Here is a 57,671-nt window from a genome sequence, read left to right on the forward strand (position 1 = left end):
TTGCTGATGAAGGTTTGTTATATGTTGCACTTCACAAGGCATTGTTTGGGCTCACTGATGGAATAGCGCTGAGCTCAATTCAACAATTTCTAAATGCAAATTCCTCTGCTACACTTGAGCAAACTTTGAAAGCATTTCAAGGTTTTATTAGAGAAAACAAAAAGAAGGTAGCTCAGAATATAGCTACTATTCAAAAATTAGAAAGCATTCTCATAGCCTATCCATTCCCAAAAATCGAAGACTACCTACCTGTACCTGTGGTGTTAAGTTTGTTGATTGGAAAGCAAGTCGGAATGACAAGGCTGAAGGAGCTTTCTAGTCATGAACATACCATACATGGCATCATCCTAAGAGCAGACATTAGCTTGTCAACCGAACAAGAAGAAAAAATCAAAAAACTCAAATCCAATACATTTCAAGAAGGCGTAATTTCCAATATGGTAGAAGGTATCAATGCCTCCAAACAGCAAACTTTTGACAAAGTACTGTTTGCACTTGGTATAAGAAACATTGGAGAAAACACTGCTCAAATACTCGCCAAAGCATTTCCAAGTATAGATTTATTAAAAGAGGCAAGTGCCGAAGACCTTCTTGCTATAAACGGCGTTGGTGAGACCTTGGTCAATAGTCTACGAGAGTATTTTTCGGAAACTGAAAATATAGATGTTATTGAAAGGTTAAGAAGTCATGGATTGAGTTTTGAACTAGAGAAAAAAGAAAAGCCATCATTAGGCAATTCACTTAATGGAAAAAAAATCTTGGCCTCTGGAAAACTACTCCACTTCAAACGTGATGAAATCATTGATTTCGTAGAAAGCCATGGTGGTCAATATGTTAAGTCTGTTTCCAAATCTTTGGATTTTATTATAGAAGGTGAAGAAATGGGTCCAAGTAAAAAAGAAAAAGCTCAGAAACTAGGTATAAAATTGATTTCTGAAGAAGATTTCTTAAGCATGGTTAAGGTATAAGTCGGAACACTCCTCATTATTCAGTCATCTTGATTAGTTCTTATGAAAGGTAAATTGACACATACCTTTTCTGACCAAATCCTAATGGAATCTACACCATTGATTTTATTGCCCAGGTAGGATTCATAGCTTATTCAACAAGCTTTGGAGTAATCAAATATTCCCTTGATTATTTCATCAATGATCAATATCATCATGAAAATTATCAAAGACGAATTCATTAAATCAGAAATTCGAAAAACAAGACATCTCAATACTCGAAAGATTGCATTCCCAAATACTATCCATAGCGTAGGAATATTGGCCAATGACTTGCAATCTTTTGAACAAGCCAGCGATCATTTGAAAGTTTACTTTGGCGAAAACCTAAAAATAGATGGATACCATGGAAGTATCCTAGGATATGAAAATGAAATTTCTAGTCACGATTTTAGTATTTCAGGTAAGCCAAATGAAAAAATTTTGGGATTTTTATCACAAAATTTCGATTTTATTATCGTTCCAACTTTAAAGCTAAGTCCATATTTGCTTTATTTGCTAGTTAATTCATCCTGTGGTTTCAAAATAGGTTTTTATTCGAATGAAAATAAAGAGTACTTAGACCTCATGATCGAATCACAAAGCAAGGAAACCGAAACAACCATCCAACAATTGTTGGAAAATTTCTTAAAAGTAAAATCAGCATGTTGAACCTTAAAGGTACTGGTGTAGCTCTAGTTACACCTATGAATAGTGATTATTCTATAGATTATCCAGGGCTAAAGAATCTGGTAAACCATGTAATTGAAGGAGGGGCAGATTATTTGGTGGTACTAGGTACTACTGGAGAATCGGCTACACTGAGCAAAGACGAAAAAAAGGAAGTACTCAAGGCATGCATTGAATATAATTCAGGAAAACTTCCTATAGTGTATGGTCTGGGCGGTAATCATACATCGGCGGTACTAGAAGATATCAAAACCACTGATTTTAAGGGAATAGATGCTATATTATCAGTATGCCCTTATTACAACAAACCATCTCAAAAAGGGATCATTGCTCATTATTCAATGATCGCTGACGCTAGTCCCGTGCCAGTTATACTTTATAATGTACCTGGAAGAACAGTCACCAATATGACTGCCGATACTACTCTTCAATTGGCGAAGCATCCAAATATCATAGCCATGAAAGAGGCAAGTGGCAACATAGAACAATGTATGAATATAGCAGAGGGTATGCCTGAGGGGTTTTTATTAATTTCGGGTGATGATATGCTTACTACCGCTATGAATGCCATCGGTGGTTCTGGTGTGATATCCGTTTTGGCAAATGCATACCCGCAACTGTTTAAGGATATTTGTGATGAAGATTTTACAGTTTCAAAAAATGCAGTTTTCAAATTATTGAAAATCAACCCTTTGATGTATGAAGAAAGCAACCCTGTAGGCCTTAAGTATCTATTAAAATGTCTTGGAGTATGCGAAGAATATGTAAGATTACCTCTGGCAGAAGCATCTGATAGCCTCAAAGAAAGAATTTCTTCATTGAAGTTATAAAGTTTCTTCTGTTTTAATCGCAAGTATAGCAATAGGAATTACTATGCTTGCGTTTTTTCATTGTTATTAATTTTAGTTTATGCAACAGCCGCTTACACTTTTAGAATTAAATAACCTCATCAAGTCTACTCTTGAAAATCATCTTGAGGCTCAATATTGGGTGGTAGCAGAGATTGGTGAAATGAAAGTGGCTGCACAAGGCCATGCTTATTTGGAATTAGTTGAAAAAAGTAATAATCAGGTAAAAGCAAAAATTCGAGCAAACATTTGGCAATATACTTTTAGAACTGTAGCTGGGAATTTTGAGCGTATCACGGGTACGCAAATTAAAGCTGGAATGAAGATCCTTGTATCCGTAACAGTCACATTTCATGAACTTTATGGTATAAGTCTTCAAGTAAAAGATGTAGATCCAAACTTCACCTTAGGAGAGCGAGCGAGGATAAGACAAGAAATTATAGTCCGGCTTACACAGGAAGGATTGATGCAAACCAACAAGCGCTTTGCTTTGCCAATAGTGCCACAAAAAATTGCAGTGATCAGTAGTGGAACAGCAGCTGGATATGGTGATTTCATCAATCAATTGGATGAGAATAGGTATGCTTATCAAATAGACTACCAATTGTTCCCTGCAAGTATGCAAGGTGAAGCCGCTGCAAAGTCTATAATAGATGCATTGAAGCAAATAAGTGAAAGCAAATCCGAGTACGACCTTGTAGTAATCATTCGTGGCGGTGGTGCTCAGATGGATTTAGATTGTTTTGATGATTATGAGCTTGCAGTCATGATTGCAAAGTATCCCCTTCCAGTTCTTACAGGAATTGGGCATGAGAGAGATGAAACAATAGCAGATCTCGTAGCTCACACAAAAGTTAAAACTCCAACAGCAGCAGCTGAATTTATCATTTCAGGTTTTATGAATTTTGAAGATAGGTTGTTGACGCTTTTGAAAAACATAGAAAAACAAACCATTCAAGCCCTTAAGTGGGAAGATAGAAATCTACTAGATTTTGAAAACAGTATCAAAAGATTGGCTGCAATTAGGCTACAGAGTCAATCTACATTTTTAATGAACAAAGAAACACAATTAAAGACTAATGTCCTCAACAAACTCAGATTAGAAAATCATGAACTTGATAAAAATCTCAAATTGTTGGAAAAAGTAAGCAAAAATAAGTTGCAATCAGAATTAAAGCTGCTTGAAGCATTGAGCAAGAATATAATAAATCTAGACCCTAATTCCATCTTTGCAAAAGGATATACCAAATCGGAAGTTAATGGACTCCCTTTACATCAAGTAAATGTAACTAAAGGTGAAGTCTTGACTACTTTCACTTCCAATAAAAAAATAGAAAGCATCATCAATAAAATAGAAGATTATGGAAAATGAAAACCTTAGCTACGATCAAGCCATCAAGCGAATCGAAGAAATTGTTAGCATTCTTGAAGAAGGAAATAAAGGAATAGATCAACTTTCTGAGTTGGTAAAAGAAGCTTCTACATTAGTGAAGAGATGTAGAGAAAAATTAAGAAATACTGAAATTGAAATAAACAAAGCCTTCGAAGATTAGGTCAATTTGCCATTTTGGCAATCTTTTTGTAACCGTCCAAGAAATAAGCTAAATCTAAATATGAAGAAGCTTAGTTATTGAATTAAAACTAGAAATTTATGAAATTTTCTATTTACGCTTTCTCTACCTTGATGTGCATAAGTATGCATCTAATCTTAAATTCAACTCAAGTACTTGGACAAAATTTTTTCAAATACAAAGAAGCAGCAAACCACTCCATCATATTGGGTGGAGGTCCTTCCATTATCTATGCTGATAATGGAGGCAGATTTACGCAGTTTAGATTCAAATTTTACCCTTCCTTCACCCTTGGTTACAGCAAGGCAGTCAGTGATCACCTTGACGTAAGACTGAATGTGGGTCACCAAAGAATTGGTGTTCGCGAAGCAGATGATCAAAATAGAATTGATGCATGGATAGAGAATGGCTCGGCTATAGGATTTAGTGGATTTGCAAATTTTGTGGATGTCATGCCAACTTTCAAATTGATCGGCACTAAATATCCTCTGATCCGTCCTGAATTCAACCTTCATCTTGGAGCCGGCGTAGGTATTCTTCAATCAAGGACTAATCTAAATTTCGGAGATAATACACCAAATAGGTATCAACAATCCACTTCCTTTTATATCCCCATTCGCTCAGGACTCTCCTATCAATTAAATCCTAATACAGATTTGATTTTTGAAGGATCTATGTTTATTACTTTCACCGATGAAATAGATGGAAATGTAGGATTCAATAGATTTAATGATCACTTGTTTCAATTTCAAATTATGGTCAAAAGATACTTAAATTTGAGAAGTGAATATTGAAAACTCCCATAAGTGAAGACTAATGAAGTACATCTACATTTTGTTTATTTTATTGGCACTAGGGGCTTGCCAAAATATGAGTAATCATGATAGTAGTGAAGAAATGATCTCACTAACCTTGGAGGAAGCCAATCGGCTATCCAAACTGCCACTTCAGTGCATCCAGGAAGAGTATCCCAATAAACTCAACCAGACTCTTGCTTCTAAGCAATATTTGAAATCTCCTTCTGAGCTTCATCCAGCTTTCTACGGATGCTTCGATTGGCATTCTAGTGTACACGGGCATTGGATGCTCATTTCACTTTTGAATGATTTCCCTGATTTGGATCAACGTTCAGAAATCATCACAAAATTGAAGATGAACATGAGCTATACCAACATCCTCGCAGAAGTAAATTACTTTTTTCAACCTCAAAATGAAAGTTTTGAAAGAACTTATGGATGGGCATGGGTATTGAAATTGGCAGAAGAGCTTCATCGCTGGGATGATCCCATCGCAAGGGAGTTAGAGAAAAACTTGCAGCCACTTACAGATTTGATAGTCAAGAAGTATCTTGAATTCCTTCCCAAACTAATCTACCCGATTCGCGTCGGGGAGCATACTAATATTGCATTTGGTCTATCGTTAGCCTACGATTATGCTGTTACTTTAAATGAAAAAGAATTAGCAGAAATGATCAGATCCAGATCAAGAGATTGGTTTTTGGAAGATAAAGGTTGTCCAATGAACTGGGAACCAAGTGGCTATGATTTCCTATCTCCATGTTTTCAAGAGATTGATATCATGAGAAAAGTTCTAGAGCCGGAAGAGTTTGGGTCTTGGATTGAGGAATTCATGCCAGAATTAAAAGAGAAAAGCTACACATTGACTCCGGGTCAAGTGAGTGATCGTACTGATGGAAAGCTGGTACATTTGGACGGACTGAATTTCAGTCGTGCATGGTGCATCTATGGTCTAGCCTCTGCTTATCCTGACAAGTATAGTCACTTGATCCGCATCGCAAATGAACACGTAAATTACTCCTTGCCATCTATAGTTGATGATAATTATGAAGGAACTCATTGGCTAGGAAGCTTCGCTGTGTATGCTCTTCAGCAAAAAAACCAATGAGCTGGAGAAAATATATCGGTCCAGGTCCGTTGATAGCAGCTGCATTTATTGGGCCAGGTACTGTCACCATCTGTACCATGGCTGGTGTAAATTTTGGAGTGGATCTCCTCTGGGCTTTGGCACTATCTATGGTGACCACCTTGGTATTGCAAGAGATGGTCGTTAGGGTTGGATTGATAGCACATGAAGGTTTGGCTGCTGTCATCATCCGATCTTTGCCATCCAGGATATTCAAGATATTTTCTATTTCTATCATTTTATTAGCCATTGTTATAGGAAATTCAGCCTATGAAGCTGGAAATATTGCTGGTGGAGCAATGGGATTAGAGATTTTTTTCAGTAGACACACTTTGAACATAGGTCAATATCATTTCAATTTCATCAATTTTGGCATTGGTTTGATTGCATTGAGCCTACTCCTATTTGGTAATTTCAAACGTATTACACAAGCTTTGACAGCTTTGGTTCTTATAATGAGTATGGCTTTTGTATATACTGCCCTAAGCTTAGCACCTAGCCTTAATGTCCTATTTCATGGCTTTTTACCATCTATCAATCAATCGAACCTCATTACAATAGTGGCATTGATAGGGACCACGGTGGTTCCATACAATCTTTTTCTACATTCTACATTAGTGAGTAAAACTTGGAATTCTATAACTGATTTAAAGTATGCTCGTATGGATACTTTTATTAGTGTCGTATTGGGTAGCTTGGTCTCCATGGCCATAGTCATCACTGCTTCTGAAAGCAATGCATCTACTGTACTCAATGTGATGGATTTGGCAAATGGTTTAGAGATTAGTCTTGGTTCATTTGGAAAATACTTGATCGGCATCGGATTATTCTCCGCTGGAATTACTTCAGCTATCACTGCTCCCCTTGCAGGATCACTTGTGATTTGTGATCTTTTTGGGTGGCCTACAGCACTGAAGAGCAAGCAGATGAGAATAAGCATTTTTTTTATACTAGGATTAGGTTTAAGTCTGGCATCATTGGGAATTAAACCTGTCCAGTTGATCAGTACAGCTCAAGTTGCTAATGGATTATTGCTACCATTACTAAGTGGATACATTCTTTGGATCGTAAATAAAAGGTCCATTATGAATGGTTTTCATAATGGACTGGTAATGAATATGATTGCTATACCAGTGTGGTTGGTTACATTATTTTTATGCTTTTGGATACTATATAATGTGTTTTGAGAAAAATAACGTTTTGCATATTGCAAATTCAAACAAACATCAACCGACAAGGTTAACAAACTTAGAATAATAAAAGTTACTTCATGGGTTTGGTGTAATTTTTATCTTCAAAAGAAAATCATTGATTTAAGATTGTAAATCCGAATTGATAATGTAAATCATATTGGTCCGCAAAGATAACAGTATCCAAGTCATATTTTGGGTTCTCAAGATCCAGATAAGAATTGATACAGGATTCGCCTAGGCGGACAAGTTATTAGTTGATACTAATCCCGAAGTAATCTATTCATTGAATGAAATGCTTCTTCATGTAAAAAATGTATGTACCTTTTGTATTTTCATTAAATTCATAACTAACAATCAAAAAACATAAGCTATTATGGAACCAATCAAAAAGGAGGATATTGACCAAAAGGTATTTGACATTTATGATGAATATGTACATAGCAAAATTGATCGCAGGCAATTTGTAGAACGGCTATCATTATATACAGCAGGCGGACTTACAGTTTCTGCTTTGATGAATTTTCTACTACCCAATTATGTACAAGCCAAAAGATTTGGAATGGAAGATGCAAGATTTGATGCATCCTATATCAAATATGATTCTCCCAAAGGAGCTGGACAAATGAAGGCCTTGCTCACCAAACCAAATGGAATAAATGAGAAACTGCCAGGGATAGTCGTAGTACACGAAAACAGAGGCCTAAATCCTTATATCGAGGACGTAGCGCATCAATGTGCGCTGGATGGATTTGTAGCCATCGCTCCAGATGCCCTTACTCCTTTTGGGGGATACCCAGGAACAGATGAAGAAGGGAGGACTTTGCAAGCCAAGAGGGACAGGGATGAAATGTTAGAAGATTTTATAGCTGCTTTTGAATTCTTGAAAAATCATCCTGATTGTAATGGAAAAATTGGAGTAGTAGGATTTTGTTTTGGAGGATGGATCTCCAACATGATGGCAGTAAAACTTCCAGACTTAAAAGCTGCTGTTCCTTATTATGGAGGACAAGCAAGCGCAGACGAAGTTCCTAGCATCCAATCACCGATACAGCTTCATTTTGCTTCTTTAGACACTAGGGTCAATGCTGGATGGGATGATTATAAAATTGCTTTAGAGAAAAATGAAAAGGAATATGAGGTTTACTTTTACGAAGGTATGAATCATGGCTTTCACAATCATTCTACTCCAAGATATGATGAAGACGGAGCAAAACTTGCATGGGAAAGGACCATAAGATTTTTTAGAGAAAAACTCGTCTAAATTCAAAATTGAAATGAAGCAAGCAGGATGGATGGGTACATATCCATCCTGTGTGCTTGTTATTGAATAGCTTAGTGAAGCTCTGAGTATATCCTTTGTTCTTCGTGATTGTGTGTATCCGAGTGCGTTACTAAGATACATCCATATCTAATAGTGCTCACTTGAAAAAAATCAACTATTCGAATAGCTACTTTTATATCAACATTTGACAGAATTTATGGAAATAGAAGATTAATTTCCAGATCATTAGCTCTTGTGACTTTTCCGACTAGTAGAAACCTATGATATTGCTATCATAATTTCAATATGTGTGATCTACTTATTTGAGATCCTGTGGATAGATACATTAAGCCAAATCAAAATCCTCTTTTTTCATCTTTCTCTGTCCCATCTTTTGCGCTATAGCCGTACCAAGTAGTAGCTGAAGGGCATGATACATCATCAAGGGAAGTAAAATCACACCAAAGATCACTGGGTCAGGAAACATTACCTTTCCCATCACGGCTCCTTGAACCAATGATTTTTTGCTCCCACAAAAAAGAACTGCTATGCGATCCTCATCATTGAATCCTAAACCTTTGGATATAAAATGCATCACTGTCATCATTACAAGAAAAAACAGAACCATCAATGCTCCAAGGGTAAATAAAGAAAGTGCTGATTTTCCATCAAACATTTTTTCAGCAAAAGACTCTGCAAATGCTGTAAAGACAATCAATAAGATAATGCCCTGATCTAGATTCTTTAATGACTTCGAATTTCTTCCTACCCAAGGAGCTAAATAATGATGTAAAGACAGCCCGATCAGCAAAGGAAGAAGGACTTGCAAACTCAGCTTAAAAAAAGTGTCTGTCAGGTCAAAATCCATCGATGAAGCAGGCAACATGAACTCCATCCAAACCGGAGTAATAAATATTCCAATAATACTCGATATACTTGCATTGAAAATTGCTGCTGGCAAATTCCCTTTGGCTATAGAAACCATCACCACAGAGGAAGATACAGTAGAAGGCAGGGCAGCTAAGTAAAAGACCCCTAGCCAAGTATATGAATCAGGCTCACCAAATAGAGCATAAAGTATCAATACAATCAGTGGAAAAATTAAAAATGTACTCAATTGCACAACCAGATGCAGTTTCCAATTTGAAAGATCACTGATCAATTTCATTGGGTTCAACTTCACACCATAAAAAAAGAAGATAATTACTATACCAAACCCTGTAATTGATTTGAGTGGTAAAGGGGCTGATGAGGTTCCCCACTCTGGAAAGAATCGTGCCAACACGATCATTCCTATCATCAGAAAGAAAAAATTATTAATGCCAACTTTCCTTAACTTCTCAAATATATTCCCCATTTTTTTTAATGTATCCTTTTTAACCAGAAGCCTCAAGTAAAGAACAAGAGCTTAGTGCGTCGTTATATCAGTTTCGTTTAAAATTGTCACAAATAATCGCTGTTGCAATAGCGACATTAAGCGACTCAGCATTTCCGAACCGAGGAATAGTCAACCTATCTGTGACAAAGCTCCCGACTTCTTCGGAAATACCATTAGACTCATTTCCCATCAAAATTACGCCATCAGCTACTAGTTTCCTTTGGTGAATATTATCACCACCTAAGAAAGCTCCATAAATGGGGGACTCTATTGTCTGAAGATAGGAAGCTAAGTCAGTATAGAAAATATTGACCCTTGTAAAACTACCCATGCTAGAATTTATCACTTTCGGATTGTAGCAGTCAGCAGATTCAAGAGAACAAACTATCTCACCGATTCCATACCAATCAGCTATACGGATGATTGTACCCAGATTACCTGGGTCTCTCACATCGTCCAAAGCTAAAATAAGCTTATTCTTTTTGAGATCTGGAGCTCTATTTGGCTTGATTTCGGCAACTGCTAGTGCTCCGTCATTGGATTGAAAGGTACCCGCAGATTCAAGCGACTTTGAAGTGACTAGGTACTTGTTACCATCAAATCCCTTAACTTCCTGAGGATACTCTTGGGCGAATTTTTCAGTATAAAGCAGGTAGTTAACTTTGTAGTCTGCATGTAGTAATTCAATAACATTTTTTGTTCCTTCGACAAAAAATGCATTTTCTTGCCTACGGAATTTTTTCTGCTGCAAGGATTTTATAAACTTAAGCGTATTTTTGCTTAACATTCGGAGCGAATCAAATTGTGAATAAGTTCAAATATATAAACTTTATCTTTTTCCTCTTTTTGTTTTCTGCTTGTTCTTTGACAAAAGGACTGAAAGAAAACGAAATCTTGGTATATCAAGTCAGAATCGACGGTGTGCATCGAAGTGATAAAGATGCCATTGCTAACCTAATCAGGCAGCAACCCAATACCCGAATTCCTTTGCTAAATACCTCGCTTGGTGTTTCAATCTACAGGTTTGGTGAGTGGACCTTTGATAGTACCAAACATTTGGCTCGCAAAGAAAAGTTAGAAAGAGAAAGAAGTCAGTTGGTGGCTAAGCAAGATCAAGAAGGGCAATTGACCAGGCAAGAAGTCAGAAAATACAATAAAATCAATAATCGGCTAACTGCCACAGAGAAGAAGCTTGAGTTTGGGAATTTTTTCATGAGAACGGGAAATCCCCGAGTAATTTTGGATAGTTCAAAGACCGAAGATTCGAAACGTCAAATCAATTTTTTCTTGACCAATAATGGATTTTTTGATGCTAAAGTAGTTTCTCAATTAAGATTCGAAAACCAAAAAGCATTTTTGACCTACGTCATTGAAGAGAATGAGCCCTATTTCATTGATTCAGTTTATACCAGATCTGATGATACCAATATCTACAAAATCTTAGATTGGTATAAAAAGAACACAGAAATCAAAATCGGCTCAAGATATGAACAATCACAAATCTCCAAAGAAAGACAAAGGGTTGAGGACTTCTTGAAAGAGAATGGATATTATACTTTTTCAAAATCTTACATTGAATATAATGTATACAAAGATACCCTGGAGCATACAGTAGTGATAGAACAGCTCATCAGAAAACCATCCAACAGCGAATTCCATAAAGTCTATACACTAGATTCTGTATATTTTTCCATAGACGCCCCAAATAACGAATCCTTCTATGGAGATGCTGTCAGCTCACAGTTTAAGGATATTAATTTTTCCATCTATAGAGATCGGTATTCTGAAAAGATCATTTCTTCTAGGATATTCCTTTCAAAAGACAATCTCTATAGAAAAAATGATGTACTCGAAACTCAGCGGCAATTAGCCAATTTGGACCTTTTTAGATTTGTAAATATTAGTTTTGATACTTTAGGAACTGTATTGCGACCTAGGATATTTACTCAACCCAACCAAAAATACCTCATTACAAATCAGTTAGGAGCAAGTATTACAGAACAGGTTCCTGGACCATTTTTTAGCCATTCATTAAGAAATAGAAATTTGTTTAGAGGAGCAGAGGTATTTGAGTTTAATTTCCGAGCTGGTCTTGAGGGAGTAGTTTCAGCGACTGGTGAAGGGGGTGTGTTTCGGTCTCGTGAACTAAATACATCAGCTTCTATCATTTTCCCCCAATTCCTCATTCCTATGCGGAAATTTGCGCTAGAGTCATTGGGTAGGTACAATCCTCGAACACGTACCCTGATAGGTTACAACTTCGTGGATAGGCCTGAGTATAACAGGGAGGCACTGAATGGTGTGCTAGCGTACAATTGGAATACCAGAAATCTAAGACAACAATTTGCTGTCAATTTGCTGGATGCTAATTTCATTAGATCAAATTTAAGTAATGATTTCAGAGAGGTGCTTGAAGGTCTTCAAGATCAAGGAAATAACCTGATCAATTCTTTTCTGCCTTCATATGTAAGTAGCATTTCTGGTCAATTGATTGTAAACTTCAATCAGTATGGATTATTTCAAAAAAACAGAGCTTCTCTATTGAGAATTTTTGTAGAAAGTGGGGGTACTACCTTAAACTTCGTCAATAGATCTTTTATAGAAGATCGTAGCTTAGCTTATTTTCAATTTTTAAAGTTTCAAGCTGATTTGAGAAGGTATATTCCGATTTCAGCTAAGCAAACATTTGCTTATCGACTTAATCTTGGAATGGCAAGACCTTATGGTATTAGCAATGGGGTCTTGCCTTATGAGAAATATTTCTTTGCTGGAGGAAGTACTGGGATTCGAGCATGGCAGCCGAGACGATTAGGACCTGGCTCCTACACCCCACCAGTCAATGATGATGGCTCATTTGATTATAGATTTGAGCAACCTGGTGACATCCTTTTCGAGGGGATGTTTGAGCTTCGAAGGAAGCTGTATGGTTATTTTGATGGTGCATTTTTTATAGACATTGGAAATAGTTGGACATTTCAAGATGATCCAACGCGACCAGGAGCAAATTTTGCATTCAATAGGTTTTATAAAGAATTAGCCATAGGTACAGGTTTAGGTCTTAGGATGGACTTTGATTTCTTGGTGCTAAGATTAGACATGGGTGTCAAGGCATTGGATCCTGCAAGACCAGAAGGCCAAAGGTTAATTATTGGCAACTTTTTCAATAGATTCCTAGGTGAAAAAGGTCAAACCGTTTTTAACATTGGAATCGGATACCCATTCTAATCTTCTAATTGAGGTGTTAAATTAATCCTCCTTTTCCTATATGTATAAGGGCATCGCCAGCATTGACTACGGGGTTGTTATTGAGCCCGACTACGTATCCGTTGGTAGTACATTTGACTGGCACTTTGACTTGACCATAAGGATCTGAAATTCTGGCTAAAATTTGCCCCTTTTTTACCTGATCTCCAAGTTTTACAGAAGTCATGAAAATTCCAGAAATCTTTGCCCTTAACCAAGAGCTTTCAGTTAAAAGGTATCCTTGCTTTGGTTCTGGAGCGGCATCCAACATACCAAGATAATGTAATAACCTTTTGGTACCGGCGATAGCCTCTTCTACAGCAAAATCATCTAACCTCATAGACTCCCCTCCTTCATATACAAGAATACTCTTACGCATCTTATAAGCTTCTTTTCTGAATGATTTGTCGATATGAGGTGAGTTCAATATATAATGGGTACCAAATGCCTTTGCTAACTCTACTCCTTTCTTGTCTTTGTAATCAACTCTAATCTGTGGAAAATTTGATAGCATACGCCCCCCTGTATGTATATCTATACCATAATCTATAAGGGGAATGATTTCATTTGTCAATATAAATGCGATTTGAGATGCTAATGAACCCTTTTTACTCCCTGGAAAACTTCTATTCAAATCTCTTCCATCTGGAAAAGTCCTTGAGTTACTTAAAAATCCATAGATATTAACTAGAGGAATCAAAATTACAGTTCCCTTTGTGGGGGTGATATCATCTTCCTCAAGCATTCGCTTTACAGCTACTACGCCATTAATCTCATCTCCATGTACACCTCCAGAAATCAAAACTACAGGACCATCTTCTTTGGCCCTTTTGATAATAATTGGCAAATCGATCAAAGTATGTGTCGGTAATCTAGCAATTGCAATTTCAATATTTACGCTCTGTCCTGGCCTGATTCTCACGCCATTGATAACCATTTCTTTCATACTACTATAATTTAATCATACTATAAAATACTGCGAACCTTTCTATTTGAACAAAATCTTGTTTACTTCGCAGGAAGAATTTTAGCCATGAATATACAAGAAAACATTTCACTTCTACCCTATAATACCTTTGGAATTGATAAAAAGGCAAAGTTTTTTTCGATAGCTAGTTCAGAAGATGATGTCATAGCTGCTATCAAAGCCGCATCATCAAAAAACTTGCCTCTCATTGTCTTGGGAGGAGGAAGTAATGTTTTGTTAACGCAAGATATAGATGCATGGGTACTCAAAATTGACATCAAAGGTGTACAGGCTACACAAATAGATGAGGAGAAAATCGAGGTAGCTGTGGGAGCCGGCGAGGTGTGGCATGATTTTGTAATACATTGTATAGATCAAGGATGGGCTGGTGTAGAGAACTTATCTCTGATACCGGGTACGGTGGGAGCTTCACCTATGCAAAACATTGGAGCATATGGTATCGAAATCAAAGATGTCTTTGAAAAACTAGAGGCAATCAACAGAACAACTCTTGAATTAGAAACTTTTGATTGGAATGAATGCAAATTTGGTTATAGAGAAAGTGTTTTCAAAAATGAGCTTAAAGACAAATACATCATTACTAAGGTGTTTTTTGTTTTGAATAAAAATCCAAACTTCAATGTTTCATATGGTGCCATCCAAGAAACATTAGATCAAATGGGCGAGTCTCCCCTATCAATCAGAAAGATTTCTGACGCAGTAATTTACATTAGGCAACAAAAGCTTCCAGATCCAAAAAAGCTAGGAAATGCAGGTAGTTTTTTCAAAAACCCAACAATCTCTACAGATCAATTTGTAGAGTTAAAATCAAAATTTTCAAATCTTCCAGGATATCCAGTAGAAGATGGTGTCAAAGTGCCCGCTGCTTGGCTTATCGAACAAGATGGCTGGAAGGGTAAAACTTTTGGAAATATAGGTGTTCACAAAAATCAACCGTTGGTGTTAGTCAATTATGGCAATGGAGAAGGAAAAGAGATTGCGAAATTGAGTAAAAGTATTCAGGAATCTGTATTCCAAAAATTTGGGATCATGCTGCACCCAGAGGTGAATTTTCTATAGTATTGGGTTAAACTCAAAGCAAGGAATCACTATCTTCGCCTGAAGAATTATGTTCTGATCATTTATATAAAAGAAAAAGTCCAGTTAAACAGAAAAAATCTCAATCAATATCAACTATTCTCAAGTCCACTCGAACAATAGGCGATAAGTAATGTATGGCTATGCCTCCAAAGTACATGACCTGATATAGATCAAAGCATAAATTAGGATTTATGCAGAACTTTATATCAATGGATCATCAACGACTAGCTTTTTTTCATATTTTTCAACATTTACGCCAAACTTCTTGAGGAATTCTACACCTTCATCGAATGGAAGTCCCTTGTATTCCGCATAGGAATACAAATAGATCACACGATGTATGCCCATAGAGAAAATTATCCTAGCGCATGCCAAGCACGGAGCTAAAGTCACATAAAGAGTAGAACCCTCTACGGAAGTATTATTTTTGACTGCATAAAGAATGGCATTTTGCTCTGCATGAATAGCCAACGTGCAGCTTCCTTTACTGTCACGAGCGCATCCTTCGTGTGGAAATTCTTCGTCACAATTATGCGTTCCAGAAGGTGGCCCATTATAACCGATGGAAATAATTCTTGTGTCCTTGGTCAAAACCGCCCCTACGTGTTTTTTGATACAATGAGATCTCTTGGCAAGATTTACTGCCAATTCCATAAAAATATCGTCAAAATTCGGTTTGTTCATCTCTAAAGCGGTATGATAATTAAGGAAATTTCCAATGAGAAGGCAAAGAAAACAAATCTTCATGGGATTGTGAGTCTCAATTCACAAATTTCAGAGGATTAATTTTTACTTTTGTATCAAAGCTAGTATAACATGGAAAAAGAGAAATTACCTGAAGAACAAATGATCGTCCGAGATTATCTTGCTAGACAGCGAACCACCCTTGCCAATGATAGAACGCTACTCTCTTATATACGGACATCCCTCTATTTTTTGGTTAGTGGAACAGCACTTATGGAAGTCAATGTGCTTAGCCATATTAGCGATCTGGGATATCTTGCATTTGCATTAAGTATCGGCCTGATGGGACTTGGCTTTTTCAATTATTTTAAAGTAAAAAAGAAGTTAAAAAGAGGTGTCTACAATACCATGTAAAATCTCTTAAGTGACCATTTTTGCCTATTGATTTTCAAAAAATGTAAATATTATTTCTTTGGAATATATACAAGATAAAAGCTACGCGCTTATCGGATTCGCTGTAATCATCATAGGATTACTTGCAGTAGACTTATTTGTTTTCAATAAAGAAGCTCACAAAGTCTCGACCAAAGAAGCTCTATACTGGTCCATGGTTTGGATAGGAATAGGCTTACTATTTGGAGGCTATATTTACCTTGATTTTGGGCTTGAAAAGGCCTCGGATTACTACGCAGCGTTTATCATAGAAAAAGCTTTGAGTGTGGACAATCTTTTTGTCTTCATTCTAGTGTTTAAGTATTTCAAAGTTCCCGACAAGTATCAGCACAAAGTATTGTTCTATGGGATTTTGGGAGCGATTATTTTAAGAGCTATGTTTATTTTTTTTGGAGTGGCTCTTATTGAGTTGACTTTTCTTCCGACGTTTAGCATTTCTGGCTATGATATAAAGATCAATGTAATATTGACAATTTTTGGATTCTTCTTGATCTATGCTGGTATCAAGACATTCGGTCAAAGTGATGAGGATGATGCTTCACAGGATTTTTCACAATCATTGGGTACCAAATTGATACATAAAATATTCAGGGTAGACAATCATTATCATGGGGACAAATTCTTCGTGAACATCAATGGAAAAAGGTTTGCGACGCAATTGCTCGTCGTCGTTGCAGTTATTGAATTTACAGACCTGTTGTTTGCTGTAGATTCCATACCTGCAATTTTTGCCATTTCAAATGATCCAGTGATTTTATACACTTCCAATATTTTTGCAATCCTTGGACTTAGATCCTTATATTTTCTATTGGCCAATAGCTTTGATATGTTTCATTACCTACATTATGGACTTTCATTCATTCTAGGTTTTGTAGGTTTCAAAATGCTTGTGTCGGCATTTTATCACCCACCAGCTTATATTTCTCTTACAATCATTATTTCCATACTTGCTATTAGTATATTGGCTTCATTGAAAAGGTACAAATCCTTAAAGAAAAGCTAAAAGTTTGGTAAACTTCTTGCTGTAAATATTAAAAAAAACCAACAAACATTATGAAAGCATTTGGAGTAATTTTAATCGTAGTGGGCATAGCCATGTTTATCTTTTCGGGATTTTCATTCAATACAGAAGAAAATATCATAGATGCAGGACCTATTCAGGTGAATAAAACAAAGGAAAATGAGGTAAATTGGCCAAATTATGCAGGGGGTATTAGCATTGCAGCAGGCATTATTTTATTGATTTCTACAAGAAAAAAATAAACTTTATAGTCCCATTTCAGGCTTTTTGGTTATTTTCGGTATGATTTTCCCGTGGGGAAAATCATACCGAAAATCATTTTGCTATCATCAAACCTTAATCATATCTTGAAACTAGCCGCAGTAGATATAGGATCAAATGCCATTAGACTACAAATCACCAATGTAACTCAATATGAAGGTATAATTAACTTCAAAAAGCTTGAGTATTTGAGATTCCCACTGAGATTAGGTATGGATGTATTTCACGTCCAAAAAATCAGTGAAAAAAATAGAAGAAAGTTTGTCAAATTAATGAAAGCTTTCAAGCTTTTGATAGACTTGTATGAAGTCGATGACTATATGGTGTGTGCCACTTCTGCTATGCGTGAATCTACCAATGGTAAGGAAATCGTAGAAGAAGTAAAGCAAGATGTAGGCTTGAAAATTCAAATTATTGATGGCAATAGAGAGGCTGAATTGATCAATCTAGCTTTGTGGTCATATATAGATGAGAAGCCTTATCTGCACATTGATGTAGGTGGCGGAAGCACCGAGCTCAATATATACAATAAACAACAAAAAATCGCCTCCAAGTCATTCAAGATAGGTTCTGTAAGAGCTCTAGATGATAATATTCCTTTGGCTGTATGGAAAAGCATGAATAAATTTATCAGTGATCACATATCCAAAAAAGATAAAATCACATGTATCGGTACTGGCGGAAACATCAACAAGATTTTTGAACTTAGCAATCCATCCAAGAATAAAAGATATATCAGCATAGAGAAAATCACTGAAATAAAAACTTATTTGGAATCATTTTCATACGATGATAGGGTGAACAAGTTGAATCTAAATCCAGATCGAGCGGATGTCATTATACCTGCTAGTAAAATATATTTGGCAGCGATGTCAGCTGCAGCCTCCAAACGAATGATTGTGCCCGACGTTGGATTAAAAGATGGATTGATGAATGTGCTTTATGAACGGAATAAATTGAAGAAAATACCCAAATAGCAATTGCATTTAGTAATCTAAAGAAAATAGTCAGCATGTGTTTTTGAAACTGTTTTTCAATGAACTCATGCTGACTTTATAGATTTAAAATAGTATTTGTTTTGTTTTTTTTAGGATGCTGGAAGAACTTTTGAACTTACTTCACCAAAGCCTACCCTGACACCATTGTGCTCACTGTATCCCTTCATGATGACTGTATCTCCATCTTCTATAAATGTTCTTTCATCGCCATCATTCAATTGTATTGGCTTTGTACCTTTCCAGGCTAATTCTAGCATAGATCCGTAACTATCTGCTGTAGGACCAGATATTGTACCTGAGGCATACATATCTCCTACATTAATATTGCAACCGTTGATGGTATGGTGTGCTAGCTGTTGTGCTATATTCCAATACATGTATTTATAATTGGAAGAACATACTTTTGTTGCCTCCTTGTTTTCTGGCTTGATATATACCTCTAAGTTGATATCAAATGCATGATTTTTTTGGCATTGAAGATAGGGTAATACACTTGGCTCTTGCTTAGGACCTTCTATTCTTACAAATTCCAAAGCCTCCAATGTAACTATCCAAGGAGAGATACTTGAAGCAAAATTCTTTCCTAAGAATGGTCCCAATGGTACATACTCCCATGACTGAATATCTCTTGCTGACCAGTCATTGAACAATACAAATCCGAATATAAAATCCTCTGCCTCATCTGTACTTACACTTTCGCCCATTTTAGTCTGCTTTCCAGTGATAAATGCAAGCTCTAACTCAAAATCTAGCCTTCTGCTTGGACCGAAAGCAGGAGCTTCCATGTCTCCATCTTTGAATTGACCTTTAGGTCTGCTGATAGGAATCCCAGAAGGAATGATAGACGAAGCTCTTCCATGATACCCCACTGGTAGATGCTTCCAGTTTGGCAGCAATGCATTATCAGGATCCCTGAACATTGCCCCTACATTGGTGGCGTGTTCTTTACTGCTATAAAAATCAGTGTAATCCCCTATCTTAACAGGAAGTAGCATAATAGCTTCTTTTCTTCCCACCATTGCTTTACCCCTACATTGATGCTCTCGAAGGTTCTCATTGTCTTCCAAAAGCAAATCTTGAACCCTTTCCCTGACTTTTTTAGTAACAGATTTCCCTAACCCGATAAAGTCATTCAATGTGTTTCTTTGGAAAATATCGTTTGGCAATTGGGTGATGTCTGAAAAAAAACCTTCATCGTGCAGCACTGACAGATCTACAATTTTGTCTCCAATTGCGATACCTGCTCTAGCGGAAATTCTCTTCGTTTCAAAAACTCCAAAAGGAAGATTATAAATAGTAAAGTCTGAATTTTTGGGTACTTGTACCCAAGAGGTCATGGGTTTAATATTCTGATCACTCATCTTTGAAAGTTTAATGATGGGGCAAAGTTAATATTTAATACCATATGTAAAAAAATAGTCCAAATACTGTAAAAAATATTAAAAATCAAATAGAGAAATTTGCAACAATCAATTTAATTTTTTTGTTCATGCTTGTTTGCCTTGCATTTTTTAGAACAATAGATTACAGATTCCCAATTTTTCTCCCACTTTTTTCTCCAAGAAAATGGTCTATTACAGACTGGACATACTTTTTTTGGCAAAAACTGTTTTTTCATTTCTTTGAAACACGGTCATGTCAAAATAGTTTTTCATTGTTCCTATGCCTATCAAAATCTCTCAAATTTTTCTTTTCAAAATTTTTTTTCATTGCCTCAGTTAGGTCTATCCCGGTTTGATTGGCAAGGCAGATTAGTACCCAAAGTACATCTGCCATCTCATCACCGAGATCTTGATTTTTATCAGATTCTTTGAATGATTGTTCACCATATTTCCTTGCCATGATTCTTGCCAACTCACCGACTTCTTCCATGAGAATTGTCATATTGGTAAGTTCACTGAAATATCTAACGCCTACAGTTTTTATCCAATGATCTACAGCGCTTTGAGCTTCTTTTATGGTTATATCTTCTTTTATCATACTTTATTTTTTGAATCAATATGTATAGTAACAGGTCCATCATTTGTCAAGGATACTTTCATATCTGCTCCAAATCTTCCAGTCGCTATGGGCTTTCCAATTAGGGTGGACAGAATCTGTATTACTTTTTCATATAATGGAATTGCTACTTCTGGCTTAGCAGCCTTAATATAAGAAGGCCTATTTCCTTTTTTCGTACTAGCATGAAGGGTAAACTGTGATACTAAAAGAATCTCACCTTTGATTTCAAGCAGACTTTTGTTCATTATATGAGCCTCATCAGGAAAAATTCGCATGTTGACTATTTTATTACATAGCCACTCAATATCACTATGGTCATCGGCATGCTCTATTCCCAGTAGGATCATTAATCCTTCACCTATGTTACCAATTACTTGATTCTCTACCGTTACAGAAGCTGAGGAAACTCTTTGTAAAATGGCTATCATACTTTTTGAGTTAATTCTTGCATAGTCCCAGAAGGTATCACTTCTACCCGAAGGTGATTTTCATTCACTGCATAGTCGATCATGGATTTAGCCACTTGATGATCATAGATAGGACGTATCTTCTTGAGTAGCTTTAGCCAAATCAATGGTTTCATGACTATTTTAGCAACTTCCTCTCCAAATCGGAATTCCGATCTACTTCCCATAAGAAGGGATGGTTGAAAAATCCCTAGATAACCAAAAGATAGAACTTTAAGGTCTTCCTCTGTTTCTCCTTTGACCTGATTATAGAATATATTTGACGTAGGATCGGCACCGAGTGCACTGACATAGAGAAATTTTTTAGCCCCAAGCTTTTTTACAAACTCTGCATAGTTGATTACAAAATCGTGATCTACTTTATAAAATTGCTCTTTGGAACCAGCCTGCTTTATAGTAGTCCCTAGTGAACAGAAAGCATGAATTTCAAACAGTCTATTGTTAATAGCATCTACAAATGGAAATAATATTCCCCCAATATCTTCCTTTCTCAACATCATCTCCAAATCCCATTCTCTCATGTTATTCATATCACCTGCTATTTGAATTAGCTTTTCATGTTTTAAAGCTAATTTTCTTCTACCGATGGATAGAACATGTGCATACTCTGGGTGTTGAATCAATTGATGCATGAGCTGCATTCCTATCAATCCAGAAGTACCAGATATTATTGCGATTTTTTTCATGCTAGCTTAAATTGGTTTATTTCCATTGACTCTCTCCCACTCCAGAAACTCTTCAACTTCAATCTTTAGCGCATTGAAAATAGCTATGATCACAGAGATATCATCTGCATAACCGATGACAGGTAGAAAGTCAGGAATAAAATCTATGGGAGTCACAAAGTATAAAATTCCAAGTACAAGTAGACCTAGGGTTTTCATAGAGAGCTTATGTTCTCCAGATTTGTGAGCATAAATCATCCGTTTAAAGATCATAAGAGGTTCCATAGCAAGTTGAACTTTTGGATGATCTTTAAGCTGATGTAACCTTACAGAGGCACTTTTCATGAGTTGTTTTAATTTACCCTCTTCACCAATGATTGCATTGACTTGATTCATGTAGCGCTGTTTGGCTTTTTCAAAATATGCTTGTGACTTCTTTATATTGATTCCCATAATTTAAAAGTAAATGCTAATTTCAGATTTTACCTGATTCAGTGCATTTTGTATGCCATCATTTCTATTTTCCAATGATTTCTGAAAAATTCTCTTTCCCAAATCAATCCCCCTAGCTTCGCTATTCATGTCTTGATAGGCAGTATTGATCATGGTGACTACTGATTCTACAGCACCTCGCACGGATTGCCAAGTAGCATCTGAAAAATAAATCTGCTGTGAAAGATTATGATTAAACTCCTCTCTCACCTCGTACAACAATTGAGCATGTAAATCTTTTGCAGAAAAATCAGGCTGATTTACTCTTCTGACAAGATTATTCGGGGTAATTCTTTCTAATAAAAGACAAATTCTTTCCGCTGCTTGAAGACGTACTGGTATTAATAATTCTGAGTTTTTTGTTTTGATATGAATCAATTGATTCTCTCTTTCTCTCTTCAAAAAGGAAACAACTGTCAAATACATACCATAAATAACTAAACTAGCGGGTAAAACGATTTTTAATAACTCCGAAATAAGCTCCATGCATGATATTCATTTAATGAGAGTGTGAATATCTGAATTTTTGAGAGCTTTTTGGAATTAAGTCTCTTTTAAATCACAAAAATTGCTAACCTAGTTTGATTGATGCTTAAAAGTTCAAGCAAAAATCCTATCTGAAGACAAATCTAATTCTGACAGATACTTTTCAAAATTCAAATAATTGATTTCTTTTATCATCATGATCAAGGTATGTGCAAACTCTTGCTTACACATGCTGACAAAAAAACTAAAATTCTCTTCTTGACATTTTCTTACTCTATTCTCGTCAAAAATTCTAGTTAATTCAGCCTTACTTTTTGCTTTTACCAGCAATTTATCTTGATCCTTTTCATTTATCACGATAGAAAAAGTACCGTGTAGCGAATTAATTACCATATTAATAATTCTATTATTCTCTGACTAATAAATAAAACATGAAAGTAACTCTTATTTCACTGAAAATCAAACCTATAAAAAGTCTAAATTTTAGTGCACCCTAACGCTTTTACTGATTTACGCAAAATTATGAATAATCAGATTTACTTAAAATACCCTAATCGGGGTATTTTTTAATAAAATCCACATGATTTCAAAAACATGAATAGCAAACCATATAGCTGATCGCCATAACATCAAAGATATGTAAGGTTGATTACATTATCATCAAATAAAATATAATTTTACTATTAAATAATTTAAAATATCACACATACTTCAAATTTTACATAAAATTATATTTATTCACTTTAAAGTAAGTAGAAAATTGTGAATAGTCTGAAATTCGATTAAACACTTATCAGCCATTTTCAAGCAATCTTGCATTTAGAATGTAAATTATATTCGCATGATATGTGATTCTATGTTATCCCACAAAAAATGTGATATTTAAGAAAATTTTTCTTATTGATAGACAAGGGATTAAATTTTCATAAAAGAAATAGCCAAATTTTAATGCTTAATATACATTTCGTGTTTTGTTAATTTAAATAATAATCCTTTATATTTGCATCACTTTAAAGAAAGTCATAGAGAAATAGATATATAAAAATATTTCCTTTTGGATATCTAAATTAAAGTTGTGTTTGAGAACACAGATAAAGAGAGTTGGGTGAGTGGCTTAAACCAGCAGTTTGCTAAACTGTCGTACGGGTAATTCCGTACCGGGGGTTCGAATCCCCCACTCTCTGCTGTATTGTTCGGGGTGTAGCGTAGCCCGGTATCGCGCCACATTTGGGATGTGGAGGTCGTAGGTTCGAATCCTGCCACCCCGACAACATGGGAGTCCAACTCCCTTTGAAAGCCTGTAAATCGTATGATTTACAGGCTTTTCTGTTTTTTTCGATATCATAGGAAACACACCTAATTTCAATAAAAATAAGACCTTTTCGGTGACCTAAATGATAGGTAAAGACTTAGAAAACATGGGAACGAACATTTTTGGCCAATAAGAACTTTTAATTATCATCATAAATAATGAGAAATGGGCCTACTTATGACTAAAAAATTAAGTAAAAAATATAGGTAAGAAAATATGGATATACGGAACTTTTCCAATAAGATTACAAAATTCCGATTGATCTAATTTCCGATATAAATTGATATTGGATACTTATGAATATTGACCATTAACAACCTGTTGAGCCAATGAATTGACGTTACTGGCAAAAAAGCGAATAATCAGATTAAAAAAAATCCAGATTCAAGCCTCCAACATTAAGGGAGATTGAACCTGGATACAAAAACATGTTTGATTCTCTTAGTAACTTGCGTTTTGTGTAAGGTTAGGATTGTTATTCAACTCAGCCTCAGGTATGGGGAAGATGATTTTGTCTTGAGCTTGAGGGTGTGGTCTATGATTAAACCAACTCTTGGTTTGAAATACACCAAACCTGATCAAGTCTTGTCTTCTATGGGCTTCAGCAGCAAACTCCCACCCCAATTCATCAAGAAATCCTCCGAATGGAATCACACCTGTATCCAAATCAATACTTCCATCAAGATTCTGATATCCATATTGATACCTGCTATTCCCTTCAAGTTGAGCTGCTGTCACCGTGGCTTTGGCAGGATTGGTATTTGCAAAAGCCCTAGCCCTTACTTCTGAGACTATTTCAGCAGCATGAGTACCATTTCCTAGTCTCAATAAAGCTTCAGCTTTCATCATCAAGACATCTGCATATCTAAAGAATGGAAAATCATTATCCAAACTTCCAGTCGCACCTTGTTTGATTTGGTATTTACCTATTCTGTAGCCTTGACTTGACGTAGTTGCAGCGATACTAGGCACTCCTTTGGTATAATTGATCACCATTTCTCCAGTATTGGCATGGAACTGCGGACCCATGATCCATGTGTCATAAAGCCTACCATCCTCTACATCATAAGTATCGATAAATTGTGGAACAGCGCAATTTCCTCCCCATGGTCCTGCTTGCATGTTATAAACAAATCTGCTCAAAGGATCCAATGTCTTCATGTGAACGGTATTACCTTGTCCAAAAATTTCGTCATAGGGAACTGCAAAAATAATTTCCCCATTGTTTTGATTCTCCCAATGAAAAACTTTTGCATACACATCATCAAGTTGGTATGCACCACCAGCAATGATTTCATCACACACTTCTATCACTTTTTGCCATTGTGGTGTACCAGTATATACCTCTGCATTGAGGTAAATCTTGGCCAACAAGGTTTTGGCTACCCAATAATTAATTTGACCATACGAATTTCTTGCATCCTTACTTAAGTTAGGCAATGCTGCTTCAATTTCTTTAATGATGAAGTCATACAACTCAGTCCTTGAGCTTTGCTGCGGCAAACTAATATCTCTGAAATCGGTTACGATTGGAACATTCCCATGATTATCCAGAAGCAGATAATAGGCAAATGCTCTTACAGCTTTTAATTCGGCAATTACAGCTTCCCTTCCATTCTCTATGGATATTTGGTCATCTTCTATTTGAGCGATTACCCGGTTGGCTGTAGTGATACTTCTGTATGAGCTTTGCCAAAGATTCGTAGGCTGCCACTGAAGCGATGTCCAAGTGTGCTGATGCATTCTTACATAGGTTCCCCCATCATACCAGCCATTTGGTCTGGCAGGGGTAACTATGGCATCGGCTGATTCTTCTTGCACATCAAAATGACCCTGCCATCCCATCATCAAAGCCCGGAGAGAGCCGTATACAGGTGCAATAATGGCAGGAATATCTCTTTCCCCTGGTCTGAAATTCTCGGATAATACCTCTGAATATACTTTTTCATCTAGATTCAGACATGATTGGAAAGCAAAACTTCCCCCAATCATCAAAGCAGAACCTAAAACTATTTTGTTGAATACTTTCATGATTTTGATCTTTTTAGAATGAAATATTGAGACCCAATGTAAATGTTCTAGTAGTAGGGTATTTATCCCTTTCATCATTTCCAGGTGAAAAGCCTAACACACTTACTCCTTCAGGATCTATGCCTTGGTATTTGGTTAAAATGAACAGATTAAGTCCAGAAGCATAAATTCTTGCATTCTTCACTACACCTCTACCTGGAAAACTGTAACCAACGGTCAAGTTGTCCAACTTCAAATAATTCCCACTTTCGATATAATGGCTCACATAGACTAAGTCAGAGTCAAGTCGCTGACCATAAACTGGATTATAGGCTGTATTGAGCAAGTTGTAATCTGTATTTTTTGGGTTTTCATAGAACATGCGTTGGAAGTTCAAAATATCATGGCCAAAAGCACCTCTAAAATTAACCTCCACATCTACTTTACCATAAGTAAGTGAGTTATTGAATCCCACAATATGCTTGGGTATTCCGTTTCCATAGAATTGCCTATCTTCTTGCGTTGCTTGGGTGATCGGAACGACCTCACCATTTCTGTTTTCAATCAACCACAGCCCATCTTCATTCACTCCAACAGATTTCAAGACAAAGAATTGACCTATTGGACCTCCTACTTGAACCCTATGTGTATAGTCTTGAATAGGTTCTCCAGTTCCGCCTGCATTAAAGAAATCATTGGAAACATCAAATATATCATTCGACAAATCAATCAATTTATTGCGATTAGTGGAATAAGTAAAGTTGGAATTCCAAACAAACTTAGCTTTTGAAATTGGCTTAACATTTAAAAGAATTTCCACTCCATCATTCTGCATACTACCTGCATTCAGCATCATATTGGGATAAAAATAAGGCGGTGTAGGCACTTGGAAATTATACAGCAAATCATTGATATCCCTCCTGTAGAAATCTATTGACCCACTTAGTCTATCTTTGAAAAAGCTAAAATCAACCCCTATGTTGTATTCAATTTTAGTCTCCCATCTCAAGTCAGGATTAAAGTTACGTGTTGGAATAAATCCTTGTACCCATTGTCCACCAACATAAGCTCCTTGAGCTCTATTGAAGTTATAGCTAATTTGTGACAAGTAAGGATTACCTGCAATGGTACCTGTGACACCATAACCAGCCCTCAATTTGATATCCTCAATGTTTGAGATATTTTTCAAAAATGGCTCATTACTAATTCTCCAGCCTACAGAAGCTGCAGGAAAAGAACCCCATTGATAGTTTGCACCAAATCTTGAAGAACCTTCTCTTCTGATGCTTGCCATAAACAAGTACTTGTCATCATAACTGTAAGTAAATCTTCCAAAAAATCCAGCAAGCTGCCATTGGCTCTTACTACTGCCCATACTTGCTTGACCATTTTGCAAAGCGGCACCTGCCCCCAAGTTGTTCCAAGTGTATAGGTCTGTTGGGAAATTCCAGTTACTTGCATTAAATCCTTCAAAAACAGCATCTTGCCAGCTATAACCTCCTAACACCGTGAAAAAATTCTTGCCAATAGATTTATTAAAGTTACCAGTAAACTCTACTAAGTTTTCATTGTGAGCACTTGTCGATCTTGAAGCTGTACTATTCCTATTGTTCAACCAGGTATCCGTATGGTTAAAGGTAGTCGCACCACCAAAAAGGTCATTGCTTTGCACATTTGAAACCAAGAGTTTCAAATCCAGATTATCTACTGGTGTATAGTTCAAGGATCCACTCATTCTCATTTCGTTGAACCTAGATTGAGAAGTATATTCATATATCCTAGAGATCGGGTTTTCATAAAAATATCCATTTCGCTCTTGCCAATTTCCTTGGTCATCCCTAACCCTATCCGTCGGATTTCTGATCATTGCTTGCCTAAATGCATAGCCATCAGCACCTCCTCTTTCGGATTTAAACACCCTGTTGATGACCTGAACATTTGCCCTAAGCTTATCATCGAACATGCTGTGATTGAGATCAGCTCTAATAGTAAGTCTCTCTTGGCCCGTTCTTAAGAATATACCATCCCAATTCCTATAATTGATGGATCCAGTAAAGTTTGTTGTACTATTTCCTCCAAATAATGTTAAGTTATGATTATGACTAACAGGAGTTTGTAACATTTCCCCTATCCAGTCTGTATTTCCGCCATAATCAGTGTAGGGAATCCCCTCTTCAGCGATAAGCCTTCTATAATCATCTCCCGTTAGCAGGTTCGGTCTTCTTTGAATCGTCTGCACACTGACATAATTATTATAATTTACAGTATTTCTTCCTTGATCATTTTTTCTAGTGGTAATCAAGATTACACCCCCTGTAGCCCTAGTACCATATATGGCCGCGGCTGACCCATCTTTCAAAACATCAATTGATTCTATATCTTCTGGAGCCACTGTGTTCATATCACCAGGTATTCCATCTATAAGAATCAAAGGTTGATTTGTCCCATTGATTGAGTTGATCCCTCGCAGGTTGATTTGCGTTCCTGCCGCTGGATCACCACTCGGTGTAGTCACACGCAGACCTGCTACTTTCCCTTGTATCAATTGTGCAGCATCCCTTACTGCCCCTTTCACAAAATCCTCTTCTTTGACTCCTCCAATAGAACTGGTCACATCTCCTTTCCGCATTGTACCATACCCTACGACAACTACCTCATTCATAGAAGTCACATCTGGCTTTAGCTGTATTTCAAATACAGATTGGTTGGTAATTCTTAATTCCTGGGTCTCAAATCCAACAAAACTAAAAACCAAAGTCCCCCCCTCATCGGGTATACTTAAGATAAACGCACCATCTATATCTGTGGCAGTACCTCTTGTTGTACCTTTGAGTACAACGCTTACACCTGGAAGTGTCATACCATCTTCTGTGGAATACACCGTCCCTCTGACTGTCCTATCCATCTTTTCAGAGTAAGTGAAACTAAGCTCTCCTCTCGACCAGATAGGTTCATTTGACACGCTAGAACCATATGAGTCTTTGATCCCCAATTGAAGAATCAAAAGTACCCCCATGGTAACGACATGTTTTAGTTTAGTAAAATTTTCCATACTATTTATTGGGTTAATAATTTTTTAATGTTCCAATTCAGAAGCAGCAATCATTCAAATTTCTGTCTGTGAACACCTTATAAATGTACCAAAAACACTTATTTAAAAATTCAACAAAAATAGCCTAACCCAATACTATATTAGCTCTTTACACCTTTAGACCAAAGTTTTACTACACAACTAAGAATTATACCAAAAATTTAAAGTTTTTAAGTGTTTCATAGTGTTTTCAAAATTGAAATGCCAGATCATCAAAAAAAAAGCCACCAGTAGACTGATGGCTTTTAACCTAATTCTAATATACCCTAAGTTTACAATTTCTCACAAAATAAGCTCAAGTTCGTTTTGATCTGAAGTCAAAGGAAATATATACATGCCATTATCCAACTGCTCTAATCCAATTTCCCAGTCATTTTTTGTTGGATGATCAAGGTGAAAATATACCTTATTAACATGTTCACTTTTTGCTTCAAATTTAATTTTCAAACGGTTGGTTTTGACATCATACTCAGCAGCTAATATCTTTCCTGCTGCCAAGTTGATCATCAATCCTTCTGGAGCAACAAACAATTTTTGTTTGGCTGCTGTGGTCAATTCGATCTTAATTTTATTTGATTTTTCAGTCACATTACCTCCAAAACCAATCCATCCAAAGATCGGGTCGTTCTTTAGTATTGATTTGGAATTGACAGCATAACCAAAGAATCCAGAACCATAATCACCACTTAAACCATCTATCTCCAAAGTTTCTGGGTATGAATGAAATGCTGATGGACCAAACCCATCTTCAGTCACATTCGCTATACCTCCCATCATCCCTGCATACCCTACTCTTAATAAATAAAGGTCTTCTGGCTTTTGAATATATTCATGTAATACAGGAATGGCATTCAAGGCAGATCCATAGTGATGCAGTTGTCTCTCAACTCTTTGGATTTTACCTCCATAAAGAAAGTCCCAATACCTTCTAGCAGATCCGTTATATCCCCAATGAGGGATTGTAGGCATGTAAGCGAGGATGGCATTGAGCGTAACATCTGCTTTATCATCCATTCCAAAGTACTTTGACCACATGTAAACTTCCTCTTGTCCTGTAGAATCCCATGGCATTTCGCTTCCAAATGGATAAGCCAATGAAGCCCACACATCTGCTCTAGCCTTCATGATACTTTCAAGATCTGTAGCAAAATCATTCATGCCTTCTCTCCTCAAGTCCTCTAGGATCATCAAGAATATCGTACCTTCCATTTGTCCAAATTGAGCGTAATGAGGTGCTAGTTTTACCATAGCCACGGAGGTATGATAAGCATGAGTCAAATACCAATCCCATGATTCTTGAAGTTCAAAACCTGCATAATATCTTGATAACCTATACATGACCCAATGTGCTGCTGCTACGTGAGGATAGTTGTAAGACCTTCCAGGATCATCTGCATGCTTTTTGTCCCACGCAGCCCAAGTGTTGTAGTTGATATCTGAGCTGTAAGTACCCTCTGGCATGGAATCTGGCTCATAGAAAAACACGCTTTTCTTTACACCATATTGATTAGGACCTTCATTATACTGAATTCCTCCCCAAAGTACTTCATGCATAAAGGTGTTCATTTTGGCAACTTCATCTTTCTTGGGATCTATCAATTGCTTCATCATCGCTGCTAGCCAAGAACCTGCTCCCGCTTCATCACTTAGGCCTGGAATCCATGCTCTTGAATCTTGTTTGACCTGGGCTTTTTCTTCATAATCATAAGAAATTACTGAATGATGCCTACCAAAGGGATCTCTTTCGTCTTCGAACCATTGTTGATTGGTATAAAAAGCTCCCATTTTAGCAATCAATTCAGATTCAGGATCTATTACTTTATAAGACACAACTTGCACACTACCATCATCATAAGTAATCTCAACCCTTGCTCTACCCCATTTCAACCCTTTAATATCATATCGATCCCAACCATTTTTATCCTTTTTACTTGATTTAGAAATTGACAAAGCATCCTTTGGAAATACATGGATTGACTCAACTTTTTGAGCTGCTTTGAGTTGAAGTCTTGCAGCTACATCTTTTGCAATTACATACCCCGGTAATCCAATTGCCACAGGTCTTTCTTTGGCTATTAATTTGGATTCTATGGACTGAACATTTTCTGCAATCATGAATCTAAGACTACTCTTATAGCTTTGGCCAGGTTCTATCACTTTCGAGGAAGGCTTGATCCATTGGTCTGCTTCTTTCCACTCATGCTCGGCTTTAGCTTTACTATGAATTACCCAGTCATGAAACCCCTCAAATGTAATGTTTCTAGGTGTCCTATCATCCAAAAGTGGACTGTATGCCTCGAAAGAAGCATTCTTTTCTGGGACAACCAAAAGCACTGGAGATTTGCCATGAAGCCTCACAACTTGTAAGTACCCAGCATCTCCACCTAAATAAGGGTCATAAAAAACCTTTTCCAAGTGAGCTTGCTCTAGGTTTTTGCCATGTAAAATATTATCAAAAATCATAGGTATACCTAAGTAACCAATCTCTATGGCTTCTTCTGAATCATTTTTAAATTCAAATGATAAAGTCAATTCATCCTTTTCAATCGACCACTCCCTGATAATGGATAATTTATCAACTTCCCTTAATCGTGAACTTACCAAACCACTGATAGATTTACCATTAAACTCTTCCATTGACTTTACAGGCTCACGTTTTCTTGCTGATGAATATGCTTTCCAATCAGCATCACCAGAAAAGCGATACATGACGTTCACATCACCCAAATGATAAAGGCTATCCCTACTTCTGATTTCCAAAAGCTCAGAAGGCACAAAGTCAAATGTCGGGTCTATAATTGGGTTCATTTTGGCCACTGTATGAGAACTTTTCAAAAGCTCTAGTTTAAAATGGCTGTTTTCTAAACTTCTTCGCTCAGTGACATCCATAGTTTGTGGACGGGCTTTTATTTTATCCCAAATTTCTTGAGACAAAACAGCTTTTATATGGAGATTAAAAACCAAAGCGAAAAACAAAACGATCTTAAATTTTTGGGATATGTGCTTCATAGTTTTTTAAATTAACAATAGCTAAACCAAAGCATATTACCTTTCTAATATGCTCTTACCGCTACTCAACAAATGTAAATAAAACACTTTTTCAACTATCACATCAGATTACCCAATTGTAATACAATTTTATCTATCTAATAATTTAGCTTCAAAATAGATGGTAAATTGTCGATTTCACAGGATGATCGACTTTTAGAGAGCTTAAAATAAATAAAAACCGCTATCGACTTTTACTGTATTATCGGATTGTAATACAATATTGATACGTCTGATGGACTATTGATTAATAATATTTATTATTAAGTATCAATATTTAATCCTCTATGATTTAACAACTTAATCCAAATGAAAAGTTGAAGCCACTGACCCCAATTTTACCATAAATACCTTTTGACCACTTGATATGAATAAGCAAATATTAACCCTAAAACACGCAAGATATGAAACCATTGCTTTACCAAATTCCAAAAAGCATAAACGAACCCGTAAGGGTTCTTAAAGAATGTCACCCATATTTCTATGACAATCTACATTTCCACTCTGAGTATCAGATCATGACAATCTTGAAAGGGAAAGGCACCTATTTTATAGGTGATTCATATGGAAGTTTCAATGCTGGCGACTCATTTATTTTGGGAGCCAATCTACCTCATTTTTTCAGGAGCAGTCAAGAATATTATGCATCCTCCAATGAATTAGAATCTCAGAACATATCCATCTTATACTCTCCTGAAGCATTGGGAGAGAAGTTCAAAGATTTATCAGAGCTCCATCCAATCAATAAGTTTTTAGAAAAATCCAAAAATGGATTATTGGTCACAGGAAAGGCCAAAGAGAAACTTTTGAAGTCTTCCCAAAAAATCACGCACAAAAATGGCTTTGAAAGGTTGATTTACCTCTTTAAGATGTTTGATTTTTTATCAAAAACTGACGAATTGATCACTTTGAGTCATATAGCTTATGAAAATAACATGAAGGTGGGAGACACGGAGAAGATTAACAAAGTGATTGATTTCCTAATTGACAATTATACCAAGGAAATTACTTTAGCTGATGCTGCTGATGTAGCAAACTTAAGTGTCAATGCATTTTGTAGATACTTCAAAAAGCATACTAGAAAGACTTTTTCACAATTTCTCAATGAAATCAGAATTGGAAATGCTTGTAGACAACTGGTGGAAGAGGATTTGTCTGTAAAAGAAGCAGCATTCAAATCCGGATATTATAATATCTCTTATTTTAATAGACAATTCAAAAATATAACTGGATGTACCCCCTCAACCTATTGCAAAAATATAAACTATAAACACTTGACTTAGAAACAAAGCAGCTCCGCCATGAGCTGCTTTGATTATCCTTTGATAAGTTCTATTAAAAAAATCTAAATTTTAATTCGCCTCTAATTTACTTCCTGAAGGTGAAATTTCTCCAATACTGGTCTGTGATTAATGCCATATTGTATGAGGTCCACGATTCTTTGTTTTTCTTCTCCTTCTAACTCTAGCCTTGGAGCTCTCACTTTAGCAGAACCAATACCTACCATTTCCTCGGCTAATTTTATATACTGCACAAGCTTCGGGTGTATATCTAGCTCAAGAAGAGGTAAAAACCATCTGTAAATTTTCAAGGCCTCAGCCAAACGATCTTCTTTAATTAATCTATAAAGGATTACAGTTTCTTTAGGAAAAGCACAAACTAATCCAGCCACAAGTCCATCTGCCCCCATAATAAGGCTTTCCATGGTCAATGTATCAACGCCACAAAGTATTTTATACCTATCACCAAACTTATTGATCATTCTGGTTACATTAGACACATCTCTAGTTGATTCCTTTACTGCCTGGATATTCTTATAAGGCATAAGTTCTTCAAAAACTTCCAAGGTAACGTATGTTTTATAATCTACGGGGTTGTTATAAATCATAATTGGAAGTGTAGTACTCGCAGCTATCGCTGAGAAGTATGCCACTAGTTCCCTGTGATCTGTGGTATACCGCATTGGCGGCAAAAGCATCAAGGCATCTACTCCCATTTCTTCAGCAGCTTGAGCACAACTTATCGCTTTCTTGGTAGCTCCCTCAGCGATGTTAAGCACTACAGCCACTCTGCCATTGACGTAAGCAATAGTCCTTTTGGTTAGCTCCAACTTCTCATCATCCTCCAAAACACTCGATTCTCCAAGTGTTCCGCCTAAAATTATCCCAGATACTCCTGCCTTTATTTGCTCTTCAACATTGACAAAGAACAAGTCATAGTCTATGCTATCATCTGCGGCGAATTTTGTAGTCACCGCTGGTAATACTCCATTCCAATTCATAATTATCATTTTTTGATTCTCGTCAAAATTACGACAAGCTCCAGCATTTAAATTACACCAGATTATTCAAGACTTATACAATATTGGCATTTCGGAATTTGGTTTTAATTATTTTACTAGATTCAGCAATCAAACGTCAGGAAAGCCAAAGGTAATCAAGGTGTTTAACCGGAAAAGAAAAAAAATGACTTTCGGAAAATTCAAATAATGACTTAGACAACTTAGAATAATATGAAAAAACAGCTCCTTAAAATCACTTCATTTTGGAAAACATATTTTGGGCCAAAAAAGTCACATCCTGTGGTTTATCTATCCCTTTTTTGTAAAAAATCAATTGCAGTATTTCTCACTGTAATCATAACTTCAACTATTGGAATAGCTCAAGGACTATACTCAGAGGCTTCTTCCTATGTTGCTGATGTGGGGACATTACATAGAAAATACACAAATAGGAACTCCCATGAGTATTTTAACAGGATAAATCTTCACTATGAGCAATGGCTCGAAAAGCTTAGAGGATTAGATTTTGGTTCATTGGATAAAGATGCTCAAATTGATTATCTCATCTTTAAAAACAAGTTAGAAAAGGATCAGTTTTTCCACAATCAAGCTTTTGAAACCTTCAAAGAAGTAGCCCATGTAGCCCCATTCAGCCCTCAACTTGAAAAGTTCTACATCCCTAGGAGAAAAGGTACAAAACCTAATGCTGAAAAACTTGCAGGTGAATTCAAAGCTGTGACAACCGAAATCAAAAAGCTTCACGAGAGCCTCTCTAAAACAGACCCATTCAATAGCTGGCAAAAAGCTGAATTGGCAAGCGATGTCATCAAAAGTCTTCAAAGAAGCGTCACTGAAGCTTATGGATTCTATTACGATTATGATCCAGCATTTACATGGTGGATGAAAACTCCCTTTGAAGAATTAGATAAAGCGATGACAGCATATGCAGCATTTCTTAAAGATCACTATCAAAACACTTTGGTAAAAGACGACGGAAGTGGAATCATCGGAAAACCCATTGGTAAGGTTGCTTTGGAAAAAGAGTTAGCATTTGAATTCATCCCTTACACCCCAGAGGAGCTTATCAGAGAAGCTGAAAAGCAATTTGCATGGTGTGAGGAAGAAATGCTCAAAGCTTCAGAAGAGCTAGGATATGGCAAAGATTGGAAAGCTGCCATTGAGTTTGTAAAAAACACCTATGTAGAACCAGGCACTTGGCCTCAAGACATCCATTTCCTTGCAGAAGAGGCTATTGATTTTCTGGAAGAAAGAGACCTCTTGACAATTCCAGATTTGGCAAAAGAAACCTGGAGAATGACCATGATGTCTCCAGAATCACAGCGTATAAACCCATTCTTTTTAGGGGGAGAAGCCATTCAAATTTCATATCCTACTTCAACGATGAGTCATGAGGAAAAAATGATGAGCATGAGAGGTAATAACCCACACTTCTCTCGTGCTACTGTTCAACATGAGCTTATTCCAGGTCATCACCTTCAAGGTTATATGACGCAAAGGCACAGGCCCTATAGGAGCTTATTTTCTACACCATTTTGGATTGAAGGATGGGCACTGTACTGGGAAATTGCATTGTGGGACAAATCTTTCCCAAAATCAGCGGAAGATAAAGTGGGTATGCTTTTTTGGAGAATGCACAGGTGTGCAAGAATCATCTTTAGCCTCAACTATCACTTAGAGAAAATGTCACCTCAGCAAGCCATTGACTTTCTCGTCGACAAAGTCGGGCATGAAAGAGCGAATGCTGAAGCAGAAGTAAGGAGATCATTTGAGGGAAGGTATGGTCCTTTATATCAAATCGCTTATATGATCGGAGGCCTCCAACTATATGCCCTTAAAGGGGAATTAGTAGACAATGGGTCGATGTCAGAAAAGGACTTCCATGACCAAATCCTGCAAAACAATAGCATCCCCATTGAAATTCTGAGAATAGCACTAAAAGATAATGCTGTTGACAAGAACTACAAGACGAATTGGAAGTTTTTGAAGGATTTAGATATTCCTCACAGGTAAGAGCTTCCTTTCAAAATGAATGGTAAACCTACTTAAAGATAAGTAAAAATAATCCCCCTACAGTTTAAGCTATAGGGGGATTTCATTTTCGAATAGGTTTTATCAACTCATCGTATTTCACAAAAAAGAGACAAGTTATCTACTAGTCACTTGCTCATTCGGAGCGGAAATAGCATCAGATAGTAGCTAATTCATTATTTCACTTTTTATGAATTGGATACTAGTTTACTCATATATCACATATCAATTGATTAAACACCTCTTTTTTAGCGACATCCATTAATTGGATGAATTGCTTGCTGTTGGTCAATTCTGAAAAAATTAGAAAAGGTTATTAATGTGTAAATTTTTCTTGGTAGTTCTGTAATCAATCCATATCTTTTCTGTGGTGCCCCAAAGCTATGTCATTTCGACTATTCTATCGTAGAGGGTAAATTTCAGAACAAACCTATTCCATTAAATCAAACTTGAAAATCACTACACTCATTTGAGGAATGTCAAAGTTTCCTTTAGCCCACTTGACCTCCAGTTTTTGGACATCAATCTTTTGATTATCTTCATCATTATAGTCCATATCATCTTTTGAAGAAAGGAGTATCATCTCCCCTTGGCTGTGCACTTTGCTACTTCCCAAATCCACTGGAAGGCTATAATTTTTATAGGTCGCATTGACTACTGCTATACTCAAAGTCTTCTTATCCTCAGTCAGCGATGCTGCTATGTCAAGTGGCCTGTGGTCGCCATGAATGACCAATGGAATTGATCCGAAGTGCTTTCGGTACATGGCCAATACATGACCTGTGGCCTCCATCCAGCTGCTTGTTTGAGTGGCTTTGATAGCCCCAATGACATTCACCGTTTGGGCATAATTTGCCATATAGTATATATCAGACTGTCTAGAGAATTCATGTAGCCCTGAAGCTATCCCCAAAGCATCTCTTAAAAAATACCTTGTTCCCAACAAGCCATGTACATGAGGACCGTACCAATAATTCCATTCATCCATGGCAATTCTAAGCAATGGTGTGCGAGCATCCTCACTCCTTTTTCTATGCTCAGTGGCAACCTCACGTATCACATCAGCTAACTGTCTTGCATGTGTCAAGAGCCCTCCAGAATGCCAATCTTGTTTATAAATATGCTCACTGATGTAGTCCATATACTCCAAACTATGCGCGTACATCATATCATTCCAATGCCCAGGAAATCCTACACCAATTAACTCAATAGAAGGATCAACCTCCCTCATTGATTTGGCTACTTCATTGTGCTTTTCTACGTATTGTTCTATGGGCATATGACCAAGTTGCCAATCTCCAAACATCTCATTTCCCACAGCCCAAAGTTTTACTTCATAAGGTGCTTTTCTACCATTTTCCGCTCTCCATTTCCCCAATTTTGTGTTTGATCCACCATTGACATATTGGACCTGTTCAGCTGCCATTTCTGCTGAACCAAGTCCTGTGTTCACTGCAATATTGGCTTCTGTACCCAAGAGGCGACACAGATTCATAAATTCATGGATTCCAACATCATTGGTCTCTAAACCATCCCATGCGCGTTCATAGCGAGTGGGTCGCTTGTCCCTATCTCCTACCCCATCTTTCCAATCATATCCAGAAACAAAATTTCCCCCAGGCCAGCGATAAATTGGAGAATCCAGTGTTTTCATCAAGGCCAGCACATCCGCCCTAAAACCTTCTACATGATCATCAGGCATCAATGAAGAAGCCAATACATGAACACCACCAGCACCCAAGGCTACTATACCGACACCTCCTTGATCTATTACTTTGTTTGGCTCAAATGAAAAACAAACTTTGATTAATCCTCCTGTCACATTTTCTTCTGTAATCTCAACCATGTGTCTAGCTGACGATTCATCAAACCAATAGACATCGATATCAACTTCCCCTTGAACATTCAGCAAAAAGTAACCTGAATATTTTTTGGCTAAAAACCCTATACCAGCTTGTTGGATACCTTGTTCTTGGTACAATTTAGCATTGATCTTCGGAGTAGGATTTCCTGAATACTGATAGCTATCATCATGTATTACTTGATTACCTACTACTTCCCATGCACTTTTTTTCACACCTGGTGCATAGTAAAACTTTCTATCTACCAAGAGCTCCGCCCAAATCCCACCATAAATACACTTTCCCATGTGCTCAATAAACTGCCCATAAATGTAAGGCTCCATAGGGGTCTGTTGAGCTTGAACATCAATGGAAATAGAAGGCTTAAGCACATCTCGACCTAATTCTTCTACAATAACATCTTTGAGGAACACTTTCCCTTTAGCAGGACCTGATTTCCCCAAGACCAACTCCATCAAAAAACTATCATACCCTTCTGTATCAAAGACTTCCTCAAATGAGATCCAATCAGAATCTCCTCGCAGTACGGTATCCAATTTCATCTTCATATGACCAAGGCGAATTCCTGCTCCAGCTTTCTCATCTTGTCCCTCTACGCCCATCAATTGGTAAGCTCCAGTTACTTTATAGGTACTGTAGGGACTTAATTGTACCTTTCTATACCATCTAGAAATCCCAAAAGTATCAGCTTCTATAATCAAAACCCCTTTAGATGATGTTTCATCAAATTTTACTTTATAATTCTCTTGGGGGCTCCAATATTCAGTCTCCCAACCGTTCAGGCTATCTGAAGAAGCAAGCCGTACAGGTGATAGATCAACGACTAAAGGTGATGATACTTCACTACAGGCAAAGCCAAGTAGACAGCTTAAAAAACCAGCCAAAATATTAAAGCAAGGCATGATTCTAATCAACTGTATTCTACTTAAATTCATATTCATCCCAATTTGGAGGTGTTACATTTAATAAATGTTTTACAAAAAAATCTCTCCTCAGCCTTTCACCATATAGTCCTCCAGAGCTATGCCCCATTCCAGGAAACATCATAAACTCAAAGGGCTTGTTGTGTTTGACAAGTTCATCAACGAGCTGATAGGTAGACGCAGGATCTACATTATCATCAATTTCCCCAACAAGTAAGAGGAGTTTACCTTGAAGGTTTTTGGCATGGGTAACATTGGAACAATCTTCATAATGATCTCCAATCGGATACCCCATCCATTGCTCATTCCACCATATTTTATCCATCCTGTTATCATGACAGCCACAAGAGGAAACTCCCACCTTGTAGAATTCGGGATGAAAAAGCAAAGCACCAGTAGAGTTTTGACCTCCTGCTGAAGTACCAAATATCCCTACCTTGTCCAAATCCATATACGGCCTTTCTGCTGCGGCTGTCTGCATCCATAAAATTCTATCGGGGAAACCAGCATCTTTCAAGTTCTTCCACGCCACATCATGAAATTTCTTAGATCGGTTAGAGGTCCCCATACCATCAATCTGCACGACAATAAACCCAAGACTAGCAAGTTCATTGAGTGCATAGTAATTAGGATTAAATGATTTGGGCACATGTGCACTGTGTGGTCCGGCATAGATGTACTCAATCACAGGGTATTTCTTATTTGGGTTGAAGTCCAAAGGTTTGATGATCACTCCCCATATATCAGTCTGTCCATCCCTCCCTTTTGCAGAGAAAATCTCTGGTGCTTTCCAGCCAGCATTTTCAAGCTCACTGATATCTGCCTTTTCTAAAGATGCCACTACTTCGCCATTTTCTAAAGACCTGACTACTGTCACTGGTGGTAAATCTTGCCTAGCATACTTATCTACAAAATATTTATAATCAGCATCAAAAGTGATTTCATGATTGGCATTTTCACTGGTAAGCACTTTAAGATTCTTCCCATCCATGCCTATGCTATAAAAATGCAGGTGATAAGGATCTTCTCCTTGATTCTTTCCGCTTGCAGTAAAATAAACCAGCTCATTCTCTTCATCAACATGAATCACATCCCGTACGACCCATTCTCCTTTGGTTAGCTGCCTCAAAAGTTTTCCACCCTTCATATCATACAGGTAGAGGTGTCTCCAGCCATCACGTTCAGAAGACCAGATGGTTTGTTTTTTTGATTTGAGGTCTTTCCTAAAATATTTGCCACTGTAGTCTATGAACGTTGGGCTAGTTTCATCAATCAATGCACGCTGCTTCCCATCAAGTGCATTCATCTCAAATACGGTATAGCGCTGATGACCTCTTTCATTGTATTCCCATGTTATCGCTGAGCTTTCCTCATTCCACGAAAGTCTAGAAAGTGCGTATTGAGCATCCATTTGTCTCAAATCAGCTTGAAAAACTGTATCACGATCAGTATCTATGATCATAGGTGTCCTTATTGGCAAGGCATCGCCCGGCTTAAGGTAATCTCTTTCAAAAACCTTCGGTTGAAATTGATCATCTGGTGCTGATGCAATCAAGGTCAATTTCCTGACCTCACTAGGTCTGAATTTGAACAAGGCTAATTTTTTACTGTCAGGAGACCATTGAATACTTGATGAGTAGTATTCCCCAGGCCTCCCATCATGTGTCAGTTGCTGCTGTTTCCCAGTAGCAACATCCTTTAAAAAAACATTATGGTCTTGAATAAATGCTTCTTGCTTTTTATCAGGAGACTGAATCATCCGTTTCCCAGACTCATTGTCTCTAGTTCCCCAATATCGCGTGCTGGTATCTACTTCTTTAACTTTTTTCAACTCACCAGTATGTCTTTTCATTTCCCAGATAATTTGTTCATGCCTGAAAGTCAACATATCTTCTTTCAAGTCAAGCTCTGTTATATACAAATTCTTAGGATCAATTTTTTTATCAATTCTCTCAGAAAGGGCTTTGGCCAATTGATCAGTATCAAAAAGAAATTCCTTTGCTGCATCTTTGACATGATACTTCATATAGCGTTTGCCATTGGCAGTCTGAACTACATAAGTAAGTATATCCTTTTTATGCCATTGGATCTGTGTTGGAGAATGATAAACTTTATCCTTAATATTCTCTTTAAATTCAGCTGCTCTTTTGTAATCTGCCAGTGTTCCTTGTGCTTGGCTACCTATGGGCACCAGAAGGAGAGACAAGAAAGTAATAGACAAAAGTCTTTTAATTTGTATCATATATTTTAGTTTCTTCACGATTAAAACTGAGATCAAACAAAATTAGGCTATTTGAGATTGTATACTTTCTCTCATAATACCTAGGACTAATACTATTTTAACCAATTTAAAAATTGGATAACAATACCAATCAGTAGGTTCACTAATTTAGCTCATGTAGTCTTGTTGTGATAAGATTGCCGATTGAGTAAATCGATTACCCAATACTTCGATTTAACTTGTATTCATCGCACTGAACAAGCTTAAAAGTCCTTTCTATGTCAAATTATCTTAAAGGAAAAACAGTAACCATGAAGTCTATATTTAAGAATTTATCATTGCTTTTAATCATATGTCTGAGTTTTGACATAACGAACCATGCTCGAGCACAAGAAGGAGATCAAATCCTAGACGGGATTGGCGAAACGGCATTGATAGCAAGGTATACTTTTAAAGGAAATATTCGAGACTGGTCAAGGAACAATTTCCACCTTAATTTTCAAGGCTCAAGCATCAAATATGAAGAGGATGAAAAATTCGGCGAGGTCTTAGCCTTGTCAGGGGTTACAAATGATTACTTCACCATTCCAAGCGACGCCATCGCAGACATGGAGTCTATGAGTATTTCTACCTGGATCTATCCTCGATCAAAGCAATCAGGTCAGACGCTACTTGAATTTGGGAAAAATCCGAAAAACAAACTTGCCGTAAATCCACTTGGAGTGAAAGATGAAGGCATTTTCCATGCTTCATTGCAGTCAGAGGAAAAGCAAACTGAAGTAAAAGCAAGCGGTTTACCAATCAACAAATGGTCACATATTACCATCGTAATCAATATCCCAGCAAAGAGCTACGCTATTTACATTAACAATAAACTTGCAGGAGAATCAAAAGACTTGAGCATAGAGCTTGGTCAAATATTCGATCAAGATGACAATGAAAAAAACGTACTTAACATTGGAAAATCATTTGACCCTATACTACCTAATTTGAATGCTTTACTTCATGACTTTAGGTTCTACAGGATAGCCCTCAGTGAAAATCAAGTCAACTCCATATTCCAAAATTCCACAAAAGGAGCCAGCCAAGAAGGAACAAGAATTGCTAAAAAAACTGATGAATTACCTACCTTCCCTTCATCACACCCTCAACTTTACAATGAGTATTTGATAGAGGTTCCTGACATCGAAGTAGAAACAAGCATAGGTAATCTTCCAAGGCTTCCTAATATGATCGAAGGAAAGTATCAAGGACAGCTGAATGGACCAAAGGTAAAGGTGATCTGGCCAGCAGACAAGGACAATCAAGCTGTGCTTCAGGCGAGCACTTATACCATTACAGGAAAAGTGCCAGGAACTTCATTTGCTCCAAAAGCAAAAATTATAGTAAAAGAATCCAAAAACATCACTCCACCAGTCAAAAAGTTAGCCTCCTTTGCCCTAGATCAGGTCACACTTCAGACTGACAAAAATGGATCAGACACCAAATTCATAGAAAACAGGGATAAGTTTGTCACAACTTTAGCTGAAACTGACCCAGATTCATTTTTATACATGTTTAGAAATGCCTTTGGCCAAACTCAACCAACTAATGCCAAGCCTCTTGGCGTTTGGGATAGTCAAGAGACAAAGCTCAGAGGCCATGCCACAGGGCACTATTTGACAGCAATTGCTCAAGCTTACGCTGGATCGGGTTATGACAAGGAATTGCAAGCTGTATTTTTCAAAAAAATGGATTACATGGTCAACACACTCTATGACCTTGCCCAACTATCGGGAAACAAACACCCAGATCATCCAACTTTTGAGTCAGACCCTACAGCTATCCCATATGGACCCGGCAAATCAGGATTTGATTCAGACCTTAGCGAGGAGGGTATCAGAACTGACTATTGGAACTGGGGAAAAGGATATATCAGTGCCTACCCACCAGACCAATTCATCATGCTAGAGCAAGGCGCTAGTTATGGAGGGCAACAGCATCAAGTTTGGGCTCCTTATTATACCTTGCATAAAATCCTAGCTGGCTTAATAGATATCTATGAAGCGACTGGAAATAAAAAAGCCTTGGATATTGCTATAGGTATGAGTGACTGGGTTTATGCTCGCTTGAGTCAACTTCCAAATGAGACTTTGGTCAATATGTGGAGTACCTATATTGCAGGTGAATATGGCGGCATGAATGAATCAATGGCAAGGCTCTACCGCCTGACAGCCAACGAAAACTACATGACAACTGCCAAATTGTTTGACAATGTCCGCATGTTCTTTGGAGATGAGCAACACTCCCATGGTTTGGCAAAAAATGTGGATACCTTTCGAAGCCTTCATGCCAATCAGCATATTCCTCAAATCGTAGGTAGTATAGAGATGTATAGGGCTTCCAGTGAACCCGAGTACTTCCAAATCGCAGATAATTTTTGGTATAAGGCTGTCAATGAGTACATGTATTCCATTGGTGGCGTCGCAGGTGCCAGAAATCCGGCTAATGCAGAATGCTTTATTGCAGAACCATCTACTTTATTTGAAAATGGGTTTTCATCCGGAGGACAAAATGAAACTTGTGCTACCTATAACATGCTGAAATTGACCAATGAACTTTTCTTGTTTGATCAGCGGGCTGAGCTTATGGACTACTATGAACGTGGACTTTACAATCATATACTAGCATCAGTGGCCAAAGATAATCCAGGTAATACCTATCATGTCCCACTCAGACCAGCCTCAATCAAGCATTTTGGCAATCCTCGAATGACAGGGTTCACCTGTTGTAATGGTACAGCCATAGAGAGCAGTACAAAGCTTCAAAATGCCATCTATTTTAAAAGTATTGACAACAAGGAACTATATGTCAACTTGTTCGTTGCTTCAACTTTGGACTGGGCGGAGCAAAACTTCAGCATACAACAATCCACCTCCTTCCCCAAAGAGGATCAAACCTTGCTTACGGTCAAAGGAAATGGCAAACTGGATATCAAAATCCGAGTACCTTCTTGGGCGACTAAGGGATTTAAAGTATCGATAAACGGTAAACTTCAAAAGCTAGAGACTAAACCTGGAACTTACCTGACAATCAGCAGAAAATGGAAAACAGGTGACACCATCAAGCTTGAAATGCCTTTTCAGTTCCACCTAGATCCAGTAATGGATCAGCAGAATATTGCAAGTTTATTTTATGGTCCTATATTGCTTGCAGCTCAAGAGCCTGAGGCTAGAACAGATTGGAGAAAGTTAACTTTGGATGTATCTGATATCAGCCACACTATAAAAAGCAATGGCAATCCACTTGAATTTATCATTGATGGGGTATTATTTAAGCCATTCTATGAATCTTATGAGAGGCATTCTGTGTACCTTGACTTTAATCTGAAGTAAAAAAACCAAAGAATTCAATGTCCCTTACGCTATCAACTCACCTAAATCCCCAAAAATATATTGGGATTTAGGTGAATTGATTAGGTAGAACTAAATATTTATAGGCATTGAAATAGTTTGGAATTGCTGAAAAAAATCAACCTTATTGACCTTCTACTGAAATAGATTAACAAATTTCACAACTTATTGAAATTAAAACACTTAAACACTCATTTCACAGAGAAGCAAAAGTTAGCTCATAAGATTGGCTCAAAAATACTAACTGAAACATATATAAAGGAATCCGTACATGGATCAGAAGAGGATCGTGAAAGGTATCCAGAGCGAATGAGTGACGCAGGATCATAAATATGGGATTTAAAAATTGAAAAAACCTCAAGTTTGATGTAAGATATGGTAGCTCCCAGTTTTTCAACCAATTGAATGCATTTCAAAAAAGGTGAATTTATGGAGTTCAATTTTCTAAATTTTGGAATAAATCAAAACAATAATTTATTGAGATCAAGGGTTCATTTAAGCATTTGAACACCAGAATTTTAAAATCAATCAAAATTGTAAGGCAATTTGATTTCAAATAAAGTGCCTTTGTTCTCTTGACTTTCAAAGGTGATTTTTCCATTCATTGCCATGACCAATTCATGAACGATATTCAAACCTAAACCAGTGCCTTTTATACTTGTAGTATTACTACCTCTAAAAAATGACTCAAAAATTCTAGGCTGATCTGGTTCAGGAATACCAATCCCATAATCCTTCACAGACAAACAAAAGTAATCGCTCATATAATTGAGGCTAACTTCTGGTTTGGGAGAATCATCGAAGGAATACTTAAAGGCATTTTCAATCAGATTGCCTAAGATATGTCGAAGCTTCGCCGGGTCACTATTTGCATATCTATTTTCATTGGGAAAATGAAAGATTAAAGCCCTTGCAGAAACATTATTTTGATCAAAATCAAATTTTAGGTTTAAGATAAAATCTCGGAGATCTATCATTTCAAGATTTATTCTAATATTCTTGTTCTCATGTTTTTCAATTATCAGCACATCCTCAATCACCGAGGTTAGCCTTTTTACTTGATCATTTATTCTTTGAACATGGTGATTCATTTTATTGCTCAATTTAGGATCGGATATTTCACTCAAAAAATAATTTAGTAGCTCACTGCTACTTAAAATAATCGATAAAGGCGTTCTAAACTCGTGTGAGGTCATTGAAATAAACCTCGATTTTAGACTATTAAGTTCTTTTTCTTTCCACAGAGCTTGCTCAATCTTTTGATACATTTCCTCTTTATCAGAAACATCCCTCGCAGTACTTATAATTTGAAAAAGATTATTTTGATGATCAGTAACTACTTTTGAAATAGTCTCAAGCTGGATGTTTTTACCTGTAAATGGGTGAATAACGGTAACTATATTTTTGTATATCCCATTACTTTTTTCGTATCTTTTTTGAGTAGAAGCGATTTCACTAAGTACAAATTCTACCTTTCTACCCAAGAAAAACTCTGGAGAATAGCCTATAATATGTATAACTGAGGGAGAGACATATTCAAAAACCATATCCTTGTTTATCAAACAAATAATGTCACTTATGTTTTGCTCTAAAAGTTTGAACCTATCTTGAGCTAGTACCTTTTCATTTTCGAGCTTTCTTTGTTCTTCGAGAATTCTTGAAAACTTAATCAAGTTGCCATAAGAAAAAAGTATAGGACTCAAAAACTCAATGTCATCAAGAGAATATGGGTCTTTTCTATTAGCAAGTCCTATCAATCCCAAAAACTCATGATTTTTCCAAATAGGTATTCCAATAAAACTTCTGATTGAAGGATGTCCCAATGGAGTCCCCATTTTAGATTTATCATTTCTCGCATCATTTGAAATATAAGTCTCCCCTGATCTCAATACATGGCCATACAAAGAGTCGTAGTTAGAAAAACTCATGTCTGGCTTGTGATATTCTTTTATATATGCATCATCATCAGCCATAGCAAAAGCATGAGGGAGCATTTTCCTTTGTCCATAGTCATCCTCTATCACTTCACAGATAAACCCCAATTGGTCACCAGTGAGTTTGATCAATTTATTGAGCATCGACTTCAAGATATGCTTATAGTCCTTATTTGTAAATAAACTTAATTGAGCTTCAGAAATAATTTGAAGAATATCACTTAATTCTTGAGTTCTTATTTCAGTTTTCTGCAAACTAATTCCTTGAATAATATTTTCAGTTACATCTAAAAAATTTCCTTGATATACGCTATCAGTCGAACTATCAGAAGATAAGCTCCTCCACATTCTAACAGCAATCCAGAGCATACCTTTGGAGGTATTTGTCCTACAGACAAAAGTTGACCTCCCATTTTTTTTCAAAAGTGTGAGATGAGTAAGCACCACATCCCAGTCTTCTTCAGGAACATAATTCTTCCAAGCATATCGATTTGATATCATCTCCTTCCTGTCCAAACCATAATCTTCTATAGCCTCAGAAATAAAATCAAGCTTATCTAAATTTGCACTCATGAGAAAATGGACTTCTCTCAAGTCATGGTCAAGAAGTTGAGAGAAGTTCTGACTTGAACGATCCATCAGATTCACATTCGTGCTATTATCTAACACGAACATGGTGCCTACTACATTTGTGTTAAGTTTATGCTTCTCAAAAACTTTATAGGCTTTCACTTTTACTGCTATAAAACCATTCAACTTGGTCATTACTTTACAGTCAAGCTCACAAGAATCCTTCTCATTATTGACAAGTTTCTCAAAATTATTATTGATTTGAAGTACACTAGAATGGTCAAAAAAACTAAAGCATGATTTCCCAAGACTTTCTTCTAAGCTATAGCCAAAATAATTTTCCCAAGCTTTGTTGAGAAATATAAAATTACCAGTTTGATCAGCTTTAAAAACAATTATCTTTTTTGAATCAATCCAATTTTTATCTTCAATGAGCATGGCAAATGATATATCTTGACCCCTAACTTTTAAGATTTAAATATAGCATATCTAATTCAAAGAATGGGATACATTTATGATTGATTAAGTGTAAGCATCATATTTTTTTTTCTCAAAAATCATATATTAATGAATTCATTAATTTCAACATACAACCCTTTTATTTGACAATAAATCACTTTTTACAAATCAATTTTATCAAAAACCTAAAAAAAAGAAGGTTTTATTTGAATTTTTAATTCTTCACAATCTTACTTTTTACACTTAATTAACTAATGACTCCCATTGATTTACAAGTAGATATACATCCTACTAAACAGGCTACCTAATCAATTAAATTTCATAGTGTAATACATGCGGAAGCGCTTTGCTCACCAGCATCTATGTGCCTAAACTTCCATTAAAACACTACATTATGAAAACAGTACAATTACTACCAGACGATCAAGATTTACTATTTATTGATTCTAAGCCACCAAAATCAAATGATCTGCAAACAGAGATTTCCAAAGCATATACCTATTTAAACTTGTTTATCAAGCGGACTTTGGATTTGTTAATGGTTGCAGTATTTATGCTATTTATAGGCTTCTGGCTTTTCCCTATCATTGCATTGATCATCAAGTTGGACTCCAAAGGACCTGTATTTTTCAAACAATTGCGTCATGGAAAGGACAATAAACCCTTCTACTGCTATAAATTCAGGAGTATGGTGATCAATAAAAGTGCAGATACCCAGCAAGCCACCAAAAATGATCCCAGAATCACCAAAGTTGGTAAGATAATCAGGAAAACTAGTATCGATGAACTGCCTCAGCTGATCAACGTTTTAAAGGGAGAAATGTCAATCGTAGGTCCGCGTCCTCATCCACTACCTTTGAACTTGGAGTTCTCCACAAAAATTGATGGCTTTATGGACAGGCATCAGTTCAAGCCAGGACTTACAGGATTGGCACAAGCCAGAGGATTTAGAGGAGAAACTGCTGAATTTCATCAGATGTACTCCCGATACAAGCTTGATGTTCTCTATCTAAAAAAATGGTCTCCTTGGTTAGACATTAAAATCATTTGGATGACAGCTAAGTCTTTAATTTCAAAAACTGAAAATGCCTACTAAATTACTGTTTGGATAAGTTTAAATGATTACTATTACGGACGTTCAATAAAGAGGCCTTCTTTGAAGGTCTTTTTTTTTATGCCTCAAAGATAAAGGCTAGAAATATCCTAGCCTTTATGCATTCACTCTTTGTAAGCCTTATGTGGAACAGTTGATCATTACAGATCACTATCCTTAAATTTAAGGAGCATTTCTCAGGAACAAAAAACAAAGCCATTATCTTCAATTAAAAGCCTATTTATATAAACCAACGGTCTTTTACCAAAGGAAAACCTTACTTCTTATACCTGAAAGTTGAATCCAAGTTATTCTTGGATGTACAAAGATATTTCTATTGAGGAATCCTTGAGTGGGAAGATTTTTTCGAAAAGAGTCTCTCCCGAGGGGAGATTGATCATCAGCTTGTATGTTCCTTTAAATCCTCGGAAACGGTGAATTCCAGAATCTTGAAATTCTTTATTTTCTTTTGTCCACCATTCATTATAAACTAAATCTAAAAATGCTTCCCCGTTAGGCTTCAAGTTTCCTTGGGAGGTCCAAAGAGCTGCGTTTGGATACCAATGGTTTTCTTCCCAAAAACCCCAAAATAGAAACCCGCTGACCTTTGGATGAGAAAAACAGATTCTCATAAAATCCTTTGTAAAACTGGCCTGCAAGGCCTGAAGATGCATAGGCATAGTAGTCAATCGACCTCGCTGTCCATATTGAACATCAAACTCAGTAACCTTCATACTCATGCCAAGCTGGGAAAATAATTCAAGTTTTTGATAGACTGTGGGTATTGCTGGAAGGCTGTGCAGTTCAAAATGTGACATAAACCCGATCCCATCAGGCTTTATTCCTTGTAGAGCAAGCTGATTGATCTTGTCAAAGTATAGAACAAACTTCTCTCCTCTTTGGGTTAGCACTTTACTTTCATTGACATAGAATTTTAAATCTTCTTGTTCTTTCAATGCAAATACCTTCCGATACAAATCAATTCCATATTTATCTTCAAGGAGTAACTTATTTTTATGATCTATAGAAACCAAATGATTAATTGCATCCCATTCTTGGATATAAGGTTTTGTCACATTTAAAAGCTGATTTATATGTTGTAACTGACTGAAGATGAATTTTTGCTTGTCCGTATAAGTTTCTAGATCCATCACATCTTTCAACCGATCATAATCTAGAATAGGAGCCCAAAGCAATGTATGACCTCTGATCTTTTTCCCCTTTTGATGAAGCTCTATCATGGCTTTCATGGTAACTTCTTGACTTTGGGTATACCATTGTTTCCACTTTAGGTCATTTTCAAAAACCACTTCATTGAAGTACCTATCTACAATCGAAGCATAGGATTCAAGCTTTATGTAATCAAGGGCATCTATAGCAGTCCCAAAAGCAAAGTCATGGGCAATCTGTTCTAAAGAGATCGTAAGTGGCTTTTCATGCTTTGAATCCAATTCAATTTGAAGAATAATATCGCCCTTTCTTAGGCTATCTATTCTTTGGTTGGCGGCTTGTCTCCATGAGTCATCATTGCTCTGATAAGCTGCATGCCAGTCCTCCTCAATTGATTTGACCTGACATTTGACACATAAAGGTATTTGAAATAAAAAAATCAATACCAAGTAAATGCTCTTCAATTTTTTACTTTCTCCTTGCATACTAAGTAAAGAAAATGAGGTAATCCCAATAGGTATCTTTTCCATAGTTTTTTGGGCTGAAACACAAGTCTCATCAGCCATTCTCCTCCGTGATTCGTGATAAATTTGGGTCCTCTTTTATCAATCCCTAAATAATGACGAAATAAAGCCCCTGTTGCAAAGATAGCTGAGGCATGAAGTTTAGAATAGTTTTCAAAAGCCCAATTTTCTTGTATAGGCATACCCATACCAGTAATAATCAAGTCTGCTTTGCTTGCATTGATCCTATCAATTAAAAATAGGTTCTCCTCTCCTGATTTTTGAAAAAAACCATGATGATGGCCAGCAATTTGAAGATCGGGGAAGTCTTGTGCTAATCTTTCTGCAAACAAAGACACCACATCTTGTTGATCCCCTAATAAGAATACCCGCTTCTTAAGTTTAATGAGCATGAGGATAAGGTCCTTGAACCAATCTGGAGGAGTCATTCTCTCACCAATTTCACGTTGTAGAATTTTTCCTGCAAGCTGAACACCAAAGCCATCACAAAACAGTACGGAAGAATTGTTGATCACTGCCCTGTAGTAGTGATTTTTTTGAGCTAAGGTGACGCCATGTGCATTTACATAATTTATCAAGGCTATGTCTTGATTTTGACAAAGTACTTTTTCAAAGTAGTTTAAAATTTCTTCTTTGTTTACACTGTGAATTTGAACCCCCAGTATTTCAATAAAAGGAAAATCAGATTTAGCAAGTAATTTTTCCATATGACAGATTTTCAAGCAATTCAATTTTTAAATAATACTTCATAGTTTTTTAAAATGATATCGACATCAAACATCTCAGCTCTGCTGATTTGAGCTGCCATATCCATAGGAGATTCCAATGCTCGTTGGATGGTTTTTGCCATTTCTTCTGGATTACCTACTGGGGTAAGGTATCCATATTTTCCTTGCTCAATAATCTCGGAAGGACCACTTTTACAATCTGTTGATACGATAGTCACTCCAGCAGCTAAAGCCTCTACTACAATATTTCCAAAACCTTCCCACAAAGAAGAAAGAACAAATACATCGCATTTTGCAATCCAAGCGATGGGATTAAGCTGAAATCCAGCAAAAAAAACCCTGTCAGTCAAACCAAGAGCCTCTGAGTAAGCGGTCAGTTTCTCAAGCTCATCTCCCTCTCCTACAATGATCAGCTTCACTTTTGGATTGGGTATGTAGTTCAATGCTTGAATTAAAGTACCAAAATCCTTTTGGGGTGTCAGTCTACCTACGCCAATCAAAAACTTGGTTTCTTCATCCTTAGGCCAAGGAAATGCAACTTCCAAATGTCTATTGAGATGCATCTGTCGATTGAAAGCAGGATTATAAATTACTGAGATGTTCTTTTTAGATATTAATGCTACTTTGGCTAGATCGTCTGCAACACCATGAGAAACGGCAACAATACCATTGGCAAACCTGTATAAAATAGGTATCAAGAAAAAACTCAATTTATACATTCCCCAAGGCGATTCTTTGAACTCCTCCAACGTATTGCTTCTCTCTGAAAGGATCAGTTTACAATTTGCATTTGCGAAGGCTTTGGCTAATAAAGCTATGATATTAAAGTGAGGGACTGCGGTAAACATGGTATCAAATTCATGTTTTCTAAGTAAAGTTCTGAGCTTGAACAAGAGCTTGAACCTGTTATCTGTCTCAGCGCTGAGAATTTTCACCCCTGGATTCAAATTCTCTCGGTATTGGCCTTGGTCTCTGGCCAAAAAGAAGGTCACCTCATCTCCTTTATGATCAAAAAAATTAGCCACATTGACCATCATTCTTTGAACCCCACCTTGGTTTAAGTTAATGTAGAATAGCAATATTTTCATGGATATATTTTTGTTTTTTTACCTTATTATGCAAGCTTACCGTGACCACAAAGAATAGCCAGAAAGCATCATTATGCTTGATGGTCGAACTTTCGATCATGTTGTAGAATATAAAAAAGAAAAAGAATGAGGCTGTCCATAAAAATGTTAGGTCAGGGTGTTTGGAAAGCCAAAGGATGGCAGAAAAGAATGTTTTCAAGATGATCCATATCAGCCAAACAAACCCAAGAAATCCAGCACTAATTATCACATCGACAAAGCCATTATGTGCTTGGTAGATATTATTCCAATTCATCTGAGTCCAGACCTCATGGCTTATAGACTCATTTGTCCAAAAATTCTCAAAACCATATCCTAAGAGTGGCTTTTCGAGAATAAAATCCCAAAGAATAATCCATAATGGAATTCTTCCTGTCAGGTCTGCTTCTTTACCAAATAGTCCGAATATGTAATCAACTTCGATAAAAACGAAAAGTAATAGACTCAAGGTCAGCACAATAAGCCCAATCAGTTTGACATTTTCTCCTTTTAAAGATACTGTACATACAAACATGAAAGCTAAGCTCGCTAAGGCAATCAAAATTGCAGAAGTTGAATCTGAGAAGTAAATGCATATTATTGAAATTAATATGAGAAGTAAATGTCTCCTTTTCCGATAGACCAAATACAAAAAGCCATGAAGAAGAGCTTGCAACGCCATAATTTTCCCAAATTTGTTCTTATGAATAAAAACCCCTTTCCAAGCACCTAAATGCATTCCCATGTTTTGGGTATCATCCATCTTGCCTATATCCCCTAGAAAAAAGATTACAAATAAAGATGTGATGGTGATGAGCAGCAGAGCGACTTTACTGCAATTCAAAAAATAAAGTAGGTTTAATTTTTGGCCTAAATTAAGCGCAATCAAAGAGGAAAGAAAAAACATCAAACAACGCTTGCTTGCCACGACGCTTATCTCACTGTACAGAAAAGAGAAAGAAACCAAAACTATCAAACCAAAGAGCAAGGAATTTTCCAGAATAGCTTTGATGAGTAAGTTCAAGTTAAAATTGACTAGGTAAGATATATAAATCCCTAAAAACACAATTGTATATAAGAATCCAGACTCACTAGCCGATACCCCATCTTGGTCTTGAACTAACAAAGGAAAGAATGCTCCGCTAAACATGATTAATAAAAAAACATGAAAGCTATAACTGACTAGTGGATAAAAAGCTTTAGGTTGGTTCATTTTCATCTAAAAAAATTGATTTTGAATAATCGAAGTATACCTATGTAAACCAGTGACCCTACAGGCGCGAGAAAAAGCAAACGAAAATGAGCGGATGCTATGCTATTTTTTGCTAAATACAAAAGCAATCCCATAATCATTGAGCTAATGAGAATTTTAAGACTACTTAGCAGTGGAAGCGGTAACTTATACACCCTTCTTGATAGAATTGCGCTTGCAATTAAGGCAACAAAAAAGCTTACCAATGTAGATATAACGGCACCAAAAACCCCAAGCCATGTGATAATAAACAGATTGAGTAAGATATTGACCACAGCTGCCAAAATCACAGGATAAATCTGAAGGTAAGTCCTTTTGCCCAACTGAAAACCTTGATCAAAGTAAAAATTTTTGAAACCAACCATCAAAGTACCTAAAACAATGTATGGAATTATTTTTTTGGCTTCTTCGGCAAATTGTTCACCAATGATCAGATCTACTACTTCGCTGTTCAAGGCCATGAAACCAAAAGCAAGTGGCATAGCAATTTTCAAAAGTAAAATTAGGTTTTCAGACAGTTGATTATTTGCAGCATTGACCCCATCATTTTCCAATGCTCTAATGGCTAATGGAAAGCTTCCGAGATTTATTGCTGTCATGATCACCCATAGACTTTGTCGAGCTAGGTCATAAGCAACTGCATACAAACCCGTTTCCTTTTCCCCCAAAAAATAGTTGATAAAATATCTGTCAGATGAATTGAATATAAAAGTCATTCCAAAGGTGATCGTAAATGGTATTCCATATTGGAGAAACTCTAGAAAAAACGTTCTATTGAAGTATCTCAAATTCTTAAAAATGAGTTTGCCAATATGCCGCAAGCATAATCCTGTTGTTAAAATGGTACTTAGTGCAATTGCCAATAGGATCCCACTTGCTTCAAAACCTAGGTGAAGCAGTGTGATTCCAAAAAGTAGTGCAAAAGTCGATTTTATCATGAAACTGATGGCATATTGCTTTACTTCAAGATTAGACCTCAAAATTTCCAAAGCAATTTCAAAAAAGGCTTCTGTCCACAATAGTAAAAGTGCTACATAAATCAATGACCTTAGCTCTTCATTAGGTAGGATCCATAGGGTACCCAAGACAAGAATTAGGCTAAGAAACCCAGCAGTAAAAAATCCAGCTGCAATGCTTCCATAAAGTTCTCGCTTATCTTCTTCATGTCTGAACTTTGGCAAATAACGCAATAGAGACATCCTTATCCACTGAAACAACAGGGTATTCAGCAAAGTCACGCTGGAATATGCCAACGCATAGCGACCATAGACCTCTGGGGAAAGTAACCTGGTATAAATGGATAGTGCTGCAAAATTGATTAAACCAGGCACTCCACGTCCAAGCAGGTATATTAAACTATGTTTTCCTTGTTTACTCACTGGAATAAAATAATAGGTTCATCAAATCAGCAACTTCTAGAATAATAAATGACTAAGGAAAATGGGCAAATAGATTTAAAATGGGTCACGATATTTCTAGCATTAAATATATCTCATTAATAAAGGTTGAGGTAAAAGAAAACCCCATATATGTAAAAGATTAAATCAATGGAATCTATTTGATAATGAAATGCAGTTGCTTTTTCTACTCCTTTACATCAATTTTAAAATCAACTTCAGTAACCACCTATTGGCATCTCGATTTGCAAAAAAGTAACTAACAACACTCATGGAGACTATTAAAGTAACTTAACCAACAATCAACTCATGCTTAACAGAGGAATGAAGAGGATCAACCAAATAGTTGCCAGGGTTAAATTCTTCGAGTTGATTTTTTCTTAAATAGGGTTTGTCAAGATGAATCTTGATTTTGAGAGTGTATGTCTGCAATCATTTAACTGAACTGGTAGTGATCATACAAAACCAATACATACAGTTTAACCTTAGATTCATCTTTCAAGATTCCTAAGAGTACTTCGAACATGCTATAAGCTGCCTCGCTAGCTGGTACAAAACACACCAAATCTAGCAAGGCAACATATTCATCACAACAAATTCTCAATACATAGGGGCAGCATAAGCTTGAAAACAATCGATTCCAATATCTTGAGTACCAAGATCTATTAATTTCAAATAAACTGCACTTTTATGGAAGTAAAATAGCCGATCAATAGGATTTTCGATGTCTTTCGATTTTATCATTGTCTAGAAGATAGAAATCAATTAGGAAGACTTTCCAATAGCGTATACCCTAAATCCTATTTTTTCTAATTTTTGCTTATCTAGTAAGTTCCTTCCATCAAAAATTTGACAAGGCTTTTGCATCTGGTCATAGATTTTTTGCCAATCCAATTCTCTGAACTCATCCCATTCCGTAAGTACTGCAATGGCATGGGCTCCTTTACAGGCAGCATAGGGATCAAACTCGGATTGAAGTAATCTCCTATTTTCCACTTTTGTACGAGTATTTAAGTAATCGATGTCGTTGTACATTTGATCTTCTGAAACTTTGGGATCATATACATATATATTTGCGCCTTCATTCAGCAGCAAATCAGCGACATAAATGGCTGCTGATTCTCTGGTATCATTAGTATCCTTCTTAAAAGCCCAACCCAGAAAAGTTATTTTTTTACCACTGACTGTATTGTAAAGGGATTTAATAATTTTCTTTGCGAATCTACCCTTTTGATGATCGTTGATTTTGATGACCTGCTCCCAGTAATCCGCTACTTCAAACAAGCCATAGCTTCTACAAATGTAGACGAGATTCAATATATCCTTTTGAAAACAAGACCCCCCAAACCCAACTGATGGCTGTAAAAATTTAGGCCCAATTCTACTGTCCTTTCCTATAGCTCTGGAAACTTCATATATGTCGGCCTCCGTGCTTTCGCACAATTCTGACAAGGAATTTATTGACGAGACCCTTTGGGCAAGGAATGCATTGGCAGTAAGCTTAGACAATTCTGATGACCAGACATTGGTACTTAAAATTCTTTCACTTGGAACCCAATGAGCATATACATCCACCAAAGCTTGTATAGCTTCTAAGCCTTCTTCTGTTGAAGTATCGCCACCGATCAAAACCCTATCTGGATCTAATAAGTCTTCAACGGCCGTACCCTCTGCTAAAAATTCGGGGTTGGATAGAATTTGAAACTTGTAACCATTGCCTGTATTGTCCAAGATATCTTTAACTGCCTCTGCTGTTCTGACAGGAAGAGTTGATTTTTCGACTACTATTTTGTTAGATTTCGATGCAGAAGCAATTTGTCTAGCGCATTTTTCGATCCATTTCAAATCAGCTGCTTGTCCCTTCCCTTCTCCATACGTTTTGGTAGGAGTATTGACCGAAATGAAAACCATATCAGCCTCTTCTATGGCTAAATCTACCTCTGAAGAAAAGAATAAATTCCTACCTCTAGCCTCGCCCACAATGGCATCAAGACCTGGCTCATAAACGGGTAAAGCAGACAAATCCTCACTGTTCCAAGCGTCTATTCTTGCTTGGTTGATGTCAACTACTTTCACTTGTATTTGAGGGCATTTCTGGGCAATTACTGCCATAGTAGGACCTCCTACATACCCTGCTCCTATACAGCAGATTTTGGATATATTCATGATATAAATGTTTGTTGGTGATTTAATATTTGAATTTCAGAGGCTTCAGACTCATGGATCAAGGCCTATGGAAAAGTTTTAAATTATGCTTTTGAAATATTTTATGCTTTCTATCAAGCCCTCTTCCAACTTCACCTTCGGTTCCCATCCAAGTTCCTCTTTGGCTAGCTGAATAATAGGTTGTCTTTGAAGTGGATCATCTTGTGGAAGGGGCAAAAATCTGAGCTTGCTCTTGCTCTCAGTTAATTTTATGACCAACTCAGCAAGTTCAAGCATCGTAAATTCTACCGGATTACCAATATTGACAGGACCAGTAAAACCTTTCTTTGAGTTCATTAACTTGTACATCCCATCAATAAGATCTGACACATAGCAAAAGCTCCTAGTCTGCATG

General features: G+C 36.8%; 45 protein-coding genes and 2 tRNA genes (2 of these 47 running past the window's edge). 21 read left to right on the forward strand and 26 right to left on the reverse strand.

What is annotated here, in order from left to right; all coding sequences use genetic code 11:
• The 9 genes from ligA to MM214_RS01420 form a co-directional block, all read left to right on the forward strand.
• Window positions 1-968 carry the final stretch of an NAD-dependent DNA ligase LigA gene (ligA, locus tag MM214_RS01380; RefSeq protein ID WP_241291123.1) on the forward strand. 1,483 nt of this gene lie to the left of the window's left edge, so the window shows 968 of its 2,451 coding nt (coding positions 1,484-2,451); its start codon lies beyond the left edge, outside the window; the stop codon is at window positions 966-968.
• A gap of 195 nt (window positions 969-1,163) precedes the next feature.
• Complete coding sequence (locus MM214_RS01385) at window positions 1,164-1,658, forward strand: DUF6913 domain-containing protein (RefSeq protein ID WP_241291125.1); 495 nt, start codon at window positions 1,164-1,166, stop codon at window positions 1,656-1,658.
• Complete coding sequence (dapA, locus tag MM214_RS01390; protein ID WP_241291127.1) at window positions 1,652-2,506, forward strand: 4-hydroxy-tetrahydrodipicolinate synthase; 855 nt, start codon at window positions 1,652-1,654, stop codon at window positions 2,504-2,506. Before MM214_RS01385 ends, dapA begins: the two co-directional genes overlap by 7 nt.
• A 79-nt stretch (window positions 2,507-2,585) precedes the next feature.
• Complete coding sequence (xseA, locus tag MM214_RS01395; RefSeq protein ID WP_241291129.1) at window positions 2,586-3,896, forward strand: exodeoxyribonuclease VII large subunit; 1,311 nt, start codon at window positions 2,586-2,588, stop codon at window positions 3,894-3,896.
• Complete coding sequence (gene xseB, locus MM214_RS01400) at window positions 3,886-4,077, forward strand: exodeoxyribonuclease VII small subunit (protein ID WP_241291131.1); 192 nt, start codon at window positions 3,886-3,888, stop codon at window positions 4,075-4,077. Before xseA ends, xseB begins: the two co-directional genes overlap by 11 nt.
• 98 nt (window positions 4,078-4,175) lie before the next feature.
• Entirely contained in the window at window positions 4,176-4,889 is a 714-nt protein-coding gene (locus tag MM214_RS01405; protein WP_241291134.1) for a hypothetical protein, read from the forward strand.
• A 76-nt stretch (window positions 4,890-4,965) separates the two neighbouring features.
• Complete coding sequence (locus MM214_RS01410; RefSeq protein WP_241291136.1) at window positions 4,966-6,000, forward strand: DUF2891 domain-containing protein; 1,035 nt, start codon at window positions 4,966-4,968, stop codon at window positions 5,998-6,000.
• Window positions 5,997-7,205: an NRAMP family divalent metal transporter gene (locus MM214_RS01415; RefSeq protein ID WP_241291138.1), complete on the forward strand. Its 1,209-nt coding sequence runs from the start codon at window positions 5,997-5,999 to the stop codon at window positions 7,203-7,205. The genes MM214_RS01410 and MM214_RS01415 overlap by 4 nt, the downstream gene beginning before the upstream one ends.
• 379 nt (window positions 7,206-7,584) lie before the next feature.
• Window positions 7,585-8,472 (forward strand): dienelactone hydrolase family protein, encoded by an 888-nt coding sequence (locus tag MM214_RS01420; protein WP_241291140.1) that lies wholly within the window; start codon window positions 7,585-7,587, stop codon window positions 8,470-8,472.
• 346 nt (window positions 8,473-8,818) lie between these two features.
• Here the strand turns inward: MM214_RS01420 and MM214_RS01425 are convergent, their stop codons facing one another.
• Together MM214_RS01425 and MM214_RS01430 are read right to left on the reverse strand one after the other, a co-directional pair.
• Window positions 8,819-9,829, reverse strand: a complete 1,011-nt coding sequence (locus tag MM214_RS01425; RefSeq protein ID WP_241291142.1) for a bile acid:sodium symporter family protein — start codon at window positions 9,827-9,829, stop codon at window positions 8,819-8,821.
• Window positions 9,830-9,896: 67 nt separating this feature from the next.
• Window positions 9,897-10,637, reverse strand: a complete 741-nt coding sequence (locus MM214_RS01430) for an RNA methyltransferase (protein ID WP_241291144.1) — start codon at window positions 10,635-10,637, stop codon at window positions 9,897-9,899.
• Window positions 10,638-10,654: 17 nt separating this feature from the next.
• On the opposite strand from MM214_RS01430, the gene tamL reads away from it, so the two are divergent.
• Window positions 10,655-13,075, forward strand: coding sequence for a translocation and assembly module lipoprotein TamL (tamL, locus tag MM214_RS01435; protein WP_241291146.1), 2,421 nt, complete (start codon window positions 10,655-10,657; stop codon window positions 13,073-13,075).
• A gap of 16 nt (window positions 13,076-13,091) precedes the next feature.
• Here the strand turns inward: tamL and MM214_RS01440 are convergent, their stop codons facing one another.
• Window positions 13,092-14,039, reverse strand: a complete 948-nt coding sequence (locus tag MM214_RS01440) for a succinylglutamate desuccinylase/aspartoacylase family protein (protein WP_241291148.1) — start codon at window positions 14,037-14,039, stop codon at window positions 13,092-13,094.
• Window positions 14,040-14,126: 87 nt separating this feature from the next.
• Here MM214_RS01440 and murB point away from each other — a divergent pair, with 87 nt between their 5' ends.
• Entirely contained in the window at window positions 14,127-15,140 is a 1,014-nt protein-coding gene (gene murB / locus MM214_RS01445; RefSeq protein WP_241291150.1) for a UDP-N-acetylmuramate dehydrogenase, read from the forward strand.
• 222 nt (window positions 15,141-15,362) lie between these two features.
• Here murB and MM214_RS01450 read toward each other — a convergent pair whose 3' ends face one another.
• Window positions 15,363-15,845 (reverse strand): deoxycytidylate deaminase, encoded by a 483-nt coding sequence (locus tag MM214_RS01450; RefSeq protein WP_241291152.1) that lies wholly within the window; start codon window positions 15,843-15,845, stop codon window positions 15,363-15,365.
• A gap of 132 nt (window positions 15,846-15,977) precedes the next feature.
• On the opposite strand from MM214_RS01450, the gene MM214_RS01455 reads away from it, so the two are divergent.
• The 4 genes from MM214_RS01455 (at window position 15,978) to MM214_RS01470 (ending at window position 18,557) form a co-directional block, all read left to right on the forward strand.
• Window positions 15,978-16,259 (forward strand): YidH family protein, encoded by a 282-nt coding sequence (locus tag MM214_RS01455; RefSeq protein WP_241291154.1) that lies wholly within the window; start codon window positions 15,978-15,980, stop codon window positions 16,257-16,259.
• A gap of 58 nt (window positions 16,260-16,317) precedes the next feature.
• Window positions 16,318-17,301 (forward strand): TerC/Alx family metal homeostasis membrane protein, encoded by a 984-nt coding sequence (locus MM214_RS01460; protein WP_241291164.1) that lies wholly within the window; start codon window positions 16,318-16,320, stop codon window positions 17,299-17,301.
• Between the two features lie 50 nt (window positions 17,302-17,351).
• Window positions 17,352-17,561, forward strand: coding sequence for a hypothetical protein (locus MM214_RS01465; protein WP_241291166.1), 210 nt, complete (start codon window positions 17,352-17,354; stop codon window positions 17,559-17,561).
• Between the two features lie 105 nt (window positions 17,562-17,666).
• Window positions 17,667-18,557, forward strand: a complete 891-nt coding sequence (locus MM214_RS01470; RefSeq protein ID WP_241291168.1) for a Ppx/GppA phosphatase family protein — start codon at window positions 17,667-17,669, stop codon at window positions 18,555-18,557.
• Between the two features lie 110 nt (window positions 18,558-18,667).
• On the opposite strand, the gene fahA is transcribed toward MM214_RS01470, so the two are convergent.
• From fahA to MM214_RS01510, 8 genes are all read right to left on the reverse strand, one after another.
• Window positions 18,668-19,939 carry a fumarylacetoacetase gene (fahA, locus tag MM214_RS01475; protein ID WP_376856790.1) on the reverse strand — a complete coding sequence of 424 codons (1,272 nt, stop codon included), beginning with the start codon at window positions 19,937-19,939 and terminating at the stop codon, window positions 18,668-18,670.
• A gap of 113 nt (window positions 19,940-20,052) precedes the next feature.
• Window positions 20,053-20,196 carry a DUF2256 domain-containing protein gene (locus MM214_RS01480; protein WP_241291170.1) on the reverse strand — a complete coding sequence of 48 codons (144 nt, stop codon included), beginning with the start codon at window positions 20,194-20,196 and terminating at the stop codon, window positions 20,053-20,055.
• Window positions 20,197-20,216: 20 nt separating this feature from the next.
• Window positions 20,217-20,543, reverse strand: coding sequence for a nucleotide pyrophosphohydrolase (locus MM214_RS01485; protein ID WP_241291249.1), 327 nt, complete (start codon window positions 20,541-20,543; stop codon window positions 20,217-20,219).
• Between the two features lie 11 nt (window positions 20,544-20,554).
• A complete protein-coding gene (gene dtd / locus MM214_RS01490) occupies window positions 20,555-21,007 on the reverse strand; it encodes a D-aminoacyl-tRNA deacylase (RefSeq protein WP_241291171.1) in 453 nt (150 codons plus the stop codon).
• The gene (locus MM214_RS01495) at window positions 21,004-21,732 is read right to left on the reverse strand and encodes a Rossmann-fold NAD(P)-binding domain-containing protein (protein WP_241291173.1); all 729 of its coding nucleotides are present in this window, start codon (window positions 21,730-21,732) and stop codon (window positions 21,004-21,006) included. Before MM214_RS01495 ends, dtd begins: the two co-directional genes overlap by 4 nt.
• A 6-nt stretch (window positions 21,733-21,738) precedes the next feature.
• On the reverse strand, window positions 21,739-22,164 hold the full coding sequence (locus tag MM214_RS01500; protein ID WP_241291175.1) for a YkvA family protein: 426 nt from the start codon (window positions 22,162-22,164) through the stop codon (window positions 21,739-21,741).
• Between the two features lie 3 nt (window positions 22,165-22,167).
• Entirely contained in the window at window positions 22,168-22,689 is a 522-nt protein-coding gene (locus tag MM214_RS01505; RefSeq protein ID WP_241291177.1) for a DUF7935 family protein, read from the reverse strand.
• A 114-nt stretch (window positions 22,690-22,803) separates the two neighbouring features.
• The gene (locus tag MM214_RS01510) at window positions 22,804-23,082 is read right to left on the reverse strand and encodes a hypothetical protein (protein WP_241291179.1); all 279 of its coding nucleotides are present in this window, start codon (window positions 23,080-23,082) and stop codon (window positions 22,804-22,806) included.
• Window positions 23,083-23,784: 702 nt separating this feature from the next.
• On the opposite strand from MM214_RS01510, the gene MM214_RS01515 reads away from it, so the two are divergent.
• Together MM214_RS01515 and MM214_RS01520 are read left to right on the forward strand one after the other, a co-directional pair.
• Window positions 23,785-23,873 (forward strand) — tRNA-Ser (locus MM214_RS01515).
• Window positions 23,874-23,883: 10 nt separating this feature from the next.
• A tRNA-Pro gene (locus MM214_RS01520) sits at window positions 23,884-23,957 on the forward strand.
• 485 nt (window positions 23,958-24,442) lie between these two features.
• Here MM214_RS01520 and MM214_RS01525 read toward each other — a convergent pair.
• From MM214_RS01525 to MM214_RS01535, 3 genes are all read right to left on the reverse strand, one after another.
• A complete protein-coding gene (locus MM214_RS01525; RefSeq protein WP_241291181.1) occupies window positions 24,443-26,032 on the reverse strand; it encodes a RagB/SusD family nutrient uptake outer membrane protein in 1,590 nt (529 codons plus the stop codon).
• A gap of 13 nt (window positions 26,033-26,045) precedes the next feature.
• Window positions 26,046-29,063, reverse strand: a complete 3,018-nt coding sequence (locus MM214_RS01530; RefSeq protein WP_241291183.1) for a SusC/RagA family TonB-linked outer membrane protein — start codon at window positions 29,061-29,063, stop codon at window positions 26,046-26,048.
• A 321-nt stretch (window positions 29,064-29,384) separates the two neighbouring features.
• On the reverse strand, window positions 29,385-32,111 hold the full coding sequence (locus MM214_RS01535) for a DUF5695 domain-containing protein (RefSeq protein ID WP_241291185.1): 2,727 nt from the start codon (window positions 32,109-32,111) through the stop codon (window positions 29,385-29,387).
• Between the two features lie 443 nt (window positions 32,112-32,554).
• Here MM214_RS01535 and MM214_RS01540 point away from each other — a divergent pair, with 443 nt between their 5' ends.
• Window positions 32,555-33,433, forward strand: coding sequence for an AraC family transcriptional regulator (locus tag MM214_RS01540; RefSeq protein ID WP_241291186.1), 879 nt, complete (start codon window positions 32,555-32,557; stop codon window positions 33,431-33,433).
• Window positions 33,434-33,513: 80 nt separating this feature from the next.
• On the opposite strand, the gene MM214_RS01545 is transcribed toward MM214_RS01540, so the two are convergent.
• A complete protein-coding gene (locus tag MM214_RS01545; protein ID WP_241291188.1) occupies window positions 33,514-34,431 on the reverse strand; it encodes a dihydrodipicolinate synthase family protein in 918 nt (305 codons plus the stop codon).
• Window positions 34,432-34,662: 231 nt separating this feature from the next.
• Between MM214_RS01545 and MM214_RS01550 the strand changes: the two genes are divergently transcribed.
• Complete coding sequence (locus MM214_RS01550) at window positions 34,663-36,462, forward strand: DUF885 family protein (RefSeq protein WP_241291190.1); 1,800 nt, start codon at window positions 34,663-34,665, stop codon at window positions 36,460-36,462.
• A gap of 448 nt (window positions 36,463-36,910) precedes the next feature.
• On the opposite strand, the gene MM214_RS01555 is transcribed toward MM214_RS01550, so the two are convergent.
• Complete coding sequence (locus tag MM214_RS01555) at window positions 36,911-39,277, reverse strand: alpha-L-arabinofuranosidase C-terminal domain-containing protein (protein ID WP_241291192.1); 2,367 nt, start codon at window positions 39,275-39,277, stop codon at window positions 36,911-36,913.
• Window positions 39,264-41,507, reverse strand: coding sequence for a S9 family peptidase (locus MM214_RS01560; RefSeq protein WP_241291194.1), 2,244 nt, complete (start codon window positions 41,505-41,507; stop codon window positions 39,264-39,266). The genes MM214_RS01555 and MM214_RS01560 overlap by 14 nt, the downstream gene beginning before the upstream one ends.
• A 290-nt stretch (window positions 41,508-41,797) precedes the next feature.
• On the opposite strand from MM214_RS01560, the gene MM214_RS01565 reads away from it, so the two are divergent.
• Window positions 41,798-44,860, forward strand: coding sequence for a beta-L-arabinofuranosidase domain-containing protein (locus MM214_RS01565; RefSeq protein ID WP_241291196.1), 3,063 nt, complete (start codon window positions 41,798-41,800; stop codon window positions 44,858-44,860).
• Window positions 44,861-45,402: 542 nt separating this feature from the next.
• On the opposite strand, the gene MM214_RS01570 is transcribed toward MM214_RS01565, so the two are convergent.
• The gene (locus tag MM214_RS01570) at window positions 45,403-47,820 is read right to left on the reverse strand and encodes an ATP-binding protein (protein WP_241291198.1); all 2,418 of its coding nucleotides are present in this window, start codon (window positions 47,818-47,820) and stop codon (window positions 45,403-45,405) included.
• 415 nt (window positions 47,821-48,235) lie between these two features.
• Here MM214_RS01570 and MM214_RS01575 point away from each other — a divergent pair, with 415 nt between their 5' ends.
• Entirely contained in the window at window positions 48,236-48,937 is a 702-nt protein-coding gene (locus MM214_RS01575; RefSeq protein ID WP_241291200.1) for a sugar transferase, read from the forward strand.
• A gap of 305 nt (window positions 48,938-49,242) precedes the next feature.
• On the opposite strand, the gene MM214_RS01580 is transcribed toward MM214_RS01575, so the two are convergent.
• The 7 genes from MM214_RS01580 to MM214_RS01610 all read right to left on the reverse strand — a co-directional run.
• Window positions 49,243-50,634 (reverse strand): endo-1,4-beta-xylanase, encoded by a 1,392-nt coding sequence (locus MM214_RS01580; RefSeq protein ID WP_241291202.1) that lies wholly within the window; start codon window positions 50,632-50,634, stop codon window positions 49,243-49,245.
• Window positions 50,565-51,335 carry a WecB/TagA/CpsF family glycosyltransferase gene (locus MM214_RS01585; RefSeq protein ID WP_241291203.1) on the reverse strand — a complete coding sequence of 257 codons (771 nt, stop codon included), beginning with the start codon at window positions 51,333-51,335 and terminating at the stop codon, window positions 50,565-50,567. The genes MM214_RS01580 and MM214_RS01585 overlap by 70 nt, the downstream gene beginning before the upstream one ends.
• 20 nt (window positions 51,336-51,355) lie before the next feature.
• Window positions 51,356-52,444 (reverse strand): glycosyltransferase, encoded by a 1,089-nt coding sequence (locus tag MM214_RS01590; protein WP_241291205.1) that lies wholly within the window; start codon window positions 52,442-52,444, stop codon window positions 51,356-51,358.
• Window positions 52,419-53,612, reverse strand: coding sequence for an O-antigen ligase family protein (locus MM214_RS01595; protein ID WP_241291207.1), 1,194 nt, complete (start codon window positions 53,610-53,612; stop codon window positions 52,419-52,421). Before MM214_RS01595 ends, MM214_RS01590 begins: the two co-directional genes overlap by 26 nt.
• Window positions 53,613-53,677: 65 nt before the next feature.
• On the reverse strand, window positions 53,678-55,093 hold the full coding sequence (locus MM214_RS01600; protein WP_241291209.1) for an oligosaccharide flippase family protein: 1,416 nt from the start codon (window positions 55,091-55,093) through the stop codon (window positions 53,678-53,680).
• 783 nt (window positions 55,094-55,876) lie between these two features.
• Complete coding sequence (locus tag MM214_RS01605; RefSeq protein ID WP_241291211.1) at window positions 55,877-57,277, reverse strand: UDP-glucose 6-dehydrogenase; 1,401 nt, start codon at window positions 57,275-57,277, stop codon at window positions 55,877-55,879.
• Window positions 57,278-57,355: 78 nt separating this feature from the next.
• A protein-coding gene (locus MM214_RS01610; RefSeq protein ID WP_241291213.1) for a UDP-glucuronic acid decarboxylase family protein crosses the window boundary here: on the reverse strand, window positions 57,356-57,671 show its final stretch. Its footprint extends 617 nt past the window's final position; the window shows 316 of its 933 coding nt (coding positions 618-933); the start codon falls outside the window, past its right edge; the stop codon is at window positions 57,356-57,358.

The sequence above is a fragment of the Belliella kenyensis genome, from assembly GCF_022549675.1.
In the GTDB taxonomy this organism is placed as follows: Bacteria; Bacteroidota; Bacteroidia; order Cytophagales; family Cyclobacteriaceae; genus Belliella; species Belliella kenyensis.

What these genes read in the sequence shown, in the direction of transcription:
- MM214_RS01580 (WP_241291202.1), bottom strand. Translation starts at nt 50,634, where the DNA reads ATGGAAAAGATACCTATTGGGATTACCTCATTTTCTTTACTTAGTATG.
- MM214_RS01570 (WP_241291198.1), bottom strand. Translation starts at nt 47,820, where the DNA reads ATGCTCATTGAAGATAAAAATTGGATTGATTCAAAAAAGATAATTGTT.
- MM214_RS01545 (WP_241291188.1), bottom strand. Translation starts at nt 34,431, where the DNA reads ATGAATTGGAATGGAGTATTACCAGCGGTGACTACAAAATTCGCCGCA.
- MM214_RS01555 (WP_241291192.1), bottom strand. Translation starts at nt 39,277, where the DNA reads ATGAATTTAAGTAGAATACAGTTGATTAGAATCATGCCTTGCTTTAAT.
- MM214_RS01440 (WP_241291148.1), bottom strand. Translation starts at nt 14,039, where the DNA reads ATGAAAGAAATGGTTATCAATGGCGTGAGAATCAGGCCAGGACAGAGC.
- MM214_RS01605 (WP_241291211.1), bottom strand. Translation starts at nt 57,277, where the DNA reads ATGAATATATCCAAAATCTGCTGTATAGGAGCAGGGTATGTAGGAGGT.
- MM214_RS01465 (WP_241291166.1), top strand. Translation starts at nt 17,352, where the DNA reads ATGAAAGCATTTGGAGTAATTTTAATCGTAGTGGGCATAGCCATGTTT.
- MM214_RS01455 (WP_241291154.1), top strand. Translation starts at nt 15,978, where the DNA reads ATGGAAAAAGAGAAATTACCTGAAGAACAAATGATCGTCCGAGATTAT.
- MM214_RS01420 (WP_241291140.1), top strand. Translation starts at nt 7,585, where the DNA reads ATGGAACCAATCAAAAAGGAGGATATTGACCAAAAGGTATTTGACATT.
- MM214_RS01525 (WP_241291181.1), bottom strand. Translation starts at nt 26,032, where the DNA reads ATGAAAGTATTCAACAAAATAGTTTTAGGTTCTGCTTTGATGATTGGG.
- MM214_RS01495 (WP_241291173.1), bottom strand. Translation starts at nt 21,732, where the DNA reads ATGAAAAAAATCGCAATAATATCTGGTACTTCTGGATTGATAGGAATG.
- MM214_RS01540 (WP_241291186.1), top strand. Translation starts at nt 32,555, where the DNA reads ATGAAACCATTGCTTTACCAAATTCCAAAAAGCATAAACGAACCCGTA.
- MM214_RS01450 (WP_241291152.1), bottom strand. Translation starts at nt 15,845, where the DNA reads ATGAACAAACCGAATTTTGACGATATTTTTATGGAATTGGCAGTAAAT.
- dapA (WP_241291127.1), top strand. Translation starts at nt 1,652, where the DNA reads ATGTTGAACCTTAAAGGTACTGGTGTAGCTCTAGTTACACCTATGAAT.
- MM214_RS01410 (WP_241291136.1), top strand. Translation starts at nt 4,966, where the DNA reads ATGAGTAATCATGATAGTAGTGAAGAAATGATCTCACTAACCTTGGAG.
- MM214_RS01505 (WP_241291177.1), bottom strand. Translation starts at nt 22,689, where the DNA reads ATGGAGCTTATTTCGGAGTTATTAAAAATCGTTTTACCCGCTAGTTTA.
- MM214_RS01425 (WP_241291142.1), bottom strand. Translation starts at nt 9,829, where the DNA reads ATGGGGAATATATTTGAGAAGTTAAGGAAAGTTGGCATTAATAATTTT.
- MM214_RS01500 (WP_241291175.1), bottom strand. Translation starts at nt 22,164, where the DNA reads ATGGGAATCAATATAAAGAAGTCACAAGCATATTTTGAAAAAGCCAAA.
- fahA (WP_376856790.1), bottom strand. Translation starts at nt 19,939, where the DNA reads ATGAGTGATCAGAATATTAAACCCATGACCTCTTGGGTACAAGTACCC.
- xseB (WP_241291131.1), top strand. Translation starts at nt 3,886, where the DNA reads ATGGAAAATGAAAACCTTAGCTACGATCAAGCCATCAAGCGAATCGAA.
- MM214_RS01585 (WP_241291203.1), bottom strand. Translation starts at nt 51,335, where the DNA reads ATGGAAAAATTACTTGCTAAATCTGATTTTCCTTTTATTGAAATACTG.
- MM214_RS01560 (WP_241291194.1), bottom strand. Translation starts at nt 41,507, where the DNA reads ATGATACAAATTAAAAGACTTTTGTCTATTACTTTCTTGTCTCTCCTT.
- MM214_RS01415 (WP_241291138.1), top strand. Translation starts at nt 5,997, where the DNA reads ATGAGCTGGAGAAAATATATCGGTCCAGGTCCGTTGATAGCAGCTGCA.
- MM214_RS01590 (WP_241291205.1), bottom strand. Translation starts at nt 52,444, where the DNA reads ATGAAAATATTGCTATTCTACATTAACTTAAACCAAGGTGGGGTTCAA.
- MM214_RS01550 (WP_241291190.1), top strand. Translation starts at nt 34,663, where the DNA reads ATGAAAAAACAGCTCCTTAAAATCACTTCATTTTGGAAAACATATTTT.
- dtd (WP_241291171.1), bottom strand. Translation starts at nt 21,007, where the DNA reads ATGATAGCCATTTTACAAAGAGTTTCCTCAGCTTCTGTAACGGTAGAG.
- murB (WP_241291150.1), top strand. Translation starts at nt 14,127, where the DNA reads ATGAATATACAAGAAAACATTTCACTTCTACCCTATAATACCTTTGGA.
- MM214_RS01385 (WP_241291125.1), top strand. Translation starts at nt 1,164, where the DNA reads ATGAAAATTATCAAAGACGAATTCATTAAATCAGAAATTCGAAAAACA.
- MM214_RS01565 (WP_241291196.1), top strand. Translation starts at nt 41,798, where the DNA reads ATGAAGTCTATATTTAAGAATTTATCATTGCTTTTAATCATATGTCTG.
- MM214_RS01510 (WP_241291179.1), bottom strand. Translation starts at nt 23,082, where the DNA reads ATGGTAATTAATTCGCTACACGGTACTTTTTCTATCGTGATAAATGAA.
- MM214_RS01480 (WP_241291170.1), bottom strand. Translation starts at nt 20,196, where the DNA reads ATGAAAAAACAGTTTTTGCCAAAAAAAGTATGTCCAGTCTGTAATAGA.
- MM214_RS01530 (WP_241291183.1), bottom strand. Translation starts at nt 29,063, where the DNA reads ATGGAAAATTTTACTAAACTAAAACATGTCGTTACCATGGGGGTACTT.
- xseA (WP_241291129.1), top strand. Translation starts at nt 2,586, where the DNA reads ATGCAACAGCCGCTTACACTTTTAGAATTAAATAACCTCATCAAGTCT.
- MM214_RS01535 (WP_241291185.1), bottom strand. Translation starts at nt 32,111, where the DNA reads ATGAAGCACATATCCCAAAAATTTAAGATCGTTTTGTTTTTCGCTTTG.
- MM214_RS01575 (WP_241291200.1), top strand. Translation starts at nt 48,236, where the DNA reads ATGAAAACAGTACAATTACTACCAGACGATCAAGATTTACTATTTATT.
- MM214_RS01430 (WP_241291144.1), bottom strand. Translation starts at nt 10,637, where the DNA reads ATGTTAAGCAAAAATACGCTTAAGTTTATAAAATCCTTGCAGCAGAAA.
- MM214_RS01595 (WP_241291207.1), bottom strand. Translation starts at nt 53,612, where the DNA reads ATGTTTAGCGGAGCATTCTTTCCTTTGTTAGTTCAAGACCAAGATGGG.
- MM214_RS01405 (WP_241291134.1), top strand. Translation starts at nt 4,176, where the DNA reads ATGAAATTTTCTATTTACGCTTTCTCTACCTTGATGTGCATAAGTATG.